This window comes from Pseudoalteromonas aurantia 208 (assembly GCF_014858725.1).
Classification (GTDB): domain Bacteria; phylum Pseudomonadota; class Gammaproteobacteria; order Enterobacterales; family Alteromonadaceae; genus Pseudoalteromonas; species Pseudoalteromonas aurantia.
Genome location: NZ_AQGV01000012.1, coordinates 1,211,099 through 1,268,769, shown reverse-complemented (window position 1 = coordinate 1,268,769; position 57,671 = coordinate 1,211,099). Strand labels below are relative to the sequence as shown.

Below are 57,671 nucleotides of genomic sequence, written 5' to 3'. Positions count from 1 at the left end.
CCCATATAAAGCGGAACTAGGCCCTTTAATAACTCGGCCTGTACTGAATAGCTGTGGTGCAACAAAAGAAGCCGAGTTACCTGCACGTCTGTCAGTAATAATAGGAATACCGTCTATTTCAGTTCTTATTCGCCCTCGACTAAAACCACGAATAGAATAGCTCTGAAATTGGCCTCCTTGCCCACTTAGGTTAACACCCACCAGTGTCGACAGTTGATCAGCAATGGTGCGATTTAAGGTATAGGTAGACCTATCATCTATGTATGACATGGCGTGCTCTGATCCGGCGATGACCAAAGGTTGTTTGGGCACTAAAATCTCAATGACTTCAAGCTCACTACCTTGCGCATAGACGAGCAAAGAAGCCGACATCAATATAAAAGAACTTATGGTTTTCATTGTAGAGATACTGCTTTATTAGCTGGTTATTAAATAATGATTTGGCAATTAAATTACACTGTGATCTTGTCTACTCTCAAACCCCGTTAAAAAATAAGCGACACTGTAACAATGACAGTGTCGCTTATTATTGCATGTTACTTAGTGATTAATGGTGCGCCCTTACTCCATGGACCACCCGCGTCAATAACTGACTTCTGAAGCTCAGGTATGGTCGTTTCTTGCAAACGTTTAATACGCGTACTTACATTGTCCAAACGTTTAATTGCATATGAAAACTGCTCTTTATGCTGCTTTGTTGGCCCATAAGAAGACCAATCTGCTGTCATCGCATAGCCTAAACGACTCGAAATATTAGCAGGCTTAGTGCCCATTCTATCTCGCGCATTCAACCCATTAAGTTCAAGATTAATCGCATTAATTTCTGTTTGAGCCTGCGCATAACGTGATTCCAATGAGGCAATATTGTTTGGCGTACGATCTATCGCCGTACGCAACGTCTGCATTGTCTTATTCAATTCACTCAGTACAGCATTCACAGCAGTGATACGCTTTTGCGCTACCGCTATTTCTTTGCCGAACTTAAGTACCTCTTGATTAGCTGTAGGTAACGCACTATCAGTAATCGGTTTTAGCTCAAACTCTACCGCCTCAGCAAGTTGTGAAACAGCCCCATTAACGCGTTTATGCAAAGTCGCCGTATATATTCCAGGAATTGCCATTAAGCCAGCATTAAATGGGCTCCAACCTGATGATTCAACTCCTGTTACTGCTTTGCCTGTTGCATACGTCATATCCCAAGTTACACGATGTAGACCTTTGGTATTTTTACCCATAACTCGATTCACAAATTTACCCGCTGCATCTCGAATTTCAAGGTATACTACCGGCTTAGCTTCTTGATTCTCTTTTTCTATATCTTCCCAAGCTGGATATTTTGGATAATCCTGCTCTTTAACCATGTCTTTTTCGGCCTTTTGACGTGCCTCTTTAATGGTTAATAAACTTTCTTTCAAGAAGTAGGTTAAGGTTGCACCATGCTCTGGATTTTTCGCTGCAAAACGATCATCCCCATCCGTATTCGTATGATTCGTATCTAACTGAAACCACTTAACGGGGCGACTAGGAGCCATGAGAAGTGCATCTTGCTCCATCGACTTTTCTGTTAATGCACGCAGTGGTGCATAATCATCAAGAATATAAATACCACGACCAAATGTACCCGCTACTAAATCGTTTTCACGGCGTTGTATTTTTACATCTCGCGTTGCAATGGTCGGGATCCCACCGTCTAATTCAGTCCATTTCTGACCACCATCAACAGTAAAGAAAATACCAAACTCAGTACCAATGAACATCAGGTTTTTGTTTACATGATCTTGAACTATGCGCCAAACCAAATGTTTTTCAGGTAAAGTACTTGCGAGTGATTGCCAGCTTTTTCCTAAATTAGTTGACTTGATTAAGTAAGGCTTGAAGTCTCCATATTTATGATTATCAAGTGCGACATACACAGTGTTAGAATCAAATAAATCGGCTCGAATGTCATTTACATATGCGGTGTCAGGAATACCATCAATGCTGCTAAGATCTATTTTTTTCCAGCTCTTCCCTGCATTTTTTGTCACTTGAATAAGACCGTCATCAGTGCCTGCCCATAAAACCTTTTCATCAACGGGGCTTTCCGTGAAATTAGCAATAGTATGGTATTCAGACATCGCATAAATATCCCAACCAGCTTCGACTGACCACGTTCTCCCCATCACAGGCATATGCATTCGATTACCATTTTTAGTTAAGTCACCTGATATTGGTTCCCAACTGTCGCCTCGATCATCCGAACGCCATACCCTTTGTGATGCAAAATAAAGACGCTTGGCATCATGACTTGAAACATTAATTGGCGCATCCCAATTGAAACGTTCAGCCGGCTCGCCTGGACGAGGTTGAGGTTTAATGTATACGCCTTCTCTGGTTTTCAAGTCATGTCGCGTCAAGTTACCTTGCTGCCACTGAGAATACATAATGTTAGGGTTGCCTGGCTCTACAGCAGGTTGATGACCATCGCCACCTAAGGTTAAAAACCAATCTTTGTTTTTAATACCTTCTTTACGCGTGGTACGAGAAGGGCCGCCTTGTGTTGAGTTATCTTGCGCACCTGCGTATACCGTATAGAAAGGTTCAGCATCATCAGGCGCTACTTTATAGAATTGAGTCAACGGCAAATTCGCCATAAAGCGCCAGTTTTCCATGCGGTCATGCGACATATAAATACCGCCATCAGAGCCAATTAAGACAAAATCAGGGTCGGTGGGGTGAAAAGCAAAGGCATGATCATCTACGTGTTTGCGCTTTGTATTGATTGGTATCCAAGTTTTGCCTCCATCGTTAGAAACTTTGCTGTAATTACTGGCAATATAAACTCGATCGAAGTGGTGTGGGTCTGCAAAAATTTCTTGATAATAGTGTGGCCCAGTACCACCACCTACTTCATCAGATTCTTTAGTCCAACTTGCCCCTCGGTTTTGTGAGCGGTAAAACCCTCCTGTACGGTTATCTGTCTCAATTGTCGCGTAAAGAACATCAGGATTTATAGGAGAAATTGCCATACCAATTTTACCCATATTGCCCGTTGGTAAACCTGTTTTCAGCTCAGTCCAAGTCTCACCACCGTCGTCGGATGTGTGAATACCTGATCCTTCACCTGTTCCAACATAGGTAGCAACTGTTCTTTGCCGAGACCAGGTTGCTGCATACAATTTTTTCGGGTTTCGCGGGTCAATTAATAACGAAGTGACCCCAGTCCATTCATTTTCTGGTGTTAGTACTTGTTTCCAGGTTTCTCCACCATCTATGGTTTTATATAACCCACGTTCGCCGCCACTACTCCAAAGTGGGCCTTGAGCTGAAACCCAAACTGTTTTTGAATCTGTTGGGTGAATGATAATATCTGAAATGCGTTCAGACTCTTTCAAGCCCATATTTTTCCATGTTTTTCCGCCATCTTCAGATTTATAAACGCCATCACCAAAACTAATATGACGACCGCCATTATTTTCACCTGTACCCACCCAAATAATATTGGAGTTGCTCGGGTCAATCGTCACATCACCTGTTGAATATACTGCTTGTTTGTCAAAAATAGGCGTCCAAGTCGTCCCTGCATTTGTGGTTTTCCAAACACCACCCGAACCAACAGCTGAGTACCAAGTTGATGGGTTATTTTGATCCACCGCAATATCTGCTATTCGCCCTGACATATAAGCAGGCCCGATATTACGCAGTTTCATTGCTTCGAAGGTTTTGCTACTAAAAATTGATTGTTCTTCATCAGACTTTGCTGCCAGCGCGTTAGAGGCAGCCAACGCTAATGACACAGCTAACGCTGTTTTTAGGAGAGTTTTCATTTTCACACCAAAAGTTGTTTTTATTGTTTCCAATAGAAACATTACCCTAACATACGTCTAAACAGTGTAAAAAATCGCTCAAATTACAAAAAACAGAGTTTAATGAGATATTGTAACAATATATGTAATTGATGCATTCCCTCCTGTTTATGTTTCACCACTAGAACGTATCAATAGTAAGCTCAGTACAAAAATAATGTCGCTATCTATCCTGTCCAACGACGGAACAAGAAAGTAAATATACTAACATCATGCGTAATTTACCCCACATATCATATTTTAAGCGAGTGCAATAAAATCGTAATTACTTCGCCAATATGATCTGCTATGGTCTTTCTGGTTTTAAAAAACAACAACAAGGACTTGATATGTACACTAAAACGATTAAAGCACTTTTATGGGGAACATTCATATCCCTCACAACTCATTCTCAAGCTCAAACTAAATCTGAAGAAGCCCCCCTGCTAATTATTGGTGCTTCATTTGCAAACGCTAAAATGCCGTATTACAGTGAGCTTCAGGCACCACTTAATGGTATTGCCATAAACTCTGGTCGCTACCTATCTTTAGGCAACGCCCTTATCAGAGAACGCAGGCTATCGGGTCATGTAATCAACGAAGGCCAAGCAGGTGCAACAACATTTGACAGATTAACTTGTTTTCCTGGACCAGAATGTGTGGGTCCTGGTTGGGAAGGCTATGAAAAACAGTTTAGTAAAGCTTTAAGCCGCGTAACTTCATTTTCAGGAGAGGTTGCTGCTGAATATATTGTGATTATTCGTGGTAATGATTGCAATCATCCCGATGCATTTGGCATTCCTATGGCACAAACGAGCGAATGTACCGTAGAACAAATGGAGTCTTACATCGATACCTTTGTAAGCGTGGCTAACCGCGCGCTGGCTGCCGGGATCACACCTATTTTTTCGAAAGCGCCAACCTATGAAGCAATTGATTGGGAAACAGTACAAAGTCGTTTCAACTGGCCATGGATCATCAGTAAAGATAATTATGAGGTTTTCTCTGATCTAAGGTTAAGCAGGTTACAAGCAGAAGTACCAAACGCTATATTTTTAGATGTTTGGCAAGGTTTTGAACCAATGGCTGACGGTTTACACCCCAATAGAAAAACAATGCAAAGGGCTGCAAAGCGAATTGCAAAAGCGATTAAGAAACATCGTAAAGAAAAAAGGAAATAAACCTTTCTATCCATATTACATTGGACGAGGGTTACCCATTATGCATAAACCATTAAAGTACATCAAAGCGATGCACAGTATTTTGGGCCAACCCTCATAGTATCGCGGTCTATTTGTTTTTCTCAACACCACTCTAAAGGCACAATCTTAGATTCATTTTCTAAATCTTTTATCTCAATAGAATCGCTCTTTTCGGTAAACATTACATGTCTTATCCGTTATGAAGTGTGACTGATACATAGCCAGCCTTGGCTATAAATCCTACACCCTGACCTTTTTCCGTATTATCAGCATTTACTAGATAAGGTTCGTAACTCTAAATACGCGTTGAATCTAACAAATAGAAAAGGAGCAGCTCAAAATAAGCGCGCCATCAACCTCTCTTCATTTACTTAATTCACGCCATATTTCATTATAATTTTTACAATAAATTATCTTATCGTCATATTCATGGATAAAGTCTAAGATACGAACCATATTGTCTTGGTCAAATCCTTGATTCCACCAAAACATTTGCAGAAATGAGGCTAACGATTCTTTTCGATAGTGACCCAAGACAAATTTTCGTTTCAAAAAGCGTTTGAATATACGCCATTGCCTTAAAAGCGTGGGGGGATTTAAAACAACAATGAGATCAGCGTCACCAAATGAGCTTGCTAACCATTTGTAATAAACGCCTTCAACAATCCAATTATCATGGGATAATATATGATTTAGCTTTTCGGTTCTTGCGTGCTCGCTTGAACGAACATAAGCAAATTCATTTTTCTCCCAAAAGACGCTATCCAGATCAAACCCATTCAAGCCTGTTAGCTGTTGAAGTTTCGCAGCACTAAACGTTTTTCCGCTGCCTGGGCCACCAATAATATGAATTTTACGATACTGCAAAACGACTCCCTCTATTTAACATTGATATTCGATCTACCTGTCTGCTATCAGCTGTAACCTACTATTCCGTATTGTATTGACGTTCAACCCGCCGGCTTTTTTAACTTCGAACATAACCAAAAGCTATAAGCGACTCCGTTATTAGAATGCGTCAATTTCCCCTGTACAAGTACAATAATAAGACAAACATAAGGTGACATATGAACATTAAAATCACGCAAACAATACTCATACTTGTAACATACTGGTTATCCTCGGTTGTATACGCAGTTGAATTAAAAGGCTTCACACTCAGCACCAACGCCAATCCAATTTCAGACGTAATTGTCACAATCAGCAGCAATAGAATAAAAAGTGATAAAAACGGAAAATTTAGCCTCTCTTTAGCTCCCCAAACGCGCTTGGTGGGCAAGTTCTGCTTAAAAACAACTAGCATTCACCACAGGAAGGCATTACATCTATAAACCTTCCTGTGATTTTATTGTCGCATGCCCGAACGCTGTAAGCCTACAAGCCGGCTTTAGCCTCTCATATTGGCCTCTATGCACTTTTATCCTGATGATAATTCGGGTAATCACTGTAACCCATCTCTGTACCACCATACATAGTAGTAGGATCCACTTGATTCATTGGCCAATTATTTTTTATCCGTTCAGGTAAGTCTGGGTTAGCGATAAATGGTCGTCCAAATGCAAAAAGGTCGCCATAGCCTTCATGTAATATTCTTAGTGCTTTTTCAACCGTATATTTACCTGCGTAAATGATCTTGCCTGAAAATAGCTGACGAGCGGTCTGATAGAACGCCACCGGTAAATCAGGGGCATTTTCCCAATCAGCTTCGGCAATCGATAAATATGCCAATCCGGCCTCTTCTAATAATCTAATTGCAGCGGTGTAGGTCTTTAACGGATCTGGTTCAACCAACCCTAAATACACCCGCTGCTCAGTGGTACTTTCAAATAGCGGCGCAAAGCGAACCCCTACTCGGCTCGCGCCAACCACCTGACTGACAGCCGCAACGACTTCTTTTAAAAATCTCAAACGATTTTCAAGCGAGCCACCATATTCATCCGTACGTTGATTTGTATGTTCAGAAATAAACTGATTAATCAGATAACCATTGGCACAATGTAACTCAACGCCATCAAAGCCCGCATTCAGTGCATTTTGTGCCGCTGCTGCGTACATGTTCACTAAATCTTTTACTTCGGAGGTTTGCAACGCGCGAGGCTCGCTGGGGTTGGCCAAATCCCCCTCACCTGGCACGGTTTCAACAAAAACCTTAACGGCATCGGCAGCCATGGCCGACGGTGCTACAGGCTTACCATTGTCAGGTTGTAAACTTGTATGAGATACGCGACCTACATGCCACAGTTGTGCAAAAATAATCCCCCCATTTTTGTGTACTGCATCGGTTACTAATTTCCAGCCTTCCACTTGCTCTGGTGAATGAATACCAGGCGTCCAAGCGTAACCTTGCCCTCTTGGTTCTACTTGTGTACCTTCGGTTACCATAAAACCCGCTCCCGCTCGCTGCGCGTAGTACTCAGCCATCAATTTATTTGGAATATTACCCGGCTGAGAGCTTCTTGAACGCGTTAATGGCGGCATTACAATGTGATTTTTCAACTCGTACGGGCCCAAAGTGGTGCGTTCAAAAAGAGCTTGAGTGCCAATATTTTCTTTTAACATGCCTATTCCTACTTATCTACTCAGCCTGCGTAACATCTTACTTAGACCAATTTTTTAATGCTGCCAAAGCGCGATAAAACACGCTGTAACACAGCCAATTTGATTTGAGCCGCTAGCTTAGCTGCGCTAAGATACAAATAGAAACAAGGTTTGTTTGTATAGGTAACAAATATGAGTGGTTTACATAAATTAGAAATAAAGCAATTACGCATTTTAAGTGAGCTACTCGCGCTACAAAATTTGAGTAAAGTGGCACAGAAGATTGGGTTAACCCAACAAGCGATCAGTGAACAGTTAAAGAAGCTAAGGGACATTCTGGACGACCGCCTATTTGTTCGCCAAGGTAATAAAATGGTACCTACCCCTAGGGCACTCGCATTAGAAGCCCCTATAGCAGAGGTGCTGGTTCAGCTCGAGGACATTGTTAAGCCAGAGCATTTTGAGCCTGCAACCTATCAAGGCGTATTTTCTATCAGTGCAACCGACTACGCTACTCAAGCTTTATTACCTGAAGTGTTAAGTATTGTTAGGGCGCAAGCGCCAAGTTTAAAACTCATTGTGCAAGACTTTGCAAGTGACAATGTGGTTGAATTAATGAGTTCGGGACAGTTGGATTTACTGATCAGCTTTCCTGACTTTATCCCTGATAATTTACCTTATGAATTGTTATTCGCAGAGCAACATTTATGTGTGGCAAGCAGGCAGTCGTCGTTGAATCAAAACACCCTGAGCATAGCCGATATCGCGAAACAACCTCAATTAGTAGTTTCACCATCGAGGGCAAATCTAAAAGGTTCGCACGATCAATGGTTTGCTAATATTGGACTAAAAAGAAACATCATCATGTCTGTACCCAACTTTTCATCCGTGCCTGATTTATTATATGCGACGGATTTAATCGCTTTTTTTCCATCAAGATTACTGCCAAACAACAAGGTATCAATATTGGAAGTAGAGGCTCTGCCACCACCCTTTGAAGTTATTGTTGCATGGCATCCTCGCAGTAGCCAAAGTAAAATCCACCAATGGCTTATCGAACAATTACGCTTGGTCAGTAATCAACCTCGCACAATGGCACTAGATTAGTAAAATGATAACTACGCGAGATTTACAAACGTAAGGCATATAGGTGCTTAAGACAACCAACTCGCTGTAATTCCTTTATTCAATCGAGTGCAAGTCTAGGAAGTCCAGTCCTTGGTGAAATTATACTGTTTCAAGATCACTAATCGATATCATACTAGATAATTAGCTGTTGATCCCCGCCGATTTTTTTGGTTAGCTTAATAACTCTGCAACATGAAGAAACTATATAAACACCTGATATTTGGTTTATTCTTCTCAAAGGATTATTTATGAAAAAAGTTTTCAGCTATATTTTCAGAGACAAACGAGCGACAGTAAAAAATGCAGCTATTGGCGTAATATCTGCCGTTATACTCGCTGTTTCACCTTTAATAATAGAATTTATAAAAGGAAAACCTGAGCCGAGAACACAAATAAACCAAAATGGTGGAAGTTCTAACACTAATATAGTATCCCATAATGGAAACGTAAGTTACAACAATCCTAAAACGCTTCAAGAGTATCGTACTTTAGGTGAGATTGAAGGATATAAAAGCGGGTTCGCAGATGGCTTTAATACTGTAGCAGCAGATAACCATATACCTGTTGTTCCAGAAGACATTCTAAATAAAATGTTTCCTCCAATCAGAGGCTTTACTTTCGCCGCCCGAAGAGCCAAAGTCAAAGAGTTATGTACTAACGGTAGCTTAGCAGAAATGGATGCTTGCAGGGCTGAAGTGATGTTTGGAATGGTCAGTAAACATGAAAAAGGCAAAGTTAGTACTGAAAAGTTAGAAAAGAAAAAGTTAAAAGACCAAGAACTTGCTAAAAAAGAGGTGGGTACACTTGTAGTAAACTATAGTTTTGCTTTTCATCCTAAATTAGACGGCACATTGGGCTCTGAGGAGATTTACCTTAGGAGTCATAAGACGCTATTTTTACTGTGTTCAAAAACAACAGGTTGTGAGATCGTAGATTTTGATAAATATTTCCCAAACATGTTAAAATATCTTAACGGCCGTAAATTAGTCAAAGGTGTAAGGCCAATCCATGGAGAAGCATTTACAGAATACCGAATAAGAATGACTTCGTTATATCTTCAATCAAAAATCATCCCTATTTCCGATTTTGAAATTGTAGCAATGCTAAAAAGCCTGAAACTTTAACAATTTCCTAAGGCTTATTTAGCTTAAACCATTTTCCCTCGACAAAACGTACGCACCTCCATTCATCAAAAATAGAAGAAATGGGTGTAACTATGATGGCTATCATCAACATAAAGAAAGCACATCTCGTCATAAAATTATTGTGATTAAATAAAACCAAACACCATGTATGGCAGGTATTGTTACGGCCTTCAATAAACGTCCTAAATTTGGCCACACGGGCTCAGTACACCCCATGAGTTACAAAAGCCACCCAAGTTAGAGAAAAGGCCACCAAACCTTTTCTGCTCTTGAACTATAAACTCATACGTCACTTTACTTTTTACCGTCACCGAGACATACCCTGATTCATCTCCTTCTTCAATCGAATCTTCATCAGGGTCTACAAAACTCGCGTTAGGCAACAGTTCTAAAATTACAGCTCGCTGATCTTGACTTAATGGCCAAGACTCAAAGTCAATATTAAACTCAACGTCATGCACAGCGCTGAAGTCAAAGTTTCTTTCCTCTAACAAACGCAGTACATCTGCGTCGGAATCAGTTGGCCAACTATTTTTCTCTATCATTAATAAAATCTCTTTGTCTGTCAGTGCAATTAACGTATCACATATGATAATCATTTGCATTAATGATCAGTATTCAATTGTTAGAGATTTCGATATCAATGACCCACCTGTATATCGATTTAGCGCATTTTATTAAAACAACAAATTGACGTACCTTAAACATAAAACAAACAATATCAGACAATTAGCTATAACTTTTAGTCTCAACTGGCAAAGCCGCTCACATTTGATGTCAACCTAACCTAACCTGAACGAACACGCAATGGCGTCGCCAACCTCTTTCCATCGACAGTGTTAAGGTTAACCTAGGCATGCCTTGACTATGGAGTCTTGCAATGTCCTGTTTTTACAATTTATACAGTCAACTGGCATCATCCATTCAAAAGTATTATTTTTATTGTAAACACCTTCCTTTTATTCGCTTCGTTTTATTTTACAACAAACAAAAACCACCAACACCAATTTAACATTCGTGACTTTTAAGATAATAAAGTGTATTTTGTCCCAGTTATATTTTTAAAATAATAAAAAGCAAATACTTAACTTTTAGCTGTATTGCCAAAATAATGAAAGGAAGCAAGGAAACGATATGAGTTATATCGCAGACACCAGTGCGCAAGATACAACAATAAAAAAATCCCGTTCACTAAAGAAGTTGATTGTGCCAGTTTTTGGCGTCGTTATCGCAGCAGTCATATTTTATCTATTTATACTTCCGCCAATCATCAATTGGACAAAAGGCACAAGTGCCGTACACAAAGAGAAACTTAATATTGCGACTGTTGAACAAGGCCTATTTATTAGAGACCTTTCAGTACAAGGCAAAGTCACTGCGGCGCGTCGACCTACATTATACAGCCCCGCACAAGGTACCGTAACGTACTTAGTTGAAGCAGGAGACAGCGTCATGTCACAACAAACGGTTGCCATCATCGATAGCCCCGAATTAAAGAGTGAATATAATCAACAACAAGCAAATTTGATTAGACTAAAAAATCAACTTGAACGTGAAAAGATTCAGGTAAAGAAGTCAAATTTAGAACAAGAAAACCAAATTGGTCAGGCACAAGTCGCACTCAATGCAGCTAAAAGAGAAATGCGACGCGCTAACGAAGCCATGAAAAATAAAGTGATCAGTGACATTGATTATCAAAAAGCCAGTGATGATTTACAAAATGCCAAGCGTGAATATGAACACGCAGTAAAAGAAGTTGCATTGGTAAAAGAAAGTCAGAAATTTGAAATTAAAACCCGTGAATTAGAGTTGCAATCTCAACAAGTCAAAGTGACTGAATTGAAACGTCAGGTTGATGGTTTAAAGGTCACATCACCTGTGACGGGTCTAGTAGGAAATTTAAATGCACAACAAAAAAACTCCGTGGCTAAAAACCAATCTCTTTTGAGTATTGTTGACTTATCTGAATACGAGCTCGAAGTGCAAATCCCTGAGAGTTATGCGGATGACCTCGCCTTAGGCATGGAGGCCGAAATTACCCTCAACCAAAGCATGTATCAAGGTGAATTAGTCGCTATATCTCCCGAAATCACTCAGGGCCGTGTTCAAGGTAAAGTACGTTTTAAAGACTCGAATTTAACTGGGCTGAGACAGAACCAACGCTTAACAACGCGGATTATTCTAGAACGCAAACATAATATTCAATACCTCCCTAGAGGTCAGTTCTTAAAAACCTATAACGGGCAATTTGCTTACGTTGTAACCGATAATTCAGCAGTTAAAACCGCCATAAAAATAGGCTCACGTAGTCTAGGCAAAGTAGAAGTGATATCTGGCTTAAAAACAGGTGATACCGTGGTGATATCTGATTCAGATATTTTCAAAGACGCACCAAGCGTACGTATTTTACAATAAAAAGGAATAGTAATGTTAAAAATGAAGAGTTTATCAAAAGCGTTTGTAACGGATGCAATAAAAACGCAAGCACTTCACCCATTTGATCTCACCATAGAACAAGGCGAATTTGTCAGTATTATTGGTCCTTCAGGTTCAGGGAAAACAACCTTTTTGAATATTGCAGGGTTATTAGAAGAACACTCCGACGGTCTATATGAGTTGGATGAGCAAAATGTCGCGCAGTTTACCGATAAAAAAAAATCCGCCTATCGAAATGAAAAAATTGGTTTTGTATTTCAAAGCTTTAATCTCATACCGGAGCTAAACCTCTACGATAACGTTGACATGCCTTTACGCTATAGAAAGTTTAACCGTGATGAGCGGCACAAACGTATTATGCAAGCACTTGAGCAAGTCGGATTAGCGGGACGAAAGAGTCATTACCCAACACAACTCTCTGGTGGTCAACAACAGCGTGTTGCGATTGCTCGCGCTATAGCAGGTACTCCTTCCGTTATTCTCGCAGATGAACCAACGGGTAATTTAGACTCTAAAATGGCTGAAGGCATTATGTCCTTACTGAAAGACATCAATGCAGCTGGCACAAGTATTATCATGGTGACCCATGATAATGAACAGGCAGCTCAGGCTAACCGCATAGTACAAATTAAAGACGGTCACCTATCTGAATACACACACAATAAAAAAGCCATCGCGTAAGGGCATAACATGTATTCTTATTACTTCAAGCTCGCCCTGCTCAGCTTGCGTAAAACGCCATTACTAAGCCTTTTAATGGTGATAATGATCGCGATTGGCATTGGTGCAACCATGACCACCTATACTGTCAGCTACATGATGTCTCAGGATCCTATCCCAAATAAAAGTGCAAACCTATATCAGGTTCAACTAGACAGTTTGGATTACGAGTTTGCTGATGGCGATACATTGCCTATCACTATCTCATATCAAGACGTCCAAGCATTATTAAAATCCGATATACCAAAAAACCACGTTGCACTGAGTGCCATTCAAGAAGAGATCCGCCATATAAATAACAAAGATATAGAGCCTAGAAGCTTGGAAGTTCGCTCAACTACCAGCGACTTCTTCAATATGTTTGAAGTACCCTTTTTGTTTGGCGCAGGGTGGAGCGAACAAGATGGCAAAGATGCTGCCCAAGTTGCCGTGCTATCCAAAGAAACTAACACTTGGCTTTTTAATGGTGAAAACTCGGTTGGCAAAACATTTTATTTCGGTAAAGACACGTATCGTGTCATTGGTGTATTAGACGATTGGAACCCCTTACCCAAGTTTTACGCCCTTCAGAATGAAGCGTTTAAGAAACCAAATGGTATATTCATTCCCTTCAATACCCAAATTCAAAATGAACTGCTGACTTTAAAGTTAATGAACAATTACTGCTGGAAAGAACCGGATGATCAGTCCTTTGCATCTTTACTGGTATCAGAATGTATGTGGGTCGTTTTCTGGGTTGAACTCTCGAATAAGAAAAGCCATGATGAATATCAAACATTTATAGATAATCATGCTAAAGAGCAGCAATCTTTGGGGAGATTCCCACGTCGTATTTTCAATAAACTTTTACCATTGAAGCAATACTTGATAGTTGAAGAAATTATAAGCGATGATAGTAAACTGGCCGTGTGGTTAGCAGCCCTATTTCTGTTGGTCTGTTTGCTTAACTGTATGAGCCTCATGATAGCCAAGTTTGATGCCAAATCAGGTGAAATCGGATTACGTCGTGCTGTCGGAGCAAGCCAACAGGATATTGTCAAACAATTTGCAATTGAGTTATCAGTGATCGGTTTCGTGGGTGGGTTACTGGGATTGTTGCTTGCAAAGCTTGGGCTTATTGCCGCAGCCAACACATACCATTACCTACACTCAGGGCTAATGCAAATGAACACTCAACTAACTCTTGGCACAGTACTATTGGCGGTTATATCGAGTTTAGTGTTTGGCCTTTATCCAATCATCAAAGCAAGTTACATGCAGCCCTCCAGCCAACTTAAAAGCTTATAGGATAAAAAACATGCGTGATTTTTTACCCATAGTAAAAACATTTAAAAAGAAAAAAACCACCCCTATTTTATTGGCATTTCAAATTGCTGTTACATTCATGGTACTTGTCAATGCCATTTATATGATTTCAGAACGAAACGACTTAATAGCAAGCCCTGTCGGCGTCGACATTAAAAATACACTTACGGTTATTACTAATTTATCTGACGAGCATGGTGATTTAATCAATCAACTAGAAGACGATTTACTTGCATTAAAAAATATTCATGGCGTCATCAACGCCGCGCCAATGACAGCGCTTCCGCTTGAAGGCTGGGGTGCTTATATTGAGTTTAAACTCGTGCCTGATGAAGAATATGTTGCCTTTGGCGGATACTTTGGCTCAAACGAGGACGTGATTGATGCGTTAGGGCTTACCTTAGTCGCTGGTGAAAATTTCTCCCCTTCGGATATCCAAACGGCAGAGCGAGATGGTATATATAAACCCGCAAAAATACTGATAACCAGAGCCTTGGCTGAAAAAATATCTCCCGATAACTGGCGAGACATACTCGGTAAAAATATATATTTCTATAAAGAGCCTCACGAGGTGATAGGTATCATTGAGCGATTGCAAAATGCATGGAGTTCCTGGAGTGCCGTTGAATACACCGTAATTTCGTCAGTACGTGAGTCAAACCATAGCCAACGTTATATAGTTCGCGTTGAACCTGATCAAATGGACTACGTTATAAAAGCGATACCAGAAGCTTTACTCACACATGCTTATAAACGCATAGAAACAATTGAGCCTTTAAGCGAGGTAAAAAAACGCAGTTATCAAGAAGACTTAGCAACCAACCAATTACTCACATCGGTCTGTATTGGCCTCACCATCATTACCCTATTTGGGATCTTAGGTCAGGCTAAATTTACAATTAACAGACGAATAAAACACATTGGCACTCGACGTGCGCTTGGCGCCAGTAAATCTCAAGTAGTGCGCTATTTCATGCTAGAAAATGCCATCATTTCAACCATAGGTGTGGTAATTGGCATACTCACCGCCATCATATTAAACAACCAATTTGTGGAACTACTTGCAATCACACCCGTCCCGCTAAACTTTTTACTGTTCGGCGCTATTGCGATTGTGTTGCTTGGGCAAATCGCAGTCGCTTATCCTGTTAGTCAAGCGGCCAAAGTGTCTCCCGCAATCACAACCAGGGGGGCGTAACCTATACCCCATTAACAACCATCACGGTACTAATGGGGTAACTGACTGAGCGGTTGTCTCGAAAAGTAGTCGAGTGTATTACTCCTGGACTATTAACTTAATGGTGCTGCGTTTACGACAGTGAAATTATTATCAAGAAACCTTCCCACTCATCGCGGTCCTTATATTAATAACAAAAAACTTTGTAACCAAACTGCGCTAATCCCCTAGCTAAGGAGTTGCATATGTAATGTCATGTAATGTTCAAATCTGTGCTGGCAATGCATAATTTAACTAAATACGTCTCGTTTTAGAATGAATACTTCAAACTCAACAGCACCTCAAGGAATAAATTATGAAATTACATCCAAAGTATGTTTAATACTGCTCAGTTTAATTCTTCCAAGTTTAGCCTCTGCAACAACAATGAGTACAACCGAAGAAAATACCGATAGACTAGGGTTAGAATATTTACATATTATTCAAGATCAAGGTCAAGATGATGCAACAGTTTGTAAAGCCAGCTGTAAAAATGATCCAAGGTGTAACTCTTGGACTTATGTTGACCCAGGTGTTCAGAATGCAACTTACGGCCTATGCTGGCTTAAAAGTGCAAAAAATATAGGAACCACCTGCTCGTTCTGCACTTCAGGATACAAGCTAACCCCCACCAAAAGCGAAATGAGTCTTTCTGAAACCGACAGAGATAGGTTTGGTCATGAGTTCTTTCAAACCCAGTTTATGAATGGGGAAACAGAAAGTGACTGTGAAGCACTCTGTCAAAAAAACGGTTTATGCGGGTCATGGACTTTTGTTGAGGCTGGTTTACAAGGCCCATACCCAAGATGTTGGCTTAAAAGTGCTGGCAACGAGTCAACCGAAACATGCGACATGTGTACTGCTGGTAAAAAAGTACCCAACTTAATTGCCACGCCACCTGTCGCGAATACACTGCGTATCGGCCACCCTTACAATACAATTAACAACTCAAGTGAGAACGCATGCTTACTTGCATGTCAAAATGACAACAAGTGTATGTCATGGAACCTCAATACTAACAATCAGTGTACATTAAACATTACTGTGAATGAATCACAGATAAGTCAAGGCGACAGTTCTGGCTATAAAGTAGAAAAACGCATTTTAAATACTCGATTAGCCGCAGGCGAAAATCACACGTGTTTCGTACAAAAAGACAATACGATTAAATGTTGGGGCGACAATGACGCAGGTCAATTAGGCAACAACACCACAACGGATTCAACAATACCGGTATCAGTGAATAACCTCAATAATGCCTATCAAGTTGCTGCCAGTAAAAATCACAGCTGTGCTGTATTGCGTGATGGGACTGTGAGTTGCTGGGGGAAAAATGCAAATAAACAACTAGGTAACGGTACTTCAACTGATTCATTGACACCTGTTGCGGTAAATACCGTTAGCAATGCGATTCAAGTTGCTACTGCAGATAAATTCTCTTGTGCATTATTGGGATCAGCAGAGGTCACGATTGATAATATTACAACAACAGAAACCGGCGTGATAAATTGTTGGGGCGCTTTCCCAATCCCTAACAATAGAAACTCTTGGCCAAGTGCGGATCCAAGTAATATGGCGTACGCTGAGTTAGTTAATGTGAAGAAAATAGCTATAGGCAGTGCTCTTAGTAATGGCCACATATGTGCATTGAAACAATCAGGCACCGTAACTTGTTTAGGTAAAACGGCTGCAGCAGGTCCAACAGATCCCATCAATTTTAGAAACAACATCGCGACGGTTTCTGGCCTCACTAACGCCATTGATATTGCGACCTCTGACCTCGTATCTTGCGCGATTGAGGCCGGTCAATCAAGCCAAAGCAATACGGTAAACTGTTGGGGATATATCGATAGTTCAAATGTACTAACTTCACCCATCGTTATGGCTGGGCTTGACGGTGCTGTGAGGTTATCTGTGTCAGGAAATAACCAAAACTCTAATAGAGTATGTGCAACACTTTATGATGGCACAATAAAATGTTCTGCATATGGTAAAGGAGATTATTCTGTCGCTGGCGCATCTAATGACGTTGATGTTGCGAATACATTAAATGGCGCATGTGCCCTTCAGTCATTTAATGATGTACAGTGCTGGGATGAGTTACCCGTTTCAACAGACCCTACTGCCCCCAAAACAACATCACCCGTTAAAGTCATATTTTAACAAGTGATATGAATGAGAGACTATAAGCCACATACCTCAGTATGTGGCTTATTAGATGGCATGCACCGTGATGTAGCTAACAGGCAAAAGCAAACAGAGATAGCTGCTAACGGTGAAGTACAGTCAGTGGACTCACCTTTAGCGCTTGGTAACACCTTTAGTCTCACTTGCGCTAAACGCTAATATGTCGCCAGGCTGGCATTCTAAGTAATGACAAATAGCAGCTAATGTTTCAAAGCGAACCCCTTTGACCTTGCCGCGTTTAAGTAACGATAAGTTAGCTTCGGTGATCCCGATGGCTTTAGCTAACTCTTTAGAGCTCACTTTTCGAATCGCTATCATCACATCTAAATTTACAATAATTTCCATAAGCTAAATAAACTCTTTATTTTCAGCTTCGATTTCTTTGGCTGCTTTAAGTAAATACACAATCACTAGCATCAACAAAATAGTGGTAATCTCATTGAAATCAACCGTCAGCTCAATACTAACACTGTCTTGAAAGTCTCGCGCGTAGTTACCTATCAGTAGCGTATCAATAATACCAAGTATAAAACTTGCCAGTTTTAACCACACTAGCCATAAGTAACAATGCATTGAATCGGGTCCAAAAAATTGCCCTTGTTGATAATGACTCAATAATTTTTGCAACCAATAAACACCAAGAAGAAAGCTAAGCAGTAATGGCAGTTTCGATGCCAGCAGGAAAGATTGACTCGCTGACGGGTTATCCCAAAGCGCAAAGAACAATGCACTAGAATTGAAATAAATTTCATCGTCTACAAAGTAGCCATAGGCAAGGTAAAAAATCACAGTGGTTGCTGCCAGTAATATTAATACTCTTAATAACCCGCTCATTCTCATAAGCTTTTGCATACTTACATTCATTTATTGCTCTTTATTCCTCAAAATACTTAAAGCAATAGTACCACACAATAATAAAACATTACAAAACAACATAAAATTATCGTTTTACAATAATTATTTTTCGTGTAACTATACTCCCAAGTTACTTATCACTCTTTCAGCATGAGTAAAAACAGCGAGAACCTAATTATGATCACCAAATACTTACTACCAAGCTTAATCATCGGCGCTTTATCGTCAGCCGTTACTCCACTGGTTTATGCCAGCAACTTAGAAGGTAACATTACTAAAAATCAGGTAAATACAACGTTGATCCCGATGGCGGACTTTTTTAATAAAAGTTTAATGAGCGATATAAAGTTGTCGCCATCAGGACATTGGATAGCTTTTTTTAAAGAGTTCGATGGCGCACAGAATATTTTTCTTGTCCGTAAAGGGCAACCATTGACACACGCTTACGCAGTGACTCAGTCTAAGGATCCCATAAAGAGTTTTCAGTGGTCAAAAAATGACGACAGCCTATTTTTTATTCAAAATGAAAATGGTAATGAAAAGGATCAAATTCATCATTTAACGTTTGGCAAAAACAAATCTCAACAAGAAGTTCACCTTAAACCACTCACTCAAAACAAAGATGCAACATACGCTTTGTTAGGCCAAGTTAAAGACATGCCTAATCAACTAATCGTGATGTCAAATCAAGATCAAAGTGGTCAGCTAGATATTTTTCATTTAGATGTCATAACCGGTAAGCTAAAAAAAGTACTTGAAAACAAAAAAGGATTTCGTTCACTGTCATTTAACAGTCAAGGCATTCCAATGATTGCTGTTAGCGCCAACAGCGACAATACCAGTACACTTTATGTAAAAAATAAGCATGAATGGCAAGCGGTATTTGACACCGCTTTTGGCGAAAACATGACTTTATTAAAATATGATGAAGCTAACCATAAAGCCTATTTAACGGGTGACATTCAAAAAAGGGACAAGCAGGAACTCTTATCATTTGATTTTAAAACACAGTCATTTACCACGCTTCATCAAGATCCTGAAAATCAATCAGACGTATATAAGGTTGAATTTAATGATGATAACCAGCCCATAGCCGTGTCATATTACGGTGGACACTTACGTACTTATCCATTAAGCCAAACGTTTGCTCAACATTGGACTAAAATCAACAGCTATTTTAACGACACGGTTGAAATTAGTGTTAAGTCAATGAATAAAAAAACGGGGCAATGGCAAGTTACCGTCGGCAGTGATATTAAAACCGACCGTGATTACAGCTACGATGTGAATACGCAAAAACTGCATGCGCTCCTAACGCAAAAGCCGGCAATTGCCCCCGAGCGTTTATCAAAACGCCAATCAATCAATTATCAGTCTCGCGACGGTGTGAACATTCAAGCTTACTTAACGCTACCCAAAAACAAACTTAAAAACCTACCCACGATTATATTGCCACATGGTGGACCTTGGGCTCGAGATTACTGGACATTGAGTTCAGGGTATTTCAACCCGGTAGCGCAGTTATTAGCCAACCGAGGTTATGCGGTATTACAGCCAAATTTTAGGGCTTCAACAGGCTTTGGTAAAAAATTTCTAAACGCTGGAAATAAAAACTGGGGGCTTGGTAATATGCAACATGACTTAACAGATGGCGTTACTTACTTAGTGAACCAAGGTATTACTGACAAAAACAGGGTTGGTATTATGGGGGCTTCTTATGGCGGATACGCGACATTGGCAGGCATTACGTTTACACCTGATATATACAAAGCAGCCGTATCCTACGTAGGGCCTTCAAGCTTAATTACCTTACTTGAATCTTTCCCGTCGCACTATCGCCCTTACTTAGGTCAATTTTTCAGTGCCGTTGGCGACCCTGAAGTGACCGCTGACCGAGTACAGATGAATAGCCGCTCGCCCATTAACTTTGTTGATAACATTAAAACACCATTGCTTATTGTACAAGGTGCCAACGACCCAAGAGTTACCCAGCTTGAATCAGACAATATTGCTCGCGTAATGTATAAAAAAGACCTACCTGTTGAATATATTTTGGCAAAAGACGAAGGCCATGGCTTTCTTAAGCGTGACAATAAACTGGCCTATGTTATGGCAATGGAGCAATTTTTCGCTAAACATTTAGGTGGAAAAACCAGTAAAGAAACATCAACAGAGATTGCAACGCATCTTAAAACATTAAAAGTTGACCTAAGTAAACTGTAATTTTAAAATCAAAAACTACAGACATAAAGCTACCTTTATGTCTGTTAAGTCTCAGTAGTCCGTTAACAATGTGTCGAGGGCCAAGTCATTTTGACTTTATAAAATAGCGAATATAAAACCGGCAATAAAATCATTGTTAATACAGTACCAAATGACAAGCCCGCTATAATCGCGATAGACAACCCTTGCCAAAACAAATCTGGAGCCAACGGAATGACTCCTAGTACAGTTGTAGCAGCCGCTAGAAATACCGGACGTATGCGTGAAATGGCAGCATCGATAATTGCCTTTTGTGTAGACTTTCCTTCGCCTTTCTCAATATTTATTTGATCTATAAGTACAATGGCATTCTTTATCATCATTCCCGATAAACTCATCACACCCAATAAAGCAACAAATCCAAAAGCAGCCCCACTGACTTGAAGCCCGAAAGAAACACCAATCATTACAAAAGGTATTAACAAAATAATAATTATCATGGGTCGTACTTGGTTAAAAAGAGCCACTAAAATAAATAAAATAAGTGCCAATGCAGGAACTACACCGGGTATTAGTGATTTTTGAGAGTCAACAGTACTTTTGAATTCGCCAAACCATTCAAGTCTATACCCTTCAGGTAATTCAATTTTATTAAAATCCTCTAAGACAGTGTTTCTTAATGTCGAAACGGTCACTCCTACAGGCGTTGCTTGAACCGTAATGGCTCTATGACGGTTATAACGCCAGACAACGGGGTTTACCCATTCTGCTTTGATAGCATCGGTCACTTGCCCTAAAGGCACGGAATAGGATTGATTTAACGGTTCAACCTGTAAATTATCGAGGTTATTAATGTTTCTTTCCACTGCATTTTCTCGAACTATGATAGGCAACAATTCATCATCCCTACGATATCCCCCTACTGTATAGCCATCATAAAAACGCTTAGTAGTGGTCGCTATGTCTAAACGTGAAACACCCGTTCTTCGCCCTTTGACTTGATTGTACTCGGGTACAAGGTCGATAACTTGTTGCCGCCAATCTGTTGATACTTCTTTAGCTAAAGGAGAGTCATTAAGAATTTTCATACCTTGCTCCGCTAAATCTCGCAGTACTGCAGGGTCCGCATCTGCTGGACCAATAAATCTCGCTTCAAATTCCCATGTTAGTGCTGGACCCACTGTATATTTTCTAATTCTTGTCATGGCATTTGGTACATTCTGATCCATCCATAACTGAAGATCATTAACGACTGATGCTAAATCATCTAGTTCAGATACATTAATAATAAGCTGGCCGTAAGAAGAGTTTGGCTTTTCAGGGTCTACTGGCAAATAAAACCTTGGTGAGCCTTGACCTATGAATGTAGAGACAGTTTTAATACGAGCATCTTGCAATAAATACTGTTCGATCGGTTTAATTCCTTTCGAAGTTGATTGAATCTTCGTGCCTTCTGGAGCCCAGTAATCAACCATAAACTTTGTCATTGAAGAGCTTGGGAAAAATATTTGCTTAACATTGCCAAAGGTACCAAGTGCTACAGCCAAAAGTACAATCATACTTACTATTGTAAAAACTCGATTTTTCAATGAAAACTCTAGTGTTTTTCGAAACCCAGAAAGCAGCTTTCCTTCTGAGTTACTTGGCTGTGCTTCAGGTTTTAGCATATACATACATTGTAAAGGGGTTATCGTCAAAGACACAAACCAGCTTACTGTGAGTGATATTGCGACCACAATAAATAACGCTCGGCAGTATTCTCCTGCCCCCTCCATTGAGGCGAATATAGGGTAAAAAGCCATAACAGCAATAATCGTGGCCCCTAATAACGCGAATGAAGGACCTTTTGCTGCATCAATTGCTGCTTTTTCTCTTTCAATGCCTTTTTCTATTTTTACCACATACCCTTCTGCCACAACAATAGCGTTATCCACCATCATTCCTAAAGCAATAATAAGAGCGCCTAAAGACATTCTGTGTAGATCTATTCCAAACAAAGCCATAAAAATAAAGGTACCAAGGATGGTTAGCGTAAGCGCAGTACCAATAACTACCCCCATTTTCCAACCCATAGCAAGTGTCAAAACAATTAACACAATGCCCACTGCTTGGACAAAATTAATCAAAAAATTATTTACAGATTCATCAACCACTTCAGGCTGCCAATGAATAGGAATTGCTTCTATACCAATAGGTAACCTCATGTTAATTTCATTCAGTTTAGCAGCTACCCGTTTACCCAACTCTACAACATTGGTCCCTTCTTGAGGCGAGATTGATAGCACAATTGCGGGTTCACCATTTAAACGCATAAGCTCACTTTCTGGCTCAATATAACCTTCGCTAATGGTTCCTATATCACTGACCCTGATGAACTCACTAGCATTGTTTCTTGATTGAGCATGTATTAATAAGTCGCCTATGTCATCGGGAGATTTAAAACTTCCTGATAGCCTGACACTTAAGCGATAGCTATCTAACTCAACATGGCCTGCGTCAATCACTTTATTCTGGTTACTTAGAAGGCTGTTTACTGAGGCACCTGAAAACCCTAAGCTAGCAAGTTTATTCTCTGAAATATCAATATAAATGGCAGGTTTTTGCTCTCCCCAAAGACCAACCCTTGCCACGCCCTCTAATAAACCTATCTCTTTCTGCAAGATTTTTACATACTTGTACATTTCAGAATAATTGTAACCATCTCCTACGACTCCTAACATTAGACCGTATACTGCACCGAAATCATCGATAACCTTCGAGGTACCGGCTCCTTTAGGCAACTCTTCCTGAATATCCCCAACTTTTCTTCGTAACTTATCCCAAACTTGAGGCAATCTATCAGACCAATATTCACCTTTTATTTCCACCGTTATTAGTGAAAGCCCTGAAGTTGAACGAGAATGAAGGGAGTTAACTTCTGGCATCTCTTGTATCGCATTTTCAATGCGGTCTGTGATTTCTTGCTCTACTTCTGTTGAAGTAGCGCCATAATAAGAAGTCATTACTAACGCATTTTTTATAGTAAATTCAGGGTCTTCTAATTGCCCTAAATTAAAGAAGCTAAATAGCCCTGCAAGTGTTAACAAAACCGTACTAAATAATGCAACCACTTTGTTTTTCATCATAAATTCAGCTAGGTTCATATTTTAGTCCCTTGATTGTCAAGTAAACGAACTTTTTGACCTTCTTTTAAGTAATTCACACCCGCGGTTGCTATCCAGTCACCAGCTTTTAACCCATCAATAATTACTATCCCTTGATCTAGAAGCGTGCCTTTTTTAACTGGGTGCTTTTTGACGGTTTGCATTTCAATGTCATATAGCCAAACGAAAGTCGTTTTTGAATCGGAAGAGCTAAATATTGAAGACAGTGGTACCACAACTTGAAAAGTATCTTGTTCCGGCCGTGCAACGTCTCCTGTAGCGTAGCCTGACATCCCTGGCAAAATATCGACTCCATCAGGTGGCGTCATTTGCAGCCTTACTTTATAAGTACGAGTTGATTGAGACGCCTCATTACTGACTTCTTTAATTGTCGCTGGTATTACTAAATCAGGAAAAGAATCGAACCGGACACGTGAGTTTTTTACGTAGGGCAAATTTGATATTAAATTTTCGGGTATGTTTATATCCATTTCAATTTTAGATATATCCACTATTCTAATAACTGAAGAATTACTACTAATATCCTGAAAGTTGTCTGCGTACCTTTGAACAACTACCCCATCAAATGGCGCTTTTAATGTGGCATAGCTTAGTCTATCTTTAGCTGCATTTAATAAAGACGTAGAAGATGCATATGAGGCTTTAGCTTGGTCATATGTTGCTTTTCGAGCATCTATTGTGGATTTACTCACGGCACCTGCGTCTGTTTCTTGGATTCTGATGACCCTTTCATATTCTATTTTCGCGTTACTTAATTGCGCTTTGGTATTAGCTAATCCTGCTTCAGCATTCGCCAACTCCACTTCAAAATCTCTTTTGTCTAGTACAGCTAATACATCGCCTATACGTACCTCTTGCCCTATTTTTACAGGTATATCGTTCAAAGTACCTGATACTCTAAACGATAAATCAACCTCCTGTGTTGCGCGTGCTACCCCTGGAAATTTTTTGTCTGCTATATGTTTTGCAGAGCCTATTTTCATTGCTTTGATTGGACGGATTGACTCGACTTCCTCTTTAGCTGAAGGGTGGCAAGCGGTCAATAGTATAGATAAACTCAATAGTGAAAATGATTTTATGAACTTTGATTTTTTTAGCATTTTTATCTCCTATAAGAAGCTAATTTATGAGGCATGAACTGACCTATCTAATTGCTCTGTAAAGTTGCCAAGGTACCCGTTCACTGGGTGGCGACGACCACCGTTTCAAATAAGTGTGGAGAAGCGGCCGCTGAAGATTGCTCGGTTGCTAACAACTCCATTAATGAAACGCTTTCATCCAGAGGTTTAATTTCAAGCATTGTCTTCTTCTTTATTTTTAGTCAATGTGGAAGTTGGATAACGCTGTTTTGTCTTGCGTGACGCTTATTCTTTACGTTTGTAGAACCACATTCTCGATAAATTGCCATTTTTCAAAACAAAATGGTGATAGAGTGCAGCGAATATATGAAATACGACTAGTGCGGTTAATAGCAACGTTAACACCCCATGTATTCGCCTAGCAGGTAGTTCAGATAAATTTTCAGGAAGTGTTTCGCCAAGCCGCATAATTTCAAACATGTCAATTTGTATTGACATTCCGATCCCCGACAACACAATCAAAAAAACTAATAGATACAATGTCCGATGAGTAAGAGAAGCTAGCTTATGTATTAAGAGACTACTTTCATTCTCTTTTAACGCCCCTATAGAAGTTGATGTCATTCTCACTATGAGCCGAATCACAAATAATGCGCCAATAAAAACTCCAGCCGCAGTATGAACTTTGATCCGATCAACCTTTAATTCTAAATCGTTTGACAGTGATGCAATATCATTTCCCATAAATAGTGCTATTAGTATACTTGGCACCAATATCCAATGAAGCAACACAAGTAAGTTTGAGTAGGGTTTCATGGTTTCTCCTGTTCACTGCTAACACGACGAAGCATATAATTGATAGCACCAATGATTTCTGCGTTAGAACACTTTTTGCAGCCCCCTTTAACCTTGTGCTCTTCAGAGCCTTCGAGCACAATCTGCTTTATTTCATCAATAGAATGTTTTTCTAGATACTCCAACCAAAGTTGTTTGTCTTCGATGCTGGGCGCACCTGATATAAACCCCTTAATCCCACCGTTGTGACATGAACTACAAACCTTGTTAAAGGTGTTATTTTCACCTTGTGCATAACAAAAAGATGAGAACAAAAGAAAAATCAATATACTTATATTTGTTGTTTTATACCGCATGTGAAACATTAGCTCCCTTTCTTTTTACCTGTTAGTTTTTTGCCATCTCTAATATTTAAAAACATGAGAGCTCCATTTACTGCGCCAACAATCAGTTCGATGATTTGAATCGCAACAAAAGTTGTATCAAATGCTCCAGCTGCCGCTTTGTAGTTTAAGAACATCGCCGCTGGCACCAATACAAAAACCCCATTTATTGCAATAAATGGCATGCGCTTTTTCTTTCCATCAACTACTCGCCCTTTTTTTGTTTTTGATAATGCAGCCCCTGTTGCCCCCGTGGTTGCTATACATGGCACTAAAATAAAAAGCCCGGGGAAAACAACCAAAGATTTCACTAAAATTATTAACTCTTTAGACCCAAAAACTTCGGCGCTCACGGTTGAGACAAAAAAAGTCACCACGCATATAAAAGCAGTAACCGCAGCTATTCGATGTAATTTATGTATCATTTTTTCTCCACTACAAAACCAAAACTTGACAACACAATGTCAAGATTAGTATGGTGACAACATGCTGTCAACATGCGTTGTAAATATTAATTTATGAACGAATCACCGGAAGATGCTTTTGCTCAAATAGTTTTAGAGATTTTTAAAGTCAGCGGGATGCTTAATACTGAGGGAGATATCATGGCAGGCGAATTCGGGCTAAGCAGTGCAAGGTGGAAAGTGCTAGGGGCTACCGCGCAAGCAGCGCATACTCTAACAGTTTCTGAAATCGCTCGAATTATTGGCCAGTCGCGCCAAGCAACTCAGCGGCTTGTAGATGTCATGAAAAAGGATCTGTTGCTCACCGTGACTGACAACCCCAAGCATAAGCGATCGAAGCTCGTAATACTCACTAACAAAGGCGAAACAATATATCGGCAACTATGGAATAAACAGCTCCCTTGGGCTGCTGCGGGAGCTGAAGCTTTAACGAAAAGCGAATTATATTCAACTTTGTCAGCAATGAAAAAACTTTCGCAGCATTTCGCTGGTAATTAAAGTCTCACAAGCATTTGTGGGACTTTACATAGTTCTAATTCAATATATGAAAAAATTAACTGTTAGAACTATTCCTAATATAATCAAAAAGGTATTATGGAAATAAATTTAACAAAGAAATTAAGATTGAGTATCGCAATGAATCACACATCAGAAGGGGCCTTGCTAACTAACATAATACTAGATATTTTTAAGCTAAATGGATTATTAGTCCAAGAAGGCGATAAACTTGTAAAAGAACTTGGATTAACCAGCGCTCGATGGAAAGTATTAGGTGCGCTATCTTCTTCAGAAACATCTTTAACTGTTTCCGGTATAGCTAGAAAAATGGGGCAATCAAGGCAGTCAGTTCAAAGATTAGCCAATGATTTAGCAGATGAAGGGCTATTAGTCGGTCTTGATAATCCGAATAATAAAAAAGCAAAGCTATATTCACTTACAAATGATGGAACTGACGCTTTTACACAAGCAATGAAAAAGCAAAGCCTTTGGGTAAATGATATTGCTCGCGGAATGTCGGAGACTGAATTAAACAGCGCTTCCACCTTGTTACGAGAACTCACTTTAAAATTGGAATAAATAACAATAGCTTAAAATGAAGGTTTACAATCTATATCTTAAACATAGCCTAGTAGAGTATCTTTACTCCCCATATGAAATAAAGTGCAACTTTGTGTACTGAGTTTGGCATTTTTTGTTTACCTGATAGACTTAATAGCAAAATGAGATCACATTAATTTGCATAATATGCAGTATTCACCCCACGGTTGCTCCAAAATCAGAATTGAAAACAATGTCTTAATTTTAGAATTGGCAGGTAGTTTCAATAGAGAAGGAGTTAAGCTTGTTCACAATAATGTCCAATCACTTATTAACGAACAATCACCTAGTAAGTGGAGCTTAATTATCTTTTTGGAAAAACATACGCTTCTGACACTGGAAGCAATAGAAGATACGAGGTATTTTTTCCTTTGGAGTCAGAAGCATGGGTGTGAAAAAGTCGCATATGTTGCAATTAGTAGCATACAAATAGACACTACAAACTTAATCTTCAATAACATAAATATAGAAAAGGGTTTCTTTAAAAATATTGAAGACGCGAAAAAGTGGATATAATCTAAATTAACAATGAATTTTGAGCAATGGGTTTTATGAGTGATGCATTTAGGTATGGGCATCATTTCGGAGCATTGAACGTACTAAATGACTTCAATCTATCAGCGTTAGGCATTGAAGTCTGTTCTACGCTACTAAATCACGACTTTTTCACTTAAAAGCTTATTTAAATCAATGTAATTATCATGAAAATATTAGCCGTCGTACTTAAGGTTTTCTATTACATCTAAATTACACAATATCAAGATCGTCGATTTAAGGTAAAAACACAGTCGTGAAACTACGGTATTTCATGCCTACTCCACATCCTTCACCTTATTTTTCCTAACATCATTAGCTGCGCCAAAAAAAGAAGCGAGAACAAAACCTAAGCGGCAATAATATATTCCTGATATTCAAATAAATACAGTACTATAAACCAAGCTATGAAAATCACTCTGTAAAAATTCACAGATTCATTTCGGAGAACAATAATGATCAAACTTTATGAACTGACGGGCAACAACAACCTTATTTTTAGTCCTTACTGTTGGCGAATTCGCTTAGCTTTACTCCATAAAAAAGTGCGTTTTTCTAGTGAAAAGACGGCCTTTATCGACATCAAAACGATACCTAACGGCAATTTCAAAACGGTGCCTGTTCTGCTCGATAACGACACTGCAATCAGTGACTCTTATAAAATCGCCGAATACTTAGATGCCACTTACCCAACTCAGCCTTTACTATTTAACTCGAAAGAGCTTTGCGCTTTTTCAACATTCATCGAAGGATGGGCAAACGCGTTACATTCAGACATTGCTAAAATTGCAATTGCTGATATCTACGATCATTTACAAGAAAAAGATAAACCATATTTTAAAACATCACGTGAAGCATTTTTCGGTGATACGCTAGCGGAAATTCAATCCAAGGACGGAGATACTGCCAAAATAACTTTGCTGGCCAAGCTGACTGTGCTTGATAAATACCTCGATAAATTTGAGTTCCTCGGCGGGACTACCCCCCTGTATTCAGACTTTATTGTATTTGGCACTTTACAATGGCTATTGTCTACAAGTAACACATTTCAAATGTCTGACTTTAGCCCCGCCGTCCAATCATGGTTTCTTTCTTTGAAAAAAATCTACGACATAAATGACTAGCACCAACAATGCTCACATCTATAAAGGCTCGTAGTGCAGTGGCACTGCACTACGCATCCTATTTCTACAAGTGATGTTATCGTAACGATACATCACTCTATGACTGTTTTCCTTATAAAATAAGAGTTAAAGCAAGCGGGCTGATAATAACGCAGCCTATTCCATATCCCCAACAACGCTGTGCGTAAGTATATTGGTGTTTCACACTCACACCGAAAAGAGGTCGCAGCGCATCAAAGCGATAAATTACTGAGAATAGCGCTGTACACACAGCAAACGTACCGCCAATAATAACCAAAGCTTCTAATGCTGCACCGAGTTGCCAAGGCGTTATCCAAAAGGCTAACGCAATGACAACACTCTGATGCAATATATAAAATGGAAATACCGCTTTATTCAAAATAGGTAAAAAACGATGATTGTGATTCAAAAAACGCCCAGCTAATGCCAGCATTAAACTGACCCCTATCAGCCCTTGCGTCACATAAACTAGATTCAGCACTTCTATTTGCCACTGTTCCGCCACTGGGTTTTTCCATATTTGAACATATCCAATCAATATCAGAAGATAGCCAGCAATAAAAATCAGCAACAAAGACTGCCAATGGTGTTTCAAGCATTGAAATAAACTTGATTGCCTGGCGAGCATATATCCATACAGTAAAAATACAAACCCTAGCCCGTAACGAAAATACTCACTTTCACTATAGAATTTCAATAACCATATTGGGCATATCAAACATAAAAATAATACACAGTGTGATTGCTCAAAAACAGACGAAATTAACCGTGACAAACGGAGACTATGTAAAAACGGTAATAGCACTAAAAGTAACAGTGTAAATTGCCATAATGATCTTAAATACCAGAGGTGGTTTACATCTACATGAGGCCATATACCGGCTTGATAGTCTTTAAATATCGGACTAGATAAGTCGATAAATTGTACAACAAAATCACTAAACGTTATTTTCAACCCAACTTCTTGGCTCATTTGAGCATAAAGCTGCACGGGTACGACAAGCCATACTCCAACGAGTAACGGCAAGAGTATCTTCACTGTACGCGTAACAACGAAATGTCTTAACGAGTATTTTGCAACCAAATACCTGAGTGCAACCCCTGAAATAAACCAAATAAGCGCCATTCTCCAGGGTGAAAAAATCAGCATCACATATTCAACGTGCTCCGTTAAATAAGCACTTTTGTAGTGAAACGGCCAATTTAGGCTATACACCATGCCTGAGTGATAAAATATTAAAGAAATAAATGCCAATATACGTAGCCAATCCAAATCGTAGCGTCGAGTAGAAAACGCATGCTCAACATCAAATATCGCCAACCAAGGATGAAACAACTTCTTTACCACACGACTAAACAGTCTTTTCATGACGTACTTTTTATCAATTAAACGGACCTTCAGTATCAACAATCGCTGAATTATATAAACCATAGAGTGCTTATAAAACAATAAGTAGGGATAAACGGTGGCATACAGGGATAAGATAGTTGGTAATGTACCCACTCCTTGATATGCTCAATACCTCCTGTTTTTAAAAGTGAATTTATGCCAAGCCTCAATCACATACAAAACTATCAAGAACGCTATATGTGGCTCCTTCTCTGCGGGTATATTTTTATCAATAATACCATTAACGCTACATCAAATATTATGGAGGCTCAGAGGGAGTCGAGTTTGTCATTTAGTTGGTGGGAACCCTTTGTGTGGGAATACTCAAGCGCAGTAAGTACATTAGCTGTGTTACCTGCAATTGTATGGTTACTAAAAACTTTTCCATTTAACTGGCAGAGAATATATTCATCTGTATTGCGCTACTTTCTGGCATCGGTTCTATTTAGCCTAGCGCATGTATTCATTATGGTTATGCTGCGTAAATTAATTTACTTTGCACAAGATAGATATTATGACTTTGGTGTTTTATGGTTTGAACTAATTTACGAATACCGTAAAGATTTATGGGGGTTCATCTTCCTCATTTTTGTTATTAAAGCCTACAACTACATCATCTCGCAACTCTGTGGAGAAGCAGCACCTATTCTAGAAGGCGAAGAACCTACCACGCCACAATATGATCGCTTACTTGTCAAAAAGCTTGGGAAAGAATTCATTGTTAAAGTAAATGAAGTTGATTGGCTCGAATCATCAGGTAATTATGTTAATTTGCATATAGGGGCACGTATTTACCCTTTGCGAGCAACATTAACACAGCTTAGCGCTCAATTAGCACCGCAAGGGTTTTGCCGTATCCATCGCTCATACGCAGTACGTCTTGATGCCATTGACTCTATTACCTCTCTACCCAGTGGAGACAGTGAAATACAACTGCATACAGGTAAAGGTCTTTCCCTTTCACGTCGCTATAAAGAACAGTTTAAAGCGCAACTAAAGCTTTAATAATCGATGAGCTCGATGTTGTTTATTTGACTTCTATCCACATAACCAGCAAAACAAGGATGTAAAATAAAAAGGACATGCAAACATTTTACGCCTGTCCCATTTCACTCGTTACTCTATTGCGTGTATCAAGAAGATGATGGTAATCCTAAATTCGATGTTCAGAGACGGTGTTATGTGGGAAGCGCCAAAAGTTTAAAATTAGCTATTGACGCCATAGTCTCTTAAGTGGATTTTTCGACACACACTTTATAGAACTCGCTATTTATCTGTAGTTCATTTGTATTAAAAGTCCATGGTATTTCAGTGCCATTAGAAAACTCAGCTACGCCAATAACAGCTTCAGATGATAATAACGTCCTCAAGAAAACCATAACGTCAATCCCATAAAAGTTATTGTTAGATAAAGCTGCATTTAACTGAGCGCCATTAACAAATAGATTTTTCGCCCCTAAACGCTTATGATTTTTTGTTAAAAGATACGGTTCTATTTCTAATATTGGGTTATTAGTTAATAATTCATCCGCATTAGGATGACTTTTCGAGATAAATTTGAATATAACGGCGTAACTAAACAACGCTTTATCATCGGTATAAAATGAATCGACCAGCGTCATAGAGCAATATGAGTTTTGATAACTAAAATCCCATTTACCAGCAAGAGCATGCGATTTAAAGTTAGCAAAAAGACAAATTAATAATATAGCAAACTGTACCATTGCATATCCACATAACGAATGATGAGAACTCCCCACTCGGCGTCAATGTGCCATAGTGAAGTTGATAATAAGCTTCAATTGATGAGAGTCCACATGTCGTTAATTAAAACCATGGGCTTCCTTATCTTTAATCAAGAATACCACATTAGTGTTTAATATTCATGGAATTGATAATATTGGCAATGTAAATAAAAGGGACATGCAAACATTTTATGCCTGTCCCATTTCACTCGAAACTCAGTCACCTTGCTACTCAGAAGTAGTACCTCTGCATTCTTCCCAATTAAGCTTTCTTACGCTCTCAACTTTTTTTTTCAATGCTTCGCTATTATCTAAGATTTGCTGACATTGTTCGGTTCGATGTTTGTCGTTATAAAAAATAATATTGCGGATCTCTTCCGCTATACAATCTGATTCATAACCAGCTTTATTATAATTACTAAACACCATCACGGATTGGTCACGCTCTAGCAGTCTTGAAAAGCTGGTCACCCATGAATAAGGATAATTACCTGAGTACTGTAAAAATTTCTCATATTTTTTCAATTCGTCCGATTTCTTCATTCGATTATCGAAATCTGTGGGGGTATCTGGACAATCAGCCACCATCCCATACTCACTGGGATTGATATAAGTAACAAACCAACCGTAACCAAAGTATTCGCATTCGTTCTTATTTTCGGTTCTTTGATAAGGGGCAAACGCCCTGTCCTTTTGCTCGGCATTTAAAATTTTATCGCCATATAGCCCTTGATCCCACTTATGCATATCTTTGACTGTAGAATACATATCTCCTGCTGAATAAAGCACCAAAGGGTTGCTGTACGGATTTAGAAAAATATTTCCATAAGGTGCAGGCCCTCCTGTTGGAGGTAAACGGCCCGTCGTACATGGCAAGTATGGGTTTTCTTTATAGACATAGCCGTTTGTCATGTTCTCATAGATGCCAATGGCGTTAAATGTTCCGCTGTCATGCATAGATAGCGTATCTAATATTTTCTCTTTTACGATATTCCCAAAGTAGTAACTCGGGTCAATTTCACCTTGTTTACCTGCTGTTATCTGTTCGATAATATTGCCGATTAGGTAGTAGTTACAGTTACTGTAGGTAAATTTAGAACCTGGTGTAAAACTGGGTTTATCTCCTTGCTCTGTGCAGGTGCAAAAACCATTCGCAAACGCTTCAGGGCCATTTAAATCTAAACTTGCATTACCCAAGTAGGGTCGCCAACCCCAGTTTAAAAATACCTCAGGATTATTACTGTAATCGTCAATACCTGACGACATACTCAACAAATTGTGCAGTGACACTTTCTTACATTCGTTATTAGGATACCAAGGTAAATAGTCGCCAATGGTCTTGGTTTTGAGATCTTCGTGAGCGAGCATTTTTAACAAAATGGCTGCCGTAAACGCCTTGGTATTTGAACCAATGCGATATTTAGAGTTAGACGTATTGAATTGCACCTCTTTTTGAATGTTTTGTGGTCCACAGTTAGCCTTATACACCTCGCTTTCACCGGAAGCCACATATATACTGCCGAAAAATAACTGTTTGTTTTTGTCGCAGTACTCATTCACTATAATGTTAAATTTCTCAATTTGTTGTTGCGTAATGGTGTTGTCTTTCGCCACGCTATCTTTAAAACACGCACTCAGAAGCAAACATATACAACACAAACTTATAACGCTTAATGGTTTTTGATAAGGCCAGTTCATTTTTCTTTCCTTAAAGGTGCATAGTTAATTTAAGTCAATGTGATGACCATAAAATATTAAGCGTTGTGCTCAATATTTTCTATTACCCCCTATTACACCATTACTACCCAATATTAAAAGCCAGTTACAGGGCCACCTGTATTTTAAACCTTTTAATTGATTTACGAATTTACTGGAACATTAATAATTGCCGCATCTCATGCTCGTTCCGGCCAACTCTAGTCAACAGAGCTGCCCATATTAGTATGATTTGATTAACCTACGAATGCATAGCGCTACTGATTCATTATAAGAATTGTACAAAAAACGGGCTTGGGTGTAGTTACACTATATATGCAAGAAATTTGTGACTGTCCCATCTTACTATATGTAAACATCAAAATCCTGACTCAAGACTTTATATAGAGCAGACCACTTTAAATCTCGTTTATTGAATGTATATATGAGACATGATAAGAATCGAGAGCTTAAGGACGGTTATCCAACTAATACTGCATTGCTAAAAATTGACTTAGGAAGGAAAGCAAACTTTTAGTTCCCTAGTTAACACGATTGTTATACGTTACCTCAGCTATCTCCGTTACTTGTGTAATCTTGAGGTACTTTAGGCCTATTTTTATCGCCTAAATATATTGATTTAGAAGGCAAGCTAAGTTTTGCTACAAAAAGGCCAACGAAAGGAATTAACCAGCAAACCGCGACTATGAAAATTTTATCTAACAGATTAATTTCAACTTCATTAACAACCCTTTTTGTCATCGAAATTAATATACATATATAAATCATGGTGAGTACAACCAAAAGAAAAAATTCTTTATTCATATTCTCCCTGATATAACAAATTTTTATACGTATTATAACTAGTTTAAAGCCATATCACAAGGGACTAAAATGAGGAAGGCACATAATTATACGCTCAACATTGCAATGTAACGCCACCCTATTATGCAAGAATTTTGTGACTGTCTCATCATACTTCATACTCCTGATACAAATTAGCTGCTTAAAAGCAACTAAAAAGAATCGTTATGCTTACTTGACCCGAGAAGGTTCATATGTGTTATATTTCATTACCACGAACATCAAAGCTACGAACCTGTAACTTAATATCGTAGTTTTTAATTATAAAAGCCTACTAGAGCGTCGATATCCAAGATACCAAAGTATTTAAGAGTTATATTTCATGATTTAAAAAGAAAGTCCAAGTTATGGATTTATCGTTGTCACCTACATCCTCTATCTTTTTTTCGATGGAAGAAATATCCCCAACTGAGAATGCTAAGTTTTTTCTAATTTTTCGCTTGGTGATATGAATAATACTTCGTTATTTTCAACCCTAGCTATCCAGTCCCCATTTGCTTGAATTTCACGATAAGCTTGAGTGAAAAGGTAACCTGCGAATAGAAAAAATAAGGAATAAATTAAAGCTACAAGCATTAATGCTGGGAAATTATGAATTGTCTTTTCAACAATGCCATAGAAACTAAGCCCGTCTTTACTCCCTAGGTAGCTCAGCCATCCAAATGGCAATAACATACAAATAGCGCCTACAATAATTAACCCATAACCAACGCCTTTTGAATCTACACTTTCTTCGTATTGCAATGCTTCACCAGATCCTTTTTGAAATATAACTATTTAGTATTTATGCAGCACATTGTTTGTACTGCACAGTAATGGGACAGGCACATAATTATACGCTCAACATTGCAATGTAACGCCACCCTATTATGCAATAAATTTGTGACTGCTCCATCTTACTCGTCTATTGATTTAGAGTTAGCCATCATTGTATAAAAACGGTCATAAAGAACATTAGTGCCTATTGATAGAGTTAAGGCTCATATGTATTTGCAGTACTACCCGCCAAGTAACGCCTTTGAACATAAACTAAATGCAACGTTACAAATAATGGAGCAATTATAAAAGGCAATAAGTATATATTTGTACCGCCAACTGAATAACTTACAATGGCTGAAGATATTACACCTAATGCAACATAAACTTTTAGCCTTTTAGGTTTAGTATTCTCCTGCTCTGGGTGCAAAGTTAAAACTAATAAACTTATTGCTCCCCAGAACCCACACAAGCCAAATAAAACTAATGTAGTATACAAGAGAACTGTTAGTTCACCAGAAAATAAGCCTACAAAAATTACTGGGCTAAATACAACACATAAAATTAATAACAATAGTGATGGTGCAAACCCAATCATAAATTCGATAATGTACGCAAAACGTTTTAATTTATTCATTTACAGCTAACTCTTTAGTATTTATGTTGCACGTTTTTTTGCTGCATAATCGCTTGTTGGACTGAGCCGCTCCCTGCTTAGTAAGCCAGAGTTAGTGCAATTTATGCTATGGGAATTTGCTATTCGTTAGTGGCGAAAGTGCTATCAAACCTATTTTCTCGGTTTGCCTATCGTTTTTAAGCTATCCCTGTATTACTCAGTGTTTTTAATCCTGCCATTAGAGCTAATTATCACGGCTTTATCAATGGTATTTTCACAGCACATATGCTTTTCTGACCCGAACACTTAAGTGGGTTCACATTTTGATTTGATAAATCAAGCTCTGCTGCTAGCTCGCGCTAATTCTATTGCCTCTTCAGCTAAAATGACGACTCCTATTGGCCAAAAATATTACACAGCATTTCAGCATCATAGGCGCTTTACATTATAAATAACCCAACCTGTATCAAAAACATCAAAAAGCTTTACTGACAATCACTAAGCACGACAGTAACTGCTGACGTCTGTTCACATTGACATAAACATTTCATAATTACCTAAGGTGGATACTGATATATTGAATTTACAAAAAAACTAAGCCACTGTTATATAAATACTTAATGTTGAATAGCACTACATTACGCGACCTTAAAAATTCAGCTCTTCATTTCTCCACAATCTTTCCATATTTGTATTTCACTATTGCGCGTAATTACACAGATCACACGTAGAGTTCGCATGCAGACAGGCGTAAATAGAGTAGCCCCGATTTCAAATTCAGAGGTGCCCGATATCAGTACCAATGCGCCTTTGCCACACCTATCTCAAGAGTTTTGTATCACACCTGATAGTTTAGGCTCATATGAATTTAGGCAGGCCTACGGATTAAAATATGCGTATTTGTCAGGGGCAATGTATCGCGGTATTGCTTCCAAAGAGCTGGTTGTTGCGATGGCAAATGCTGGATTAATGGGTTTTTTAGGCACCGGTGGCTGTAGCTTAGATCAGATTGAAAATGACCTTCTGCACATACAGCACGCCCTAGCAACAGGGCAAGCTTATGGGTTAAATTTAGTGTGCAACCTGAATGACCCAGCGCACGAAATGGCCTTAGTGTCACTGTATTTGAAGTACGCAGTACCATGTATAGAAGCCGCTGCTTTTATATCTATGACACCCGCGTTAGTGCTGTATCGCGTGAGCGGTTTATATCGAGATACAGATAATCAAGTCGCATCACACTATAAAATCATTGCTAAAGTTTCTCGTCCTGAGGTGGCCAATGCATTTTTACAACCTGCTCCACTGCGTATCATTGAACAGCTGCTCAGACGTGGCCAAATAACGCCTGAACAAGCCAAAATGAGCCAGTCTATTTTAATGTGCGACGATATCTGTGTTGAAGCCGACTCCGGTGGGCATACCGACCAAGGCCAGCCCAGTGTTTTGCTCCCTGCAATTCAAAGTCTACGTGATAGCCTCGTATCAGCGCAGCCCTTTGCGCACGCTCCGCGTATTGGCTTGGCTGGCGGTATAGGCACACCAACTTCAGCCGCTGCGGCGTTTATCATGGGCGCTGATTTTATAATGACGGGCTCGATAAACCAATGCACCGTTGAAGCCGCAACGTCTGATGTAGTTAAAGATATGCTGCAAGGCATCAATGTACAAGACACTGACTACGCACCTGCAGGAGATATGTTCGAGTTAGGTTCAAAAGTACAAGTGCTTAAAAAAGGGGTGTTTTTTCCGGCCCGTGCAAATAAACTTTTTCAGTTGTATCAAAAGTACGACTCCATTAATGCACTGCCAACGACGATACAAACCCAACTACAAGAGAAGTTTTTTAAAAAAAGCTTCGACGAGGTGTGGCAAGAAGTTGAACAATATTTAACTCAAACTGACAGAGCCGATGACATCATTAAAGCGCAAACAGATGCCAAATACAAAATGGCGCGAATATTCCGTTGGTACTTCTCTTACAGTATGAAGCTGGCCTTTTCGGGCACCACACAAGACAAAGTGAACTTTCAAGTACATACGGGCCCTGCACTCGGTGCTTTTAATCAATGGGTAAAAGGCTCAAAACTTGAGCGTTGGCAAAATCGCCACGTGGCCGATATTGCCAATAAACTCATGCAAGAAACGGCTGAATTACTCAGTATCAAAACACAGCAACTCGTTGCTTTTAGTAAACCCAGTGCCATATAGGCTCAGCAGTAAAACAAGGCCTTTTTCAATGATGAACACCTATTTATTTCCGGGTCAAGGCTCTCAATATGTTGGTATGGGTAAAACGCTTTTTGCGCAATTCCCAGAGCTCATAAACCTTGCTGATAAGCTATTAGGCTATTCCGTTGAGCAGCTTTGTCTTAACGATACACATAAACAGCTCAATAACACCCAATACACACAACCGGCCCTATTTGTCGTTAATGCCCTCGCCTATCATCAGCAAATAAAACAATCTGGACAGTCAGCTGATTTTTTAGCGGGTCACAGCTTGGGAGAGTTTAATGCCCTTTATGCATCTGGCGCTTTAAGCTTTGAAGACGCCTTAAAGCTGGTTATAAAACGAGGGGAACTCATGAGTAATGCACCACAAGGTGCAATGGCGGCAATTTTAAATATCGATGAAACAACCCTCCAAAGCTGCCTTGAACACCCACAGTTACGCAGCATCGATATTGCAAACTTTAACTCGCGTGAGCAAATTGTGATCTCTGGGTTGGCTAAAAACATTGCGCACAGCCAAGCCATAATTGAACAACAAGGTGGGCGCTTTATTCCACTCAATACCAGTGGCGCCTTTCATTCTCGTTACATGGCAGATGCCCAACAACAATTTGCAAAGGTCATTAATAATACTGTTTTTAAAGCAATACAGACGCCTGTGATTGCCAACGTTACAGGCTTACCTTATCAACCCGATGATATAAAGCACCATTTGATTGCACAAATGACCCAGCCAGTAAAATGGACCCAAAGCATCCAATACTTGTACGCACAAGGTAACATGCAATTTAAAGAGCTTGGACCAAAAAAAGTACTCACAAAGTTAGTACAAAACATCACGCAAGATATAGCGCAAAATAGCGAGCAAGATACAGATAGGCATTCAACACGCCTAGGTACTAATCTACTAACGACGAAACTACATGTCAGCCCGATTAACACGCCTATACCAGCCGAACAGCGTCAAACTGAAACCATGCTTGCAAAGGCAGAGCCGCCCAAGTTAAGCCCACAGCAACACGTTGAGAACTGGAATTTACATCACCCTATTGGCACGCAAGTTCGCAGTATTACGCACGTCACTTCAATGACAAACCCTATTATGACAACACGCTCACAGGCCACGCTTATTTTTGGCCAAAGAGCCGTTGTGTATTTGCACAACTTTAATGGCTACTTTGCCCTTGACGAGCTGCAATGCATTTAAATTTACTCGCGCTTAATAATAGAGCAGCAACTTAAAGATGACACTCATTTTTAAATTGAAACAAACACTTAAAATACTTTGGTAGATACAATGAAATATTATATTGGTTTAGCAACATCATTCCATGATCCTGCACTGGCAATTGTTGATGCCCACGGCAACGTAGTTTTTGCTGAAGATGCAGAGCGATTCTTACAATATAAAAGAGGTTTATATTGTCTGCCCGATAACCCCTATTACATAGAAGAAATACTCAAACAATACTGCGCTGACTGTACTGAGCTGGTGATTGCAAAAACATGGAGTAAAGGTCGAGCGAAAAGCACCAATATCCTTGAAAACATTTTATTGAGCGTATTAGAAACCTTCTCATTTAATATTGATGTAAATACCAGAGACATTAAGGATCAATTTTATTTTGCCAGAGCCTCTCATGCTGCTGCGGGTCGTACTTTGTCTCGGTTTTTTGAAGCGTCTTGTCGAAACTTCATCGTCGGTAATTATCGAAAAAAGCCCGCAACTGACATACGCTACTTCGATCATCACTTAACCCATGCAGCAAATGCCTGCTTTAATAGCCCGTTCAGTGAAGCATCTTGCTTAATTGTTGATGGCATGGGGGAAAAAAGTAGTATTGATTACTTCACCTATAAAAATGGCGTTATTACCCCTGCGCCCATCAAAGTAAAGCGCTCGTTTAAAAGCTTAGGATTGTTTTACACCATTATTTGTGAAAACCTCGGATTTGATCCGCTCAAAGGAGAAGAGTGGAAAGTTATGGGGCTTGCGCCATACGGTAAAAAAGATGACACAGTATATAACTTGCTACGTTCGTCGTTACAAGTTAAAAACGGGAACTTCGCAGTGCCCAAAAACCTGAATGCCATCATGCAAGAAATTAAAAGCATGGCGCGCGCGCCGGGAGAATCGGTTGAGCAGTACAAAGACTTTGCCTATACAGGCCAATTGGTATTCAGTGAAATCTTTATGGATCTCATTAACGCTATATACGAGCACGCCCCATCGAAAAACCTCACCATTGCTGGCGGCTGCGCATTAAACTCATCCTTTATGGGCACCGCGTTAGAACAGTCCAAATTTGATAATATTTATGTGCCCTCAGCACCTGCCGATAATGGCAATGCCATTGGTGCAGCCCTTTTGAGTTATCAACAAGATCACCCCCAGTGGCAGCCTGAAACAACAATCCAATCTCCCTATACTGGCTGTGTTATCAAGCAAAAGTCACTCGATAAACTTGCGCAATATAGTCATTTAAAAGTGACAGACCACGGTGATGATGTCTATAAAAAAACTGCAGAGTTCTTAGCTGAAGGTAAAATTATTGGTTGGGCACAAGGACGCGCTGAATTTGGTCCCCGCTCTTTAGGTAACCGCTCTATCTTAGCCAACCCATGTTTAACTGACATGAAAGATATTATCAATGCTCGCGTTAAATTCAGAGAAGAGTTTAGGCCATTTGCCCCCTCAATTTTGCATGAATATGGCGAAGAATACTTTGAGAATTATCAAGAGTCGCCTTATATGGAACGTACTTTGGTATTTAAAGAAGCTGTGCGAAGTAAAGTGCCTGCTGTGGTTCATGTTGATAACACCGGCCGCTTGCAAAGTGTTAAAAAGCAGTGGAATGAACCTTATTACAACTTAATCGAAAATTTCAGACAAATCACTGGGGTACCCGTAGTCCTGAACACCAGCTTTAACATTATGGGAAAACCCATTGTTCACTCAGTTGAAGACATGCTTGCTGTATTTTTGATGTCGGGCATCGATATTCTTGTGATCAACAACACCATTTACGAAAAATAATGCGCTGTTATCTCCAAACCGCCTGTTATTGCAGTCGGTTTTGGGGCTCGTATCCGCAGCGCATCGCTATTTTAGCTGGTACAACCCAAAAATATAACGCAAAAGATAGTAATTAACCGCTTATTTTATCGCACTGTGACATAGACGTTTTAGAGACAAATAATGAAAGATACCCAAACACCATCGGCACCCGTTAACACCCACACTACTCAAGATATTGCAATTGTGGGCTTGTCTCTTCGCTTTCCCGGTGCGCTCACAAAAGAGCAGTTTTGGCACAACCTAAACAATAAAGTCAGTAGTATTACCGAGATCCCAAAAAAACGCTGGGATTGGAAAAAAGATTATGATCCTGCTCCTAAAAAACATGAACAAAAAATAATAAGTAAATGGGGCGGGTTCATTGACAACATCGACGGCTTTGATGCCAGCTTTTTTGCTATATCGCCAACAGAAGCGCAAAGTATGGACCCACAACAGCGTTTAAGTTTGGAATTGGCTTGGGCCTGCTTTGAAGATGCGGGCTTATCTCCTTCAACCTTTAAAAATACCAAAACAGGTGTTTATTTAGGGTGTAGCAACACCGATTATCAAGAGTTTTCAACGAGTAATATTGACCCTCACTTTTTAACGGGCATGTCGACCGGCGTATTTGCAAATCGTATTTCTCACTACTTTAATTTTCAGGGGCCAAGCGAAACCGTAGATACCGCCTGCTCTTCCTCTTTGGTGGCAATTCACAAAGCGCTCAACGACTTTAAAACCAATGATATCTCGGCCGCTTTGGTAGGCGGTGTTAATTTACTGATCACCAAAAGTCGATATGTATCATTTAGTAAACTCGGCGTGTTATCCCCCAAAGGTCGCTGTAAAACACTGGATGCCGATGCCGATGGTTACGTTCGCGGTGAAGGCCTTGGCATGCTTCTATTGTTGCCGCTCGACAAAGCACGTGAAGCCAATGCCAACATTTACGGCATCATTAAGGGCAGCAGTATTGGCCATTCCGGTAAAACCAACACACTCACATCACCGAGCCCATTTTCTCAGTCTCGGGTGATCCAACAAGCCCATGAGTCAGCGGGGATCAGCTCAGATCAAATATCGTTTGTAGAATTGCATGGGACGGGCACCAAATTAGGGGATCCGCTTGAAATTCAAGGCTTAAAGCGTGCATTTAGAGCCACAAAAGCGAAAAATAGCAAAGAGTCAACGTGCTACTTAAGTACCGTAAAAACCAATATTGGTCATCTTGAGTCGGCTGCGGGTATTGCCGGTGTTATAAAAGTACTATTGAGCTTCGCCTACAATGCCATTTCACCGCTACAAAACTTTACCACGCTTAATCCCAAAATATCCCTCGCTAAGTCACCATTTGAACTGGTCACTGAATCGACACCATGGCCACGCAAATCAGCTTCGCCACGTATTGCAGGTGTCTCATCGTTTGGTTTTGCTGGCGTCAATGCCCATGTCATTTTACAAGAGCCCCCCGCATATACTGCAGTGCCATGTGTCGTTGAACCCGAAAATATTGTTCAATCCGTGTTTGTCTTATCAGCCAAAAACAAGCGTGCATTACATCAGCGGGCTTCTGCGTTATTGGCCTTTATTGAAGAAGCTTTAACTGATGATAAAAGCAATGCGCAATTAACCATACAAGACTTGGCTTATACTTTACAAGTTGGTCGTGATGCCATGGCATATCGTGTCGGATTTGTTGCTTCTTCGTTGTCTGAGGCCGTGCAGCAACTTCATGCTTACATTACAAATACCCCTGATCACTGGTGTGAAAATATAGTAGATAAACACACACTGACTCAGGCTGAACCTTGGCCAAAACCTCACTCAGATGCACGCTCACACCTAGATTTATCGGCATTGTTAACAGCGTGGACTCACGGGTACTTAGTCGACTGGGAAGCCCTGTATACTGGTTTTACTCCATCTAGAGTTAGCTTACCCAGTTACCCTTTTTCGCACAAACAATACTGGATAACGCAAACCGAGTCGGTCGAAAAATTAATCCCGAACAGCACACACACACTTCATCCATTGCTCCACACAACGGTGCCTGCCATGGATGAACTGGTATTTACTGCGACATTTAATGGCCAAGAATTCTTCTTCGCAGACCACAAAGTCAATCATCAAGCAGTATTGCCAGGGGTGTGCAGCTTGGAAATGATAGTCGAGGCCATTCGTCAATCACATAACATGACAGCCGATCACATCGTAGAATTAAAAAATATTAGCTGGCTGCGTCCTATCGTTATTGAAGAGCATAGCCCACAGACGAGCATATTCTTATCATTATGGGAAGACCAGAACACCCTCACATTTGAACTGTGGAGTCATTTAGATGACAACCCGCAGGTCTATGTTAAAGGGCATGCTCTGCTGGCTAATCGACTCTCGCAACCCACGGCCCCCGTCAATTTATTCACGTCGTCAACAAAGACTCATTGGCCGGATCTTGTGTTTAAAGATAGCGCAACCCACCCTGAACTAATTGAACACACAAAAGCAGAAATTTACAACATCTTTGAAAAAGCCGGCATCAACTATGGCACGGCCTTTCAAGGACTGCATAAAATTCAAAAGCAAGGTGACGAGTTACTTGCTCAATTATTACTTGATAAGTGCTACTTTAAAGGCTTTAACGTATCACCAACCATACTCGACAGTGCCTTACAATCACTCATGGCATTTTCTGATAGCGAAGAGTTAGCATTACCCTTTGCCTTAGAGCATATTGCCTTTACTGATATTGCCGCTTTATCGGAGGCGTTTTCAGCAAACAATAAACTCACCTCTAACAGTGAAAACTCAACAAATACACAGGTAATGTTATGGGTTCACGCGACAAAAACATCAAATAATGGCGACTCAGTCAAAAAATTCAACCTCACAATATACACAGAAAATGCGAAAGCATGCGTGCGTTTTACGGGGTTTTCTATGCGTTCAATAACAGCGTCTATTGACATTAAGCTTACAGAAAATGCACTTGAAACAAGCTTGCCGTCATCAGATATCACTAATCCTGCCCCCAACTCTCAGATACTTGCGACGGTTACACCTTGTTGGGTTATTACGGCGTTTGATGACGTTAAAAAAACGCCACTTAGCAATGACCTTTTGCAAGCGACACTGTGGGATTATCAAGGCCCTACTCATTATAAACCGCCCTTTGCTAATAACACTCAAAATGACATACAACACAGTGAAACAGCCGTACATCCAAATCATTTATCGAATCACCTTATTTGGCTTGCGCGTGATGAGTTCGCCGATCCTTTGGCTTTTTTTAAGTACATTAAATCACTGCTCCATTCGGGTTATGGCGAAAAAGCACTGACCATCACCTTAGTGACACTACAAACCCAACGTGTACATTGTGAGCAAGTTAATCCACAAGGCGCAGGGCTGATTGGATTACTGCAAAGTATCGCCCAAGAATACCCGCTTTGGCATATTACGATTGTTGATATGCCTACCAATCTATTTGATTGTTCACCCGTGTCCCAAACCGACATCCTGTGGCAACAAGTAGTCACTCTAGCACCTGCATTTTATGCCTATCGCAGCAGCCAATGGTATGCGTTTGATATTGCATCACACCACTATCAAAGCATGGGTGTAACACAGGAGACAGCTCAGTTCCCGAATACATCAGGTCAATGTGCTTATCGTCAAAATGGGGTATATGTGATTTTAGGCGGTGCCGGTGGGCTTGGATACGCCTTCAGCGAATGGTTAATTCGCACCTATGATGCTCAGCTTATTTGGCTTGGCCGTCGTGAAAAAAACAACGATATTCAACGCGCGCTAACGCAATTAAGTAATCTAGGTAAAACACCGGTATATTACAGCGTTGATGCCGGCGATAAGAGCGCAATGCAAACAGTACTCAATGATATAAACGCCACATTTAAACACATTCACGGCGTAATTCATTCTATTTTGCAGCTCAATGATCAAAGTATCGCGAAAATGAATGAAGCGCAATTTATCAGCAGCTATCACGCCAAACAACAAACGGGTGACGTTGCGCTTGAGCTATTCAAAGACATTGATTTAGACTTCTTTCTGTTTTTTTCATCCCTTCAATCATTCTCTCCTGCGCCAGGGCAAAGTAACTATGCGGCTGGTTGTCACTACCTCGATAGCCTCGCACAGTCTTACGCACAAAAGATGCCCATTAAAGTGATCAATTGGGGGTATTGGGGATCAATTGGCATAGTCAGCGATGCGTTTTATAAAAATAAAATGGCAAAACAAGGGATAGGATCAATTGAGGTTGATGAAGGAATGCAGGCGTTAGCGCAATTTATGCAATCTCCCCTCGCTCAAGTTGGGGTCATTAAGCTCGCGCAAAATACACTGACTCACATGACTAAACACTACAGTTACTCAGCTGATGAGTCTTTATTGGTTAATGACGCTCTGTCTAATACATTCACGTCACGTGTACCTTATGATGTAAGTAACCCCAGCACAGACAATACTCAAATACTTGCCTTGTTGCGTCATGCACTTATAAAAGCCCAGTGGGATACTGAAGATAAACGCACTGCTGCCCTCTGCCAACTGCCTGCACATTTCAGCCTCTGGTGGCAAGAAACACAAACATATTTAGCTGGCGCGGGAGTGCTCGTCAATAGTGAAATTGTTAGTGCTGAACCAGCTAACATCGACATACTAGATGACATATACAATGAGGCGCTTGCATCACAAAACCCGCTCCTTGCTGCTTGTTTGGCGCAATTGCCGGATATTCTATCCGGCACTCAAAAGGCCACTGATGTAGTATTTCCACAGGGTAAATTAACGTTAGTAGAGAGTGTCTATCAAAACAATGCCCAAGCAGACTATGCCAATCGCGTTCTGGTTGAACAAGTACAGCATTACCTCACTCATACTAACGTCAGTACTATAAATGTACTTGAAATTGGCGCTGGCACGGGGGGGACCACCCACGCTGTGTTACCTAGTTTAGATGCATGGTCTGTGGGTGAATACGCCTATACCGACTTATCCCAAGCATTTTTTAATCACGCAAAAGCACGCTTTCAAAATGACTACCCATTCTTACACACGCAATATTTTAATGTCAGTACACCACTGGCAGCGCAAAATATTAAATTGGCGTATTACGATGTGGTGATTGCCACCAATGTTCTGCACGCAACGGCGCATATTAGAACAACACTACAAAATGCCAAGGCCTGTTTAAAGCCTGGCGGGACGTTAATTATTAACGAAGTCGTTGAAAAGTCGCTATTTACCCAACTTACGTTTGGCTTACTTGAAGGCTGGTGGTTAAGCGAAGATAAAGCACTTCGTATTGATGGGTCACCCCTGCTATCGGTTGAGGGTTGGCAGCAAGTGCTGGCTGAAGAAGGCTTTACACATATCCATGTGTCAACTCACAAAAGCTCTGCACAACACATTATTCGAGCGCTCAGTAATGGGCAAATCGTTCAGCCCGTTGACATAATTCAGGTAAATAATAAACAAACTAACAACTCAGTACCTCCAACCAGATCTGACAACCAAGAAAACACCATGGCTATGACCGATACACATAACACGACTTCGCTTGCTTCGAGCACACTCACTTTTATCACGCAAACTTTGTTTGCTATTGCTAGCAACACCTTGGGGATACCACAAGACGAGTTAGATTCGCAAGAATCGTTTGCTGACTATGGTGTTGATTCCATTTTAGCGATACAAATGCTAGACGATATTAATGCACAATTTGATTTGAGTTTGCCTGCAACCTTGCTGTTCGATTATCCTTCTATTGCGTCATTGAGTCAGTACATCGCCACAGAGCATCACACCCATCTTGCGCACCAATTACCGGACTGTGCACCACAAGCACATGTAAATGAGACTGAGCCACACAACAATATTATTAACGGCAATACGAATTCAGTAGCCAGTATGGGCGAAATAAGCAACAAAAAAACATATAGAAAGCCTTCTTCAATTGATTTAACGCCATCAAACAAAACCGCTTTTAGAGCTGAGAAAACGCATACGCCACCGGCACCAGACCCTGATATGGATAACAAAATTGCCATTATCGGTATGAGCGGTCAATTTGGTACAGCAACAAATTTAGATGAATATTGGTCTCTGATCCAAAACCATCAAACCTCTGTGGTAGAACAACAGCGTTGGAGTCTCAATACCCTCGCAGAACAAGAGCAAGCATGGTGTCGTTATGCCAGTTTACTCGACGATATTTCGTCTTTTGACGCTGGGTTTTTCTCAATTACGCCACAAGAAGCCATGTACATGGACCCTCAACAAAGAGTGTTTTTACAAGAATGCTATAAGGCGTTAGATGATGCCAATATGGCAACTTCGGTAGCGGGTAAAAATATTGGGGTATACCTTGGATGTGCGCAAGGAGATTATGCGAGTTTAGCGACTGATGACGCGCCTGCTCAAATATTTTGGGGGAATGCCGGCTCGGTTATTCCGGCTCGTGTATCATATTTTTTAAACCTAAAAGGTCCAGCCATCGCTGTGGATACAGCTTGCTCGTCGTCTTTAGTGGCCATTCATATGGCATGTCAGGCGCTGGTTAATAACGAAATCTCTAGTGCCATTGTTGGTGGAGTCGCAACATTATGCACCGCCAAGTTCTCGAAACATGCGGGGAAAGCGGGTATGTTAAGCCCTGACGGTACTTGCTATACGTTTGACGACAGGGCGAATGGATTTGTTCCCGGCGAAGGGGTTGGTGTATTGATATTAAAGCGCTTAGTTGATGCCATTGCCGACAAAGATCACATTTATGGCGTTATTTTGGGCTCAGCGACCAATCAAGATGGCACAACCAGTGGCATTACCGCCCCCAGTTCAGTGTCTCAAGAACAACTGCATCGTGATCTCTATAATCGCTTTAATATTCCCCCTGAATCCATTGGTCTTATTGAGGCACATGGGACAGGCACAAAACTCGGCGACCCCATTGAATTTCAAGCTTTAACACGCGCGTTTCGACACGATACCGAAAAAAAGGCGTTTTGTGCGTTAGGCTCTGTTAAAACCAATATAGGTCACTGTTTAACTGCCGCGGGTGTGGCTGGCGTGATCAAAACCCTTCTTGCACTGAAGCACAAGTCCTTGCCACCTTCGGCTAACTTTAACATCGGCAATTCGCATATAAATTGGCAAGATTCACCATTTTTTGTGAACACACAAGTGCGAGATTGGCATGTGGATGTGGGTCAAAAGCGACGAGCTGCGATAAGTTCGTTTGGATTCAGTGGCACCAATGCCCATTTGGTTGTTGAGGAGTTTACACCACAACCAATCACGACTGTGATGAGTGCATCACAACCATTCATTATCAATTTATCGGCTAAAACCCCCTATTCGTTGCGAGAAAAAGCGCAACAATTACATAATTGGATACACGCGAACAGCACACAATGTTGTCAAGCCATTGCATACACACTCCAGATTGCACGTGAAGAAATGGAGTATCGTATGGGGTTTGTGGCATCAAGTACTGAACAAATCAAAACCGAATTACACCTTTTTATTCATAAAGAACAGGGTCTTTGGAAAAAAGGGGAAGTAAAGCAGGGAAAAACGATTCTATCAGCCTTAGACAGCAGTGACTTTAACCGCTGGGTCGAACAGCGAGAGTATACTAAGTTGCTCTCATTATGGGTGGTTGGCGCACCAATCGATTGGCATTTGCTCTATGGAGCTCACCCCCCCAATACAATACGCTTACCGAGTTATCCGTTTGCAAAAGAGCGGCACTGGCTGCCTAATGCTCACTCTCCTCAATTAACCTTGCAAAGAAACGAGCAACATATTGTCTGTGATAAAGCGGACCATATCACACCGCCTAGTAGTGAGATGGTGGCAGCGAGTGCAGCAACAGCCCTTGGCTTAGAGCCTCACACTGATAACAACTATCAAACGAGCAACTTTACTCATACACGACATAGCGGGCAAAAAGAGAATAAAACATCATACTTAACAAGCGCCGCAGCCCACTTGCTGCATTACATCCCACAATGGGTTGCTGCTGACAAAACACAAACCCGCAGTGAAACATACGCGCACCGCCCAACACATAACATTCGTCATATCATCACGGTGGGTGATGCTCAGCTTAAGTCTCATACCCGTAACATGATAGCTGACAATACTACAGTGCTGCATTTGCATGCGCTAAATACCGCTACAATAGACGCATTTCAAGATAACAACCACGCACACATCATTGCACAAAACCTTGTGCAAAGTTATGCCTCACAACTGTTAGATTACTTACACTCATTGAGCCCAATCACGTCTCCTACTTTATTACAACTGGTGATCAATGATAGCGCTCAAGCATCACGGCTCTCTTGCTCTGACTTACTGCTGTCGTTATCTGGGATACTTAAAACAGCGTCACTTGAGTATACTCAGCTGCACACTCAACTGATCATGTTTGAACCAAATGAAAACCCTCAAGATCATTACACCACATTCAGTGAAGAAGCAGTTATAGCTAAGATAAATCATGAAGCAACTCTGCCTCAACTTGCCGTTTCCCATGTTAAAACACGGGGTAACTTGATTGATAATTCAATTGATACCTTGGTTGGCGTAAACGAAACCTCTATCAGCAACATAGTACGTTACCACGGTGATAACCGTTCAATACTCATTTATACTAGTGTTAACTGCGATGATAGTACTGATACAACGAACAATGATGAGCAAACACTTTGGAAAGAGCATGGGGTTTACGTCATTTCAGGAGGAATGGGCAAACTCGGATGTATATTCGCACAAGAAATTTTGCATAATACCGCCAATAGCCAAATCATTCTTATTGGTAGAACGCCACTAAACAATACCATCAATGCCCAGCTCAATATGCTGAATAACGCACAATATAGTCCGGCTAAAAATAGCTATGCGCCACGAGTGCACTACGTCAGCGCCGATATCAGTGATGTAGATAGTGTGTCGCAATTGCTCAGCCAAATAAGCTCAAATCATGGCACCATTACGGGAATTATACACAGTGCAGGGGTCATAAAAGACTGCCTTATACAGAAAAAACGCACAAATAACGCGTCAAACGATCACAATACTGGCTTAAATGAAGTCTTCGCCCCAAAAGTCTCCGGCGCTATTGCGCTAGATGAAGCAAGTAAAACGCTAGACCTTGACTTTTTTGTGTGCTTTTCGTCAATTGCAGGGGTTTTGGGTAATCTAGGTCAAGCCAATTATGCCTGCGCTAATGCCTTTGTAGACCTGTTTATGTCACATCGACGTACGCTAGAAAAACAAGGCAAACGCCGAGGCATCAGTGTGTCGATTAATTGGCCTTTATGGTGTGATGGTGGCATGCAAATTGACGACATAACGCTTTCAATGTTGCGCACACAAGGCGTTTGCCCACTCCCAAGTGAAACGGGCATTCATGCTTTTTATCAAGCGCTCTCTCATGCAAGTAAAGCTGCGCAACATTGTTTTTTATATGGTGAACCTGACAAACTTTCCCAATTATGGCACCAGCCTATATGGCCAAATTCAACAGCGTCATCGAATGGTACACTTAACCGCGCACCACACAACTGTGAGGAGCATGCCAATTCAAAAGCACAAAAAAGCAGTGAAGAAGTCATGCGCTATCTTAAATCGGTCATTTATGATATCACTCAGATCCCACCGAGTGATTTAGACATACATGAAAACTTCCGCGAAATGGGGTTTGACTCAATTATGCTCATGTCTATCGCACAAAGAGTAGAATCAGACGGGTTTTTGAGTATCTCAGCTTTACCACCGGCACTGCTCTTTGAAGTGGATACCATCGACACACTAAATGCCTATCTGGTAACACACCAAGTGTGTTCATCACAACATCAAACAACAACGCCAAAGATCAAGCTCAGTAAAGACGCTTCGCGATTACAGGACACAATGGCATTATCAAAAGCACAACAAGGCCTATGGTTACAACAAAAACAACAACCAAGTTTAACTGCCAATAATGTCCCTTTAGTATTTGAAGTTGCCGATGTGAATGTACAAACGATGCAAAATGCGCTCGATTGGGTATGCCAAAAGCACCCTATTTTGACTGTATCAATGCGCGAAATTGAAGGCTTACCAACACAAGCCTTATTAGACCTGACACCAATTATTAGTACGCATCTAGCACACTGTGACTCTAAAACAGAGTTAATTCAACAGATTGATGATACGATAAATATTCCCTTCGAGCTGAATCAGAAATTACTCATTAGAGCCAGCTGCTGGCATGTTAACAACAATGGGCACTCTCTGGACTTAATGGTCATTGTCTTCCATCACTTAATCATTGATGGCGTGTCAGCCAGTCTGTTTCTTGAATTACTGATGAGTACATATACCGAACTATTGCACTCCAATACACACGCACCGCACATGCTAAACCATCAAGTACTCACTGCACCGGAGCCTGACTTAGGATTTTTCACCTACTTAGAATGGGAAAAGGCCATGCTAAACAGTGAATCAGGTGTCATCATGCAGCGTTTTTGGCAAAATGAACTGCAAGGTACATTGCCAGTAATGACACTAAACCATGTAAAACCCCCTGCACCAATGCCTACCCATAATGTTTCACGGGTGAATGTATCCATTGCCCCCCACACTCACAGTAAGATTGAGGATTACTTAAAGCAAACTGGCGTGAGTGCATCGGTATTTTTCTTAACTGTGTATCAGTTAGTATTGCAGCATTTTAGTCACTCTAAAGAAATGCTGATTGGTATCCCTGTTTTACATCGTCCCACAACAGACATGAGTAAATCGTTAGGGCTATTCGTTAATCAACTGCCTTTGCGCAATACCATTGACACATCTTGCACATTTGTTGAATTAGCACTGAGCAACCAAGATAAATTAAACTCCATCATTCGCCACAGCGGATATCCGTTCTCTGACATTGTCAGTGCCATACGTACACCGAGAAATGTCTCGCACCACCCTATTTTTCAAGTGGGTTATGCCTATCATAACTTTGTTCAAAGCGCATGGATTGATCGCAATAAAGCACTGGTGAATACGGTATGGGACGAGTTTCAACAAAACCCTACGCTTGATTTAAGTTTAGAAGTTACCCCAATGTCAGACCTGTATCGGGTTACGTTTAAGTTTAACCAAGCGATTTACCATCAAGCAACGGTTGAGCAATTCGCGCAGACGTATCAAAACCTTATTGTCGATATTTTAACTGCGGGTTCAAGAGCCCATGATAAAGCCATTGCCGAGTACTCTGTCAATACAGCGCACGCGGCTAACGCACGTGAAATGCGCTCTTCTATCAATAATTACAGCGTACCAAACGTTGACAACACAACGCGCCCTCAATATTCATCATCACCGGTGAGTATCGTCGACCTGTTTGAAAAACAGGCTATTTCAGCACCACACAATACCGCACTCATTTTTGCAGAGCGTAAGATGTCGTATGGCGAGCTTAGCCAAAAATCCACCGCTTTGGCTGTTTATTTACGTAACCAAGATGCGTTTAAGCACAGTCTAACGCAAGATATACGCGTAGCTGTGTGTGCAGCACCGTCGTTAGAGTTGATAGTAACTATTTTAGCCATCTTAAAAACAGGCGCAGCGTATGTGCCGATTGACTCAAACTCACCACCAGAGCGAGCTGAATTTATTTTAAATGATGCAAAGCCAGCGTTATTTCTAATCGATTCTGCTTTGTCGTTTGCCCATGAAAGTACGTTAAAAAATGCACTAAAGCTCAGTATCAGTGAAGCTCAAATTATATCACTCGACACAGCTCTAATAGAAAGCACTGAGTGTTTGAGCAAGCCCAGTGACACACCATTCATGCACGCAGCACCTAATAAAGGGACGTTAGTAGATGCACGTAATGTGGCATACATCATCTACACTTCAGGTTCTACAGGGCAACCTAAAGGCGTGCTTGTTGAGCACCAAAATGTCACGCAGCTTCTACAAAACAGTCAGCAACTGTTTGATTTTTCAGCAAGCGATACTTGGTGTCTATTTCACTCATATGCCTTTGACTTTTCCGTTTGGGAAATATGGGGGGCATTACTCAATGGCGGTAAATTAGTCGTTGCTGATGATTTTACTAAAAAAGATTGTGCAGCCTTTGCAGATTTTGTTGCTGAGCACAAAGTGACGGTTTTAAATCAAACGCCGTCTGCTTTTTACCCCTTAATGGATATTTTTACTGCGAGCCCCGTTCTAACATCGCACTTACACACAATTATATTCGGCGGTGAAGCACTCAACCTATCACGTTTGAAACCTTGGTTTTCGTCATCCGAGCCCATGCCAAAATTGATCAACATGTATGGGATCACTGAAACCACCATACACGTTACAGCTGCCACAATAACACCCGAACTGGTGTCGCAGCACAGTGATAAAAGCATCATTGGTCAACCATTACCAGGTTATCAGATCCATCTATTGGATGAGCAACAAAACACGGTTAAACAGGGCGTGGTTGGTGAAATGTATGTGGCTGGTACCGGTGTTGCGAGAGGCTATATAAATCAACCTGAGTTAACCGCTAAAAAGTTTGTCTCGCTCGCAATAAGCAGCTGCTCGGATGTGTCACATCCAATTCGCTTATATCGTACCGGAGACTTAGCACGTTTAAATCCCCATGGACTACTTGAGTATGTCGGAAGAAGTGACGACCAAGTGCAGATCCGTGGGCATCGAATCGAATTAGGAGAAGTACAATATGCGCTAGTAAGCCTCAGTTATGTGACCGATGCATACGTACTCACACAAAATAAACAATACGGTGATGTGTTAACTGCATACCTTATTACGACAGGACCCATATCTGTCACTACGCTTCGAGGCGACTTACAACGTTGTTTACCTGAGTATATGGTGCCCGCATTTTTTATGTTTGTTGATAAGTTTCCCCTTACGGCGAATGGTAAAGTTGATAAAAATGCATTATGCGATCTCGCTAAAAACGATAAAGCGCCCTATGCAGAGGCACGTATCGCAAACTCTAGCACCGCATCAACCACCGTTAAGGCGCTAGGCAACCAAGTTACCAAAGCCTCTGATATCAATCATCCAGAGCCTCTGTCTCAATTGCTAACAAGCATTACTCAGATTTGGTTAGATGTACTTGACATTGACCACGTTGGCGTTGATGACCCATTTTTTGAGGTTGGGGGTAACTCCTTACTTGCAAATGTGTTATCTGCAAAACTCGCGGCACAATTGAATGTGGAATTTTCAATTACTCATATATTTCAATACAGTACGGTCCGAGCGATGGCCTTACATATACAAGACAACTGTTTCACTCATCCTGTGTTACAAGCAACTAACCTCGTTGGGTCAACTCTTAATTTGCCAAGCCAAAATAACCGTCAGGGAATACATGCCAAAAGCGATAACACGGGTGCAACAGCACATATACCAGCACATGAACAATCGTCTAAGTCATTAACTGGGCCATTAACTGAGTCATTAACTGAGCCACCAGCTAGCTCACCTTCCCCTGCCTATTACGCTTCAAGCATTGCCATGATTGGGGTATCTTGCCATTACCCTGATGCAGATACGCACCAAGCATTTTGGCAAAACCTCATTCAAGGCAAAGATTCCATTAAAAGGCTGAGTGAAGCCAGTGAAGCGTCACCAATCACTTGGTTAGACTCATGGGTTGATGGGCAAGACCTGTTTGACCCCGCGTTCTTCAATATTTCAGAAAAAAATGCCAAAACCATGAGCTATTCTCAGCGTCAGCTGTTACTTCATGCATGGAAAGCAGTCGAAGATGCGGGCTACAATTGCGATAATATTCCAAATACAGGGGTTTATATCAGCGCTTCTGCCACCGATACGCCTGACTTAAATTTGCATGATAAAATCAAAGATGACCAGTTCATTCTAAATGCTCAAGACTATGTTGCCTCAACACTTAACCAACCTGGCACACTACCCTCAACCCTGTCTTATCATTTAGGGTTTACAGGTCCAAGCCTATTCGTGCATTCCAACTGCTCATCATCTATGTCGGCCATTGCTTTGGCATGCACGGCACTCAAAGCAAAAGAAATAGATTATGCCATTGTTGGGGCAGCTTGTTTGTATCCGCAGCGTTATACCGGTTATCAATACGAAAAAGGCTTAAACTTTGCCCCTGATGCTCGCTGCAAAGTATTTGATGAACATGCCGATGGTATGATTGGCGGTAACGGCGTATCAGTCATTGTTCTTAAACGCGCTGATGATGCTGTCAACGATGCTGATAACATTTACAGTATGATCAGGGACATTAAAGTCAATAATGATGGAAAAGATAAGGCTGGCTTTTTTGCACCAGGCATTAAAGGCCAAATGACGGTAATAGAGCAAACACTTCGCAGTGCGAATATTAACCCTGAAAGTATTAGTTATGTTGAGGCCCATGGCACAGGAACGGCTTTAGGTGACCCAATAGAGTTTAACGCCTTACAACAGGTCTATCAGCAATACACGCAAAATAAGCAGTTTTGTGGTTTAGGGGCGGTAAAATCTAATGTCGGCCATACAGATACATTAGCTGGCTTAACAGGATTACTTAAAACGTCACTGTCGTTGCATCATAAACAGCTGCCCGCGTCTTTGCATTTTAATACGCCAAACCCACATATCGATTTAGCTAACTCACCTTTTTATATAATCGACACGCCCCAAGCCTGGCACACTCCCTATTTACCTCGACGCGGCGCGGTAAGTTCATTTGGGATAGGCGGCACCAATGCACATGCCATTTTGGAAGAGTACGTGCCCAACAACACAAATACAACAGATATTGCCCATAGCAGTTTAATACAACAACCCAGTATTGTGGTGATTTCAGCTATCAGTGGACCGGTATTAAAACAGCAAATGGCGGTCCTACTGAGCCATCTCAACTCACCCCTGATAAGCGAGAAAGAGAGAGTAAATCTCGCGTATACATTACAGACTGGCCGTAAAGTCATGGCACATCGTACTGGTTTTGTGGTCTCTTCTTTAACGCAATTAAAAACCCAATTACAAAACCATTTACATCGTACCACCTTGGATAAGCCAATAAATACGGACGCAATGAGTATTACGCAAAATGAGCTAACACATCTTTTCGCGCAACATGCGTATGAGGATATTTTGCAGCTTTGGCTTAAAACTGGATTTAGTGACTGGCAGTTTTTATATCAAGGTGCAAAAGTTTCGAAATTGAGTTTACCCACGGCACCTTTTGCATTAAAAGCCTATGCGTTGCAACATAGTCAACTAAACCATTCACGGCTTAATAACACGGCACTTAACGCGCCAAATGAGATTACTGATCCGAAAAGACCAGCTGATCTGCATGAGCAAGACTTTGATAAATCAAAAAATCGCGTCAGCAACAACACCGATACAACTGCTTTGCAATTGAAAACACCAACATGGGTCGCTAAACCCCCTTCAAATGTGTCAAAAAGTGATCCAATCCCCCCTCAACATCATGTGGTTTTTTGTGAAGTCCCTGAATTTAATATTAGCGGCGCAACCACACAGTCACTTTTTTGTAGTCATTATACGATTGAGCAAAAAGTAGAAGCGTATGCGACCCAGTTGTTAGACATACTCAAAGGGATTGCTAAGTCGAAAACAGCAGCCGTATGTCAATTGGTACTCAATGACCGCAATACCACAAGCGCCAGCTCAAGCCAGTCCAACGTATACTTTTGCCTGCACAGTTTATTGAAAACGGTCAGTTTAGAGTGCCCAACGCTCAAAACACAGCTTATTTTGCTGGATAGTGCTTTATTAAGTGATCATACATATCGTACTGAAACTGATGATGAAACCGCGCAAAGTGCTGTCGTATCGACCAGCA

35 protein-coding genes (2 of these 35 running past the window's edge) are annotated in these 57,671 nt (G+C 40.6%); 17 read left to right on the top strand and 18 right to left on the bottom strand.

Going from position 1 to position 57,671, the window contains the following annotated elements; all coding sequences use genetic code 11:
• Both PAUR_RS09295 and PAUR_RS09290 read right to left on the bottom strand, forming a co-directional pair.
• Positions 1-399: the beginning of a TonB-dependent receptor domain-containing protein gene (locus PAUR_RS09295; RefSeq protein WP_192507487.1), read on the bottom strand. Its footprint begins 1,482 nt before the window's first position; only the first 399 of its 1,881 coding nucleotides appear in the window; it begins with the start codon at positions 397-399; its stop codon lies beyond the left edge, outside the window.
• Positions 400-536: 137 nt separating this feature from the next.
• Complete coding sequence (locus PAUR_RS09290; RefSeq protein ID WP_192507486.1) at positions 537-3,806, bottom strand: VPS10 domain-containing protein; 3,270 nt, start codon at positions 3,804-3,806, stop codon at positions 537-539.
• 368 nt (positions 3,807-4,174) lie between these two features.
• On the opposite strand from PAUR_RS09290, the gene PAUR_RS09285 reads away from it, so the two are divergent.
• The gene (locus PAUR_RS09285; RefSeq protein ID WP_192507485.1) at positions 4,175-5,005 is read left to right on the top strand and encodes an SGNH/GDSL hydrolase family protein; all 831 of its coding nucleotides are present in this window, start codon (positions 4,175-4,177) and stop codon (positions 5,003-5,005) included.
• A gap of 384 nt (positions 5,006-5,389) precedes the next feature.
• Here the strand turns inward: PAUR_RS09285 and PAUR_RS09280 are convergent, their stop codons facing one another.
• Both PAUR_RS09280 and PAUR_RS09275 read right to left on the bottom strand, forming a co-directional pair.
• Positions 5,390-5,893: a P-loop NTPase family protein gene (locus tag PAUR_RS09280; protein WP_225738327.1), complete on the bottom strand. Its 504-nt coding sequence runs from the start codon at positions 5,891-5,893 to the stop codon at positions 5,390-5,392.
• 540 nt (positions 5,894-6,433) lie between these two features.
• Positions 6,434-7,585 (bottom strand): alkene reductase, encoded by a 1,152-nt coding sequence (locus tag PAUR_RS09275; protein WP_192507484.1) that lies wholly within the window; start codon positions 7,583-7,585, stop codon positions 6,434-6,436.
• Positions 7,586-7,756: 171 nt separating this feature from the next.
• Here PAUR_RS09275 and PAUR_RS09270 point away from each other — a divergent pair, with 171 nt between their 5' ends.
• Positions 7,757-8,671 (top strand): LysR family transcriptional regulator, encoded by a 915-nt coding sequence (locus PAUR_RS09270; RefSeq protein ID WP_192507483.1) that lies wholly within the window; start codon positions 7,757-7,759, stop codon positions 8,669-8,671.
• A 269-nt stretch (positions 8,672-8,940) separates the two neighbouring features.
• Positions 8,941-9,816 (top strand): hypothetical protein, encoded by an 876-nt coding sequence (locus PAUR_RS09265; protein ID WP_192507482.1) that lies wholly within the window; start codon positions 8,941-8,943, stop codon positions 9,814-9,816.
• Positions 9,817-10,019: 203 nt separating this feature from the next.
• Here PAUR_RS09265 and PAUR_RS09260 read toward each other — a convergent pair whose 3' ends face one another.
• Positions 10,020-10,442: a ribonuclease E inhibitor RraB gene (locus PAUR_RS09260; RefSeq protein WP_192507481.1), complete on the bottom strand. Its 423-nt coding sequence runs from the start codon at positions 10,440-10,442 to the stop codon at positions 10,020-10,022.
• A gap of 529 nt (positions 10,443-10,971) precedes the next feature.
• On the opposite strand from PAUR_RS09260, the gene PAUR_RS09255 reads away from it, so the two are divergent.
• The 5 genes from PAUR_RS09255 to PAUR_RS09235 all read left to right on the top strand — a co-directional run bounded on the left by PAUR_RS09255 (position 10,972) and on the right by PAUR_RS09235 (position 17,677).
• On the top strand, positions 10,972-12,252 hold the full coding sequence (locus PAUR_RS09255) for an efflux RND transporter periplasmic adaptor subunit (protein WP_192507480.1): 1,281 nt from the start codon (positions 10,972-10,974) through the stop codon (positions 12,250-12,252).
• A 12-nt stretch (positions 12,253-12,264) separates the two neighbouring features.
• A complete protein-coding gene (locus PAUR_RS09250; RefSeq protein WP_192507479.1) occupies positions 12,265-12,954 on the top strand; it encodes an ABC transporter ATP-binding protein in 690 nt (229 codons plus the stop codon).
• A gap of 9 nt (positions 12,955-12,963) precedes the next feature.
• Entirely contained in the window at positions 12,964-14,280 is a 1,317-nt protein-coding gene (locus PAUR_RS09245; RefSeq protein WP_192507478.1) for an ABC transporter permease, read from the top strand.
• A 10-nt stretch (positions 14,281-14,290) separates the two neighbouring features.
• Positions 14,291-15,496 (top strand): ABC transporter permease, encoded by a 1,206-nt coding sequence (locus tag PAUR_RS09240; RefSeq protein WP_192507477.1) that lies wholly within the window; start codon positions 14,291-14,293, stop codon positions 15,494-15,496.
• A 405-nt stretch (positions 15,497-15,901) separates the two neighbouring features.
• A complete protein-coding gene (locus PAUR_RS09235; RefSeq protein WP_192507476.1) occupies positions 15,902-17,677 on the top strand; it encodes a PAN domain-containing protein in 1,776 nt (591 codons plus the stop codon).
• Positions 17,678-17,815: 138 nt separating this feature from the next.
• Here PAUR_RS09235 and PAUR_RS09230 read toward each other — a convergent pair whose 3' ends face one another.
• The gene (locus PAUR_RS09230; RefSeq protein WP_192507475.1) at positions 17,816-18,046 is read right to left on the bottom strand and encodes a helix-turn-helix domain-containing protein; all 231 of its coding nucleotides are present in this window, start codon (positions 18,044-18,046) and stop codon (positions 17,816-17,818) included.
• Positions 18,047-18,049: 3 nt separating this feature from the next.
• Positions 18,050-18,553 carry a DUF2975 domain-containing protein gene (locus tag PAUR_RS09225; protein WP_225738326.1) on the bottom strand — a complete coding sequence of 168 codons (504 nt, stop codon included), beginning with the start codon at positions 18,551-18,553 and terminating at the stop codon, positions 18,050-18,052.
• Between the two features lie 180 nt (positions 18,554-18,733).
• On the opposite strand from PAUR_RS09225, the gene PAUR_RS09220 reads away from it, so the two are divergent.
• The gene (locus tag PAUR_RS09220) at positions 18,734-20,779 is read left to right on the top strand and encodes an alpha/beta hydrolase family protein (protein WP_192507473.1); all 2,046 of its coding nucleotides are present in this window, start codon (positions 18,734-18,736) and stop codon (positions 20,777-20,779) included.
• Positions 20,780-20,841: 62 nt separating this feature from the next.
• Here the strand turns inward: PAUR_RS09220 and PAUR_RS09215 are convergent, their stop codons facing one another.
• From PAUR_RS09215 to PAUR_RS09195, 5 genes are all read right to left on the bottom strand, one after another.
• Entirely contained in the window at positions 20,842-23,901 is a 3,060-nt protein-coding gene (locus tag PAUR_RS09215) for an efflux RND transporter permease subunit (RefSeq protein WP_192507472.1), read from the bottom strand.
• Positions 23,898-25,022 carry an efflux RND transporter periplasmic adaptor subunit gene (locus PAUR_RS09210; RefSeq protein WP_192507471.1) on the bottom strand — a complete coding sequence of 375 codons (1,125 nt, stop codon included), beginning with the start codon at positions 25,020-25,022 and terminating at the stop codon, positions 23,898-23,900. Before PAUR_RS09210 ends, PAUR_RS09215 begins: the two co-directional genes overlap by 4 nt.
• Positions 25,023-25,286: 264 nt before the next feature.
• Positions 25,287-25,817: a cytochrome b gene (locus PAUR_RS09205; protein ID WP_192507470.1), complete on the bottom strand. Its 531-nt coding sequence runs from the start codon at positions 25,815-25,817 to the stop codon at positions 25,287-25,289.
• Positions 25,814-26,152: a c-type cytochrome gene (locus PAUR_RS09200; protein ID WP_192507469.1), complete on the bottom strand. Its 339-nt coding sequence runs from the start codon at positions 26,150-26,152 to the stop codon at positions 25,814-25,816. The genes PAUR_RS09205 and PAUR_RS09200 overlap by 4 nt, the downstream gene beginning before the upstream one ends.
• A gap of 8 nt (positions 26,153-26,160) precedes the next feature.
• Complete coding sequence (locus PAUR_RS09195; RefSeq protein WP_192507468.1) at positions 26,161-26,604, bottom strand: hypothetical protein; 444 nt, start codon at positions 26,602-26,604, stop codon at positions 26,161-26,163.
• 93 nt (positions 26,605-26,697) lie between these two features.
• Here PAUR_RS09195 and PAUR_RS09190 point away from each other — a divergent pair, with 93 nt between their 5' ends.
• From PAUR_RS09190 to PAUR_RS09180, 3 genes are all read left to right on the top strand, one after another.
• Positions 26,698-27,141 (top strand): MarR family winged helix-turn-helix transcriptional regulator, encoded by a 444-nt coding sequence (locus PAUR_RS09190; RefSeq protein ID WP_192507467.1) that lies wholly within the window; start codon positions 26,698-26,700, stop codon positions 27,139-27,141.
• A 96-nt stretch (positions 27,142-27,237) separates the two neighbouring features.
• Positions 27,238-27,720: a MarR family winged helix-turn-helix transcriptional regulator gene (locus PAUR_RS09185; RefSeq protein ID WP_192507466.1), complete on the top strand. Its 483-nt coding sequence runs from the start codon at positions 27,238-27,240 to the stop codon at positions 27,718-27,720.
• A gap of 1,010 nt (positions 27,721-28,730) precedes the next feature.
• Entirely contained in the window at positions 28,731-29,399 is a 669-nt protein-coding gene (locus PAUR_RS09180) for a glutathione S-transferase N-terminal domain-containing protein (RefSeq protein ID WP_192507465.1), read from the top strand.
• A 112-nt stretch (positions 29,400-29,511) separates the two neighbouring features.
• Here the strand turns inward: PAUR_RS09180 and PAUR_RS09175 are convergent, their stop codons facing one another.
• The gene (locus PAUR_RS09175; protein ID WP_192507464.1) at positions 29,512-30,789 is read right to left on the bottom strand and encodes an acyltransferase family protein; all 1,278 of its coding nucleotides are present in this window, start codon (positions 30,787-30,789) and stop codon (positions 29,512-29,514) included.
• Between the two features lie 177 nt (positions 30,790-30,966).
• Between PAUR_RS09175 and PAUR_RS09170 the strand changes: the two genes are divergently transcribed.
• A complete protein-coding gene (locus tag PAUR_RS09170; protein ID WP_192507463.1) occupies positions 30,967-31,815 on the top strand; it encodes a LytR/AlgR family response regulator transcription factor in 849 nt (282 codons plus the stop codon).
• Positions 31,816-32,039: 224 nt separating this feature from the next.
• Here PAUR_RS09170 and PAUR_RS09165 read toward each other — a convergent pair whose 3' ends face one another.
• From PAUR_RS09165 to PAUR_RS09145, 5 genes are all read right to left on the bottom strand, one after another.
• A complete protein-coding gene (locus PAUR_RS09165) occupies positions 32,040-32,534 on the bottom strand; it encodes a hypothetical protein (RefSeq protein WP_192507462.1) in 495 nt (164 codons plus the stop codon).
• A gap of 249 nt (positions 32,535-32,783) precedes the next feature.
• Positions 32,784-34,253 (bottom strand): serine hydrolase domain-containing protein, encoded by a 1,470-nt coding sequence (locus tag PAUR_RS09160; RefSeq protein WP_192507461.1) that lies wholly within the window; start codon positions 34,251-34,253, stop codon positions 32,784-32,786.
• Positions 34,254-34,820: 567 nt separating this feature from the next.
• Positions 34,821-35,075 (bottom strand): hypothetical protein, encoded by a 255-nt coding sequence (locus tag PAUR_RS09155; protein ID WP_192507460.1) that lies wholly within the window; start codon positions 35,073-35,075, stop codon positions 34,821-34,823.
• 456 nt (positions 35,076-35,531) lie between these two features.
• The gene (locus PAUR_RS09150) at positions 35,532-35,858 is read right to left on the bottom strand and encodes a hypothetical protein (RefSeq protein WP_192507459.1); all 327 of its coding nucleotides are present in this window, start codon (positions 35,856-35,858) and stop codon (positions 35,532-35,534) included.
• 229 nt (positions 35,859-36,087) lie between these two features.
• Entirely contained in the window at positions 36,088-36,507 is a 420-nt protein-coding gene (locus tag PAUR_RS09145) for a hypothetical protein (protein ID WP_192507458.1), read from the bottom strand.
• A 717-nt stretch (positions 36,508-37,224) separates the two neighbouring features.
• On the opposite strand from PAUR_RS09145, the gene PAUR_RS09140 reads away from it, so the two are divergent.
• The 4 genes from PAUR_RS09140 to PAUR_RS09125 all read left to right on the top strand — a co-directional run.
• Positions 37,225-38,697, top strand: a complete 1,473-nt coding sequence (locus tag PAUR_RS09140) for a PfaD family polyunsaturated fatty acid/polyketide biosynthesis protein (RefSeq protein WP_192507457.1) — start codon at positions 37,225-37,227, stop codon at positions 38,695-38,697.
• 28 nt (positions 38,698-38,725) lie between these two features.
• Positions 38,726-39,928, top strand: a complete 1,203-nt coding sequence (gene fabD, locus PAUR_RS09135) for an ACP S-malonyltransferase (RefSeq protein WP_225738325.1) — start codon at positions 38,726-38,728, stop codon at positions 39,926-39,928.
• A 90-nt stretch (positions 39,929-40,018) separates the two neighbouring features.
• Positions 40,019-41,758: a carbamoyltransferase family protein gene (locus tag PAUR_RS09130; RefSeq protein WP_192507456.1), complete on the top strand. Its 1,740-nt coding sequence runs from the start codon at positions 40,019-40,021 to the stop codon at positions 41,756-41,758.
• Positions 41,759-41,920: 162 nt separating this feature from the next.
• Positions 41,921-57,671, top strand: partial view of a non-ribosomal peptide synthetase gene (locus tag PAUR_RS09125; RefSeq protein WP_192507455.1) — the 5' portion only. Its footprint extends 6,182 nt past the window's final position; the window shows 15,751 of its 21,933 coding nt (coding positions 1-15,751); its start codon is at positions 41,921-41,923; its stop codon lies beyond the right edge, outside the window.

What these genes read in the sequence shown, in the direction of transcription:
- PAUR_RS09290 (WP_192507486.1), bottom strand. Translation starts at nt 3,806, where the DNA reads ATGAAAACTCTCCTAAAAACAGCGTTAGCTGTGTCATTAGCGTTGGCT.
- PAUR_RS09285 (WP_192507485.1), top strand. Translation starts at nt 4,175, where the DNA reads ATGTACACTAAAACGATTAAAGCACTTTTATGGGGAACATTCATATCC.
- PAUR_RS09275 (WP_192507484.1), bottom strand. Translation starts at nt 7,585, where the DNA reads ATGTTAAAAGAAAATATTGGCACTCAAGCTCTTTTTGAACGCACCACT.
- PAUR_RS09270 (WP_192507483.1), top strand. Translation starts at nt 7,757, where the DNA reads ATGAGTGGTTTACATAAATTAGAAATAAAGCAATTACGCATTTTAAGT.
- PAUR_RS09265 (WP_192507482.1), top strand. Translation starts at nt 8,941, where the DNA reads ATGAAAAAAGTTTTCAGCTATATTTTCAGAGACAAACGAGCGACAGTA.
- PAUR_RS09260 (WP_192507481.1), bottom strand. Translation starts at nt 10,442, where the DNA reads ATGCAAATGATTATCATATGTGATACGTTAATTGCACTGACAGACAAA.
- PAUR_RS09255 (WP_192507480.1), top strand. Translation starts at nt 10,972, where the DNA reads ATGAGTTATATCGCAGACACCAGTGCGCAAGATACAACAATAAAAAAA.
- PAUR_RS09250 (WP_192507479.1), top strand. Translation starts at nt 12,265, where the DNA reads ATGTTAAAAATGAAGAGTTTATCAAAAGCGTTTGTAACGGATGCAATA.
- PAUR_RS09245 (WP_192507478.1), top strand. Translation starts at nt 12,964, where the DNA reads ATGTATTCTTATTACTTCAAGCTCGCCCTGCTCAGCTTGCGTAAAACG.
- PAUR_RS09240 (WP_192507477.1), top strand. Translation starts at nt 14,291, where the DNA reads ATGCGTGATTTTTTACCCATAGTAAAAACATTTAAAAAGAAAAAAACC.
- PAUR_RS09235 (WP_192507476.1), top strand. Translation starts at nt 15,902, where the DNA reads ATGAGTACAACCGAAGAAAATACCGATAGACTAGGGTTAGAATATTTA.
- PAUR_RS09230 (WP_192507475.1), bottom strand. Translation starts at nt 18,046, where the DNA reads ATGGAAATTATTGTAAATTTAGATGTGATGATAGCGATTCGAAAAGTG.
- PAUR_RS09225 (WP_225738326.1), bottom strand. Translation starts at nt 18,553, where the DNA reads ATGCAAAAGCTTATGAGAATGAGCGGGTTATTAAGAGTATTAATATTA.
- PAUR_RS09220 (WP_192507473.1), top strand. Translation starts at nt 18,734, where the DNA reads ATGATCACCAAATACTTACTACCAAGCTTAATCATCGGCGCTTTATCG.
- PAUR_RS09215 (WP_192507472.1), bottom strand. Translation starts at nt 23,901, where the DNA reads ATGAACCTAGCTGAATTTATGATGAAAAACAAAGTGGTTGCATTATTT.
- PAUR_RS09210 (WP_192507471.1), bottom strand. Translation starts at nt 25,022, where the DNA reads ATGCTAAAAAAATCAAAGTTCATAAAATCATTTTCACTATTGAGTTTA.
- PAUR_RS09205 (WP_192507470.1), bottom strand. Translation starts at nt 25,817, where the DNA reads ATGAAACCCTACTCAAACTTACTTGTGTTGCTTCATTGGATATTGGTG.
- PAUR_RS09200 (WP_192507469.1), bottom strand. Translation starts at nt 26,152, where the DNA reads ATGCGGTATAAAACAACAAATATAAGTATATTGATTTTTCTTTTGTTC.
- PAUR_RS09195 (WP_192507468.1), bottom strand. Translation starts at nt 26,604, where the DNA reads ATGATACATAAATTACATCGAATAGCTGCGGTTACTGCTTTTATATGC.
- PAUR_RS09190 (WP_192507467.1), top strand. Translation starts at nt 26,698, where the DNA reads ATGAACGAATCACCGGAAGATGCTTTTGCTCAAATAGTTTTAGAGATT.
- PAUR_RS09185 (WP_192507466.1), top strand. Translation starts at nt 27,238, where the DNA reads ATGGAAATAAATTTAACAAAGAAATTAAGATTGAGTATCGCAATGAAT.
- PAUR_RS09180 (WP_192507465.1), top strand. Translation starts at nt 28,731, where the DNA reads ATGATCAAACTTTATGAACTGACGGGCAACAACAACCTTATTTTTAGT.
- PAUR_RS09175 (WP_192507464.1), bottom strand. Translation starts at nt 30,789, where the DNA reads ATGAAAAGACTGTTTAGTCGTGTGGTAAAGAAGTTGTTTCATCCTTGG.
- PAUR_RS09170 (WP_192507463.1), top strand. Translation starts at nt 30,967, where the DNA reads ATGCCAAGCCTCAATCACATACAAAACTATCAAGAACGCTATATGTGG.
- PAUR_RS09165 (WP_192507462.1), bottom strand. Translation starts at nt 32,534, where the DNA reads ATGGTACAGTTTGCTATATTATTAATTTGTCTTTTTGCTAACTTTAAA.
- PAUR_RS09160 (WP_192507461.1), bottom strand. Translation starts at nt 34,253, where the DNA reads ATGAACTGGCCTTATCAAAAACCATTAAGCGTTATAAGTTTGTGTTGT.
- PAUR_RS09155 (WP_192507460.1), bottom strand. Translation starts at nt 35,075, where the DNA reads ATGAATAAAGAATTTTTTCTTTTGGTTGTACTCACCATGATTTATATA.
- PAUR_RS09145 (WP_192507458.1), bottom strand. Translation starts at nt 36,507, where the DNA reads ATGAATAAATTAAAACGTTTTGCGTACATTATCGAATTTATGATTGGG.
- PAUR_RS09140 (WP_192507457.1), top strand. Translation starts at nt 37,225, where the DNA reads ATGCAGACAGGCGTAAATAGAGTAGCCCCGATTTCAAATTCAGAGGTG.
- fabD (WP_225738325.1), top strand. Translation starts at nt 38,726, where the DNA reads ATGATGAACACCTATTTATTTCCGGGTCAAGGCTCTCAATATGTTGGT.
- PAUR_RS09130 (WP_192507456.1), top strand. Translation starts at nt 40,019, where the DNA reads ATGAAATATTATATTGGTTTAGCAACATCATTCCATGATCCTGCACTG.